Origin of the sequence: Microcystis wesenbergii FACHB-1317, from assembly GCF_014696875.1 — a bacterium.
Lineage (GTDB): Bacteria > Cyanobacteriota > Cyanobacteriia > Cyanobacteriales > Microcystaceae > Microcystis > Microcystis wesenbergii_A.
In genome coordinates this window covers 1-57,671 of record NZ_JACJQV010000125.1, presented here as the reverse complement: position 1 = coordinate 57,671, position 57,671 = coordinate 1, and the positions used below count along the sequence as shown (strand labels likewise).

Below are 57,671 nucleotides of genomic sequence, written 5' to 3'. Positions count from 1 at the left end.
TCCTAACAACCGAAGCCCTCGTGGTCGAAAAACCCGTTAAAGAAGCCGCAGCCCCCGATATGGGTGGCATGGGCGGCATGGGCGGCATGGGTGGCATGGGCGGCATGGGTGGCATGGGTATGATGTAATTCCTGATGCCGTCTGGCCCTTGAAAATAATCTCATGCAATTGAGCCAATCTGTCCCTTTTCTGGTTAACATCGGCATTAGGGGCAGGTTTTTTTTTCCTCACTTTGTATCGAAAAATCTAGGATAATGATCCTTGAATATAAGTATTGCTTCTTTCTTTTTTAAATCTTTTGAATCTCTCTGCAGCTATCTCGCAATAGTCTTGTCGAATTTCAAAACCCACAAAAATTCTTCCTAATCCCAAGGCTGCTATTCCCGTGGAACAAGAACCAGCAAAGGGATCAAGAATTATTTCTACGGGATTAGATGAAGCTTGTATAATTCTCTCGACAATTGCTAAAGGAAATTGTGCAGGATGTCCGGTTCTTTCCTTAGAACTGCGCTTTTCTCCTGTAGTGACTTTAGGAACTTCCCACACATCAGAAGGATTTTTACCGAGGGGATTACAACGATATTTACCATTTTTCTTTTGATTGGGATACTTAACGTTAGGGTCACGAATATTATCTAAGTTAAAAGTATATTCTTGGCAATTTTTTAGATAAAAAAGCCATTTTTCATTGCGAGGACTAAGACGATTTTTTGTAGAAACACCTGCCCCATATTTCCAGACAATTTCTTGTAAAAGATAAAAGGGAGACTTATCCCAAAGAAGATAGGGAATCGGAACACATAATCCCTTTTCTGGTACTTCTAAATAACCAACATTTAGCCACAAAGCACCGTTATCTTGAGTAATCTGATAAATTTGCCGCAGCCAATTAGCACACCAATCAACATAGTCATTGATTGAAAGAACTCGTTCATATTCTTTGCCAATATTATAAGGTGGTGATGTAACAGTGAGGTCAATTTTTATGTCACTATGAGATAGTTTAGACAAAAAGTCTGTGGCATCTCCTTGATAAAGAATAAAGCCGTTGTCTGAGTAAAAAGGTTGACCAAGATGACTAATCAGAATTTCTTTAAGAAAATTAAATTTGTTGGCTCTATCTTTTTCTAACTCTGGAGAAAATGGCTGTAGTAAGGAGGAAGGGGCAATCTGAGTTGATTGATGATCAACAATTCCCTCTGCTAGATAAGAGTTTTGTTCCTTATTGGCAATTGGACGAGACTCATCTTCCGATAGTTTTTTTTGTTTTCGCTGGGACTCTACAACCATAATCTCAAAGGACAGGTAAGTGTTTTGATAGTTTCAATTATGTCCTTATTTTACCAAAATATCACTGGAGTTGCGCTTAATTTAATAACTTTTGTAATCATTCTCCTTCCCTTACCCTGGATGGGGGAGGTAGAACCCCACCAAGAGTTAAAGATTGACTGATAAAGCAGCGAGTTTTCCTTAAAAAATCTCAACTGAGTAGATTAATAATTATGAGATGCACCCGAAAATTATCCCTAAAATGGTGGTAAATAACCCATGGCATTTTTGACTCGATCGAGAGTTTGATTCGCTACCGCTTCTGCTTTGAGACGACCTTGCCGCAAAACTGTGGCTAAATAATCTTTATCCTCTCTAATTTGGGCGTATTTTTCCTGAATAGGTTGCAGAGATTCTATGGTGACTTCTGTTAACATCGGTTTAAATTGTCCCCAACCTAAATCGGCACATTCTCCCGCGACCACCTCTTGACTTTTTCCCGATAAAATGCTATAGAGAGTTAATAAATTATGGCATTCAGGACGTTCTGGATCATCGAAAGTTAAACCCTTAACTAGATCGGTTTTACAGCGTTTAATTTTCTTGGCAATGACATCGGGACTATCGAGAATATTAATCCGACTCATCTCGGAAGGATCGGATTTAGACATTTTATTCCGGCCATCGGTTAAACTCATCACCCGCGCTCCTTCCTTGCGGATCATCGGATCGGGAAGTTTTAAAATTGGTTGTTTCGGTTGCCCAAAAAGATGATTAATTCTAACAGCTATATCGCGGGTTAATTCTAAATGTTGTTTTTGATCTTCTCCCACGGGTACTTTATCGGCATCGTAGAGTAGGATATCAGCAGCCATCAGTACGGGATAATCGAGTAAACCTGTGCCAACATTTTCCCCCTGTTTAATCGCTTTTTCTTTAAATTGAATCATATCAGTTAACCAATTTAAAGGGGTGATACAATTCAATAACCAAGTTAATTCTGTATGAGCTTTAACGTGGGATTGGACAAAGATCGTCGCATATTCTAAATCAATTCCGCAGGCTAAATATAGAGCGGCAATTGCTAAAGTATCCTCCGCAAGAGTGGCGGGATTATGGGGAACGGTGATCGCGTGTAAATCGACCACACAAAAGAAATTATCGTAGTCTTTTTGTCCCTCCACCCAATTGCGGATCGCACCGAGATAATTGCCTAAATGTAAATTGCCGGTTGGTTGCACACCAGATAAGATTCTTTGTTTACCCATAACTCCTGCGATCGCTTTTTATCATGATTTCATTGTATCAGTTTTTGGTGCTAATTTCATCCTAAATCCAATTGGGAAAAATCATTCTTAGATAATAATCCCGCACTGACAGGGGAATGCCTAAATATATTGGTAGCCAATGGATAAAAGCAAAAATTATCAAAATTATCAGCGAGCGCGAGCCATTTTTATAAATAGGACTGGAACTTTTTAAACCATCGGCTAAGAGCCAAGCTAGAGCAATCCAAGTGAAGCTATAGGCAGCCATATAATGATAGAGAAAGGTACAGCGACTAATTTTTAACCAGGGCAGCAGATTAGCAATATAGTTACAGATAAGATAGGCAGAAATTACTCGCTCTTTTCGGTTAAATAATCGACTAAAAACCACTAAAATTGCTATCGTAGAAAACCACCACAAAAACGGATTTCCCATCGCGTGAACATCATAAATTTTATCACCTACTCTCTTAAAATAATAAGCCACAGGTCGCCCCATTACTAACCAACTATACCAGGGAGAACAATAGGGATGGACATCAGCTTGATTACCCTTGATTCTCTGATGAAATGACCAAATTTCTTGATGTACTTGCCAAAAATTATATTGATGGTTGACGAGAAGATGCGGTATCCACAGCAGACTATAGGTAATTAGGGGAAAGACAATTAATGCGATAAAAATCTCCTCTAATCTCAGGTTAGTTACCTTTGTCCAAAGATGATCTTTTGACTGCTCTTGATTAAATAATTTTATTAACCAAGCAACACCGATAAAAATAAATATTCCCAGTAAAAATCCTAAGCCATTCCATTTAATATTTGCCGCTAAACCGAAAGAAACTCCCGATAATAATAGCCAATTGAGTTGGTAATTTTTCTGGAGTGCTAATAAAAAAAATAATTGTCCAGACAAACCGAATAAAATTAAGTAAATATTATTGAGAGCATAACGGGATTCCACCAGAAATAATCCGTCTAAACTAGCGAGGAAAGTTGTGATTAAAAATACAGTTTTTCTCTGGGTTAATTGATAAGCAATTCCCCCAATAATTAGGGGAATAAAAGAACCAGTGAAAGCATTTAACCAGCGATAACTAAAAGTTGAGCGCAGGGAACCCGTTAAATTATTAATGGTTTCAGCAGCGGCAGGAAAATGGGAACCAATCCAGATACTAATAGCAATTAAATATTGACTTAACGGTGGGTGAGACTGGAAAAATTCTTTACCGATTAGATATTCATTGCCGTATTTAGCATAGTAAACTTCATCGAAAACAAGAGTATTAAACTGACTGAGATTCCAGAATCTTATTCCTAGGGAAAATACAAATATCCCTAGGATAGATAGGTTAAATTTTACTTGAGAACTCATGGAAAGATAATAGTTATGATAACTGGGAATTTTCTGTTAAACGCAAGCGAAATTCTTTGACAGCAAGACGGGGATTAGGATGGTTGACGTATTCGGCTAATAATTCTAAATTTAAATCCGGTAATAAAGCACTTTTAGGGATTAAAATATATTCGCCATTCTCTTGCAAAGAATAAATTTTTAACTGATTATCTTGCCAAAACCAAACCTCTTGAGTTCCCAATCTTTGATAAACTTCTAAAACTTTCAGGCTGCCACTGGTTAAGATTATTTCGATCGCCAAATCAGGAAACTCTTTTTCTGTAAATAAACAAAAACATTCATCTGGTTCTTTTCCCGCTTCCTTTTCCTGTTTTCGCAACGTGGTGGAACCTAATCCCCAGAAATCAATTTCAGCATATTCTAAATAAACTTCTACCAATCTACCGATGTTTTTTTTGCTAACTTCGTGACGACGACTAGGAGCCATAATTTCTACCATTCCATCTAGGTAAGTAATGCGATAACTGGAACTATCTTCTAAATGTTTTAAGAGGGTTTCATACTGTTGCCAATTAACCCCAGAAATTAACATTCTTTGTTCGGGATCACTAGCTTTTAACTCGAAACCTTCTAATCCTTGTAACCGAATCGTAGTCATCATAAAACTAATTACCTCATCTATCTTACTTAATTACTCAGGAAGACTTATTTTGATTTCTTCTGGCGTTAATTTTAGCGCGTAAAACCCTAACTTTATAGGGATCGGCATCTTTTCGCCACAGAATCTGATAGCCTTTGATTGTAGCACAATGCTCCTCTAAACATTTTTGCCAACCCTGTAAACGTTCGATCGCTTTTCGATCTTCTAACAATCCCCAATCCTTTTCTAATTGAGTTAAGCGAAGCAATTTATCATAGTTGGGATAATCCGCCGTTACTAAAAGCTCTTTTTCGTGTAGAATTGGCGGATTAGGACTATCCCGATAATCGCGAAAACTAAAATCAGCCGAACCTAAATATACATCCATGCTAGTAGCTAAAATCGGATGAAGTTCTGTATCAAAATTGGGGTAATAGAGATAGGAAATTTTGGGTTGACGAAAGGATAAACGAATAACATTAGCATTTTCTAACCGTCCGATAGTTTGACTAGCACAACCTTCATATAAGCGTAATAACATCGGTAATTTTTCCAGAATGCTAATATGAATAGTTAGGGAATAACGGGAAAGTTTGCCTAAAGAACTATTTTCACAAGTACAAGCGATCGCTGCTAAATTTCCCGCACTTATTAACACTTCTTCTGCTAAAGCGCAAGCATTGCGATAACTGCCAAATAAACCTTTAAAATCGGCACGGGTAGCGGGGGATAATTCCCGTACTTTCGGACAGTGGCTAAATTGACTTAAAGCTAAATAAAGTAAAAGATCGGCGCGTCTTTTATCGGCAATTATCTCCCATTCTTCCCCTTCTGTTACTTGTAGAATCACTTGAAAAGCGCGTCTAAAAGTGCCAAATTCTGCCTTAATTTCTTCCTCTTGTAATAATTCTCCCGCAACGGGTAAACGTCCCTGCTGGGTATAAAATTCCATCAGGGGAGTTAATAAATCTTCGTAATCTTCAAAGCGTTTGAGATGGGTTTTAATTTTAGGAGTGGTAGTGCGGGAACGACATCTGGATAAACGAAAAGTTTCGGCTTTTTCTTCCTCTCGAAAAACTAGATAAATTCCCAAAGTTATTGGAATAGAATCAACCCCTAAACTGCTATCAATATACTGTTTTAGTTCTTCCTGTTGATAGTATTTTTGAAAAGTATTACGACGGGTTATAATTCCATCTTCATAAGCCATTAAACCCCGTTCGCTATCATCAATTAGAATCTGGGCCGAAACAATTAAAACTTGACGGGTTAATTGCCAAGCTTTTAATAAAGCTTCCTGCCGTTCTTCGGCGGATTCAATAACATTAATTACATAGCCCAAATTAACAATATCAGATTCAATTAAAGGACTATCGGGACGATAATAAGGATCCCAACCTTCACTTTGATAACCCTGTTCAGCTATGCGTTCTATATCACCTCCATAACCACAACCGTAATCAAAAAAAGTGGTTTCAGGAAGAAATAATCCCGCCGCTAATGCTAATCTTGCCGGACGAGAAAGGGTTTTGCGAACAAGAGCGGCTTTATGGCGATCAATTATTATCGATTTTTCCCTTTGTCCCTCTAGATTACAAACTAAATAATCTCCTGCAAAATCAAGGTGATGCTTTCTTAAAAGCCGTTGCCATTCCTGTTTAGTACCGATGGGATAAGAACTATTTAAAAGTCCTAAAGCACTCTCGATTTTTGTGAGATGCTCGAATTCTTCATAAAGAGGATAGTCCCTAGTAACAAAAGTTTCTTTTCGGTGTAAAATAGGGGGATTATCAGCATTTTGATAATTCCATTCACTTAAGATTAATGTCCCCATATCTACCACTAAACTTTTAGTTAAAACTGGGTGAGGTTCTCGATCAAAATCGGGATAAAAAAGATAGGATATTTTCTGTTTATCGGTGCTAAATTTAATTATTGTTGCCTCAGATAAATGCTGATTAATTCTTGCTTGTTGTTCGTAATTCTGGAGGATAGGATCCAGTTGCTGTAATGCTTCTCGATGAACATAGAGCGCCCCCGGTAATAGTTTACCGATGGGACTAACTTGACACAGTTGCACGATTACGGCGAAATTCTCAGCCATGGCAATCAATCTGTCCAATAACAAATTATAGACACAGAAAAAAACTAAATAAATCTAGTTAAATGAACACGATAGCGCTCTTTTTTGGTCACAGTAACCTCACCCACTTCTAGACGACCTTTTCCCCGAAAAGAAATCAAATCACCGGTCTTAACATTATAACTAGATTGGCTGATATCTTTCCAGTTAACTCGCACATCCCCGGCGCTAATTGCTTCGGCCATTTTACTGCGAGAAATGCCAAAACCCGCCGATGCGATCGCATCTAAACGTAAGGAAGCTTCCACCGTATTAATTTCTTTTTTTTGCGGTGGTCTAACTTTTAATTCCGTCAAAGGAATCAGGCTAGTTTTCACGGGAACCGAACGCACTTGTCGCAAATTAGCAGATAAAAAATCTGCCAATTCAGGCACTACAATCGCCTGCGCTCCTCGCTCACCTAAAACGATTATATCGCCGACTTTTTCCCGGACGATCCCCGTCCCCAACATCGCCCCTAAAAAATCCCGGTGGTTAGCGGTATCAAAAAGAAAATTACCGGCAATATCAAGGGCAGATAGGGGAATATCTGTTACTGTCAAAGGTAGATCAACTCTAGCAATACCGAGGCGCTGTCTTTCTGCTTGGGGATAACCGCCCCATTTTTGCATTGACACATCAGTTAAACGCTGAAAAACTCGTTCTACTTCCGCCAAAACTGCGGGAGAAAGAAAGTCTGTCACCGTCACTTCCCAAGTCTTAATCGCTTGTTCGGCTTTATCAATAACTTTCGCTATCTCCTCGCGGTTCTCGACACCCTTTAGTAATTCTTCTCTTGGTAACATTGTTTTGTGGTAATTAATCAAAAATTCTTAGGAAAAAATCAGATGAATGATAACTTATTCCTAATAACCGTTCACTGTTCTAGGGCGTATCCTTGCAGATTTTCGGGGTTAAATTGACGCAGGATAAGAGTCGCTCGATTTTTCAGGTTTTCAGAACCCTGCACGACAATAATATATTTTCCCGCACCGAGACGATTACGATAGGGAAGTGCATCACCACTGCCAGAGGATAAACCCACGCCACCACCGACGAAAATACTGCCCATCGCCCCCCCAATCGCCCCAGCAATGCCGCCCACGATATGATTGCCCGGTTCTCCCGCCCAATCAAAGGTATGCAATCCCGTAATCAGGTTAAAAAGGTAGCCCCCGGCAAAACCGAAGGGAATTAGCCAAAAAGCCATGAGAGTAGCCCGTTTTTTGGCTTGTTGGAAGGGATCGATCAAACCGAACTCATCGGCACTTTTATAGCCGCGACCGAGAATAGTCACTTGAGATTGGGGAATTCCCGCTTTTTCGAGGGCAACGGCAGCTTCTTCTGCTTGAATGCGATCAGCTAACACGGCAATGAGATAATTCATATTCTCCAACTTTTCAGGCTATCTTCATCTCCTATTGTAAGGATTTTGGGGACTGAAAAGCCGATCGATCAAGAAAATATTCAAGGGGAGGCGTTAGTCAATGGTTAATTCAGTTTTAGCTGTTGCTGAATCGAGGGATAAATGCCAACTGTTCCTCCTATCCAAAAGTTAGTTTTGGTCTAGGTTTTAAAAACTCCGAAAAAGGTTTCTATGATTGCTTTTGACTGATTGCCGTCCCGGTTAATAACATTGATGCTTGGTTTTCACTCCAGTGAATCATCCAACTCGGTTGTAATCCCAAAACAATAATAAATAAAGCCAAAGCAATTTCGGGAAATCTTTCGGGCCAAGTACTGCGAGGAATGCGCGATAATTCGGGGGTTAAACGACCAAAGAAAACCCGATTAATCATCAGGAGAAAATATACTGCGGTTAAACCACTAGCGACCAAACAGAGGAGCGTTTGTATCGGGAAAATCGGGAAACTGCCACGAAAAACTAAAAACTCGGCGATAAATCCCACCATTCCGGGGATGCCGGCGCTGGCCATAGCCGCTAAAATCATTAACATTCCCGTGATTGGTAAACCTCTTTCGGGATTTAATAAACCGCGTAGATAATCCACATCCCGGCTGCCGGTTTTTTTATACACTACTCCCACCAACAAAAATAACAAAGCGGAAATTAAACCGTGACTAATCATCTGCAAAATCGCCGCGGTGATGCTTAATCTGGTGGTGGCCGCCGCCGCTAGTAAAATATAGGCCATGTGGGAAATGGAAGAATAGGCGACTACTTTTTTCATATCCTTTTGGGCAATAGCGCAACTGGCCCCGTAGAGGGCGCTGATAGCTGCTATTGTTGCTAACCAAGGGGCGATAGTCACCCAAGCATCGAGAAATAAACCGACTCCAAAGCGCAGCAGTCCATAGGTTCCTAATTTGAGTAATATTCCCGCTAAAAGCACAGAAACGGGGGTAGATGCTTCCACGTGGGCATCCGGTAGCCAAGTATGAAAGGGAAAAATCGGGATTTTGATGGCTAATCCAATCAGAAGGGGAATAAGGAGCAGTAATTGAGTTTTAACGTCTAAATTATTCGATAAAAGGGGGTTATAGGCGAAATTATTAGCACCGGTTAGCCAAACTAAGCCAAGGAAAGAGATTAGCACTAAAAAGCCAGAAATTGCCGTGTATAATAAAAATTTCATGCCCGCGTAACCGCGTCTTTGCCCCCCCCAAATGGCAATGAGAAAGTAAAGCGGGACGATTTCTAATTCGTAAAATAGGAAAAATAGCAGTAAATCCTGCGCTAGAAAGGCCCCCGCTACTCCGGCATTGAGTAACAAGAGCAGAGAATAGTAAAATCTCGGCCGGTTAACCTCTGTGCCACTAGCATAAAGAGCAATTATTGTCAAGAGGCTGTTAAGAAAAAGTAATGAGAATGACAATCCATCGACACCGAGGGCATAGTTGAAACCGAGGAAATTAATCCAAGGCAGGTTAACCGTGAACTGCATTTGCGGGTTACTAGGGTCAAATTGCCAGCCAAGGAGAATATTAAGCAGTAAGAGAACGACAGCAAGAGTTAGAGCTAATCCTCGCACTTTTTTCGCCTCTAGAGGCGTGTAGGCAATCAGTATCGCCCCTATAATCGGTAGCCAAATAAAAGCGTTGAGCATTCTTTAATGGGCATGATAAACCTTCCCATTATTGCCTGAGCGGTCAATCTTTAGCAAGATAGCTATCAACTTTTACCATTCATTTTTGAAATAACTATCTCTGGTTTTTCCCGTTTCTGTGTCGAGGGGAGAAGAATAGGGATAATTTTCCAGAAATATAGTCTTCAAAACCTTGCCTAGCAAGACTCCTACGAATGATAAGCACTGATTATCACACAAATTCGAGAAAAGCCAAAGTTCTAATCATTAGGTGTGTTATTAATATTTATTAAGTTTTAGATAATTATATTAAGTTTTAGTTAATTATATTAAGTTTCAGTTAATTATATTACGTTTCAGTTAATGCCGAGAAAATATGCTAAATTGATGGTCAAGGTTAAAGAGGGGTGCAAAGCCAATCGCCTCTTACCCTTCTCAGAAACAGAAAAACTAGGCAACTGATACTAATTTTTAACAGTCGCGACTAACATCTGAAAATTCCGCTCTCAGAAAGAGATTGCGCTTTGGAATAATCAACTAGGTTGTCATTACTTTACCTTTGAAAAATGATCTGAGGCTAACTCAGCCCAATAACGTGGTTGAAGCCCCCATTTTTCCGTTGCCTCCTCGCTTACATTAATAACCTATCAACATACCATACCTTGACTTACCATGCTAAGAACAAGCAGTTACACGATCTATGTTGACTTACCTAGCAGTACCGACGAAATGCTGCTAGTCCATGGTTACACGGGAGCTTATAACAAAGTTTCTCGACGGGTTGCCACCTATTTGCGTTCCCTGGAAGTGAAAGCACCACCTAAACCTCTATACGGAGATTGGACTCCTGAACCGGCTATTAATGGGGAAATCACACCCCCCGCTGAAGCAACAATTGAGTTGCTGAAAAAGCGGGGATACTTGACGAAAATGACACCAGAGGAAGAGGAGGCATTCTTCGTGAAGTTAGCAACCAAGCTGCATCATTTCCAGAAGCGTTTGATGCCGACTTATGTTTTCATGCCTACCTATAGTTGTAATCTGCGCTGTCCTTATTGTTTTCAAGATCACATGAGGACAGATCCAGCCTACAAGCATTTATTAACAAGAATGTCCCCAGAGGTAGTGGATAGGATTTTTGCCGCTATGCCTGCCATTGAAGCGGCTCACGGCGTAGCAGAAGATGCTGACTTACCTCGTGATATTACTCTTTATGGTGGCGAGCCTTTATTGGCAGAAAACCGCTCAACGATTGAATATATCCTTGAGCGCGCCTTCGCTTCAGGCAAGGCAAATTTCTCGGCGATTACCAATGGAACAGAGTTAGAAGCTTATCAAGATTTACTGGCTCCAGACAAAATTTCTTGGCTACAAATCACTTTAGATGGTATTCCCCAAGAACATGATAAGCGGCGAATTTATGCCGACGGTAAAGGTTCTTACGAGAAAATTGCCCAGAATATTACCCGGGCATTAGATTTGGGAGTCCGGGTGGCGGTGCGAATGAATATTGACAGGAACAATGTTAATAAACTGCCCGATTTGGCTGATGAAATTGTTGCTAGAGGCTGGAATAAATACAAAGGATTTCAGGCTTATACTGCCGTAGTTACTGCGTCTAATAGCAAAACTGAGGTCAAAACTACATTAAATTCTTGGGAATTAGATTTGCAACTAAACTCCCTGCGCCAAGAACATCCCAATATGCGGGTAATTGAGCGACCAGATGATGGATTGATGGCGAGGGTCAGAGAGATTTTTGCAGAGAATAGAGAGCCGATAAATTCCTTCAAAGCCAGTTTCTGTGGTGCCCATAACAAAATGTACGTTTTCGATCCTTTTGGCGATATTTATGCTTGTTGGGACAAAACGGGAGATCCGAAAATTCGCATTGGTCACATAACAGAAGACAGTCAAGTTATCTTAAATGAAGAATTAAATCAAACCTGGCGAAATCGCACGGTTGTTTCTAACCCAGTTTGTCGCAAGTGTCGCTATTCTTTTTCTTGCGGAGGTGGGTGTGCTGCTGTCGCCATGAGTAATAAGGGCAAATTCTATACCAATTATTGTGATGGTTTTGCCCATCGCTTTCGAGCCAGTGTAGCTGAAGCATATTTAAATCATGTGGCTGGTACGGAAGTAGAAGAAAGACAGGAGCTTTTGTGTCCTGTATAAACGGTCTTTATCTGTCAAGCTGTGCCTGGGGAGAGTTATCTTTCTCAACCCAATTGTTCAAGTCAACTTAATCCAACTAAAAGGAGAATACCATCATGGATGACAAAACCAAAAATATTCAACCTGAAATCGAGAACTTGAATCTTGATGAAATTGATGTTGAAGAACTGGAAAAACGTCTTGAGTTAGCGGCGGCAGTTGCTGGTATTTGTATCGTGCGATGTTTTATTCGCATCCGTGGTTAAAAGCTGATTTTTGAAGAATAGCTTGTTAAGTCAGCTTTGAAAAGCACAAAAAAGGCACTTATTACAGATAAAGTCATTGCGCTTAATAGGCTATTCTTTCTGGCTCTCCTAGACTGGTTATAGCAAATTAGTAGTTTAAATGAGCCTAACCCCTTAAATAGCCTGGAATCCAACAAAGCAAAAAGCTTTTTTTATTAAAATTGCTTTTTTGAATTCTGGTTAGCCTTTTGGCAAGGCTTGCGTGGATTATTTTCTCCTAAAATATCATAACTACTCTAGAAGAGCCTTCTTTCTTTATTGCTGTAGCTCGAATACATCGAGATTACAGCCAGGAACAATTAGAAGAATTACGAAAAAAATTAAATCATAAAATTTATTATAAAGGACACGCTAATTATGTTTGAGAACTTGCCTGAAAATATCTAGATAAAGCCAGTGATTCTCTTAGTACAGCCCTATCTCTGTTAGGATTGGTGGCTGTCGCCAAGCTGGAGGGAGGTGAGGAGAATAACAATTTAGCTACCCCAGCTTTGTCATTTCTGCAAAGTTGTCAGCAACCAGATAAAGCTTGGGAAAATTGTCAATTTATTCGCATGGAATTGGGGCGTGCTTCCGGTCAAGTTTATCAAATTCTTTCCTATGGTAGCCGCACCATAACTAGCACCTTCGTGATGAAAGCCGCTAATGCTTGGCATCAACTGAGCAGAGAGACTATTTTATCGGAAAATCAGAGAAAAATTGCACCAACTATGGACAAATTGCCAGACATCCAGGGAATTCAAGAACGACTGATAGTTGATACATCTGAAGGTCGTCCAGTTTATCTATTAGCAGTGGGAACAAATCCCACCTATATTAGACTGTCATCTACTTCCTATTACTTGTTAGAACAGCGCAGCTTAGGGGTTTCCTTCGAGTCAGTGGCTGAAGATCTGAATAAAAAAGGACAGCAGGTATCACCGGCTCAAGTTGAAGCGGCTTATCATAAAGTATTAGGAAAAATTAATGAAATTGAGCGCAATCCTAAGTCAAAGCAGTCAGAATTTTTCTTCCAGTTTCCCCTGCTGCCGAAAAGTTGGGTTCGTCCCATTGCAGCTTCTCTTTCTTTTGCCTTTTCTAAAATTATTGTCTATTTTTTGCTAGGTTTCATGGCACTGGCCGTTGCTATTGCTCCCCATAATGATTTTAATCTAGAAGTTACACCAGATGGCTTGTTCTGGGGCTATTTACTATTTCTATTTTCCTTGATAATTCATGAATTAGGTCATGCGAGTGCCTGTAGCCGTTATGGTAGTGAACCCAGTGATATTGGGTTTACTTTCTATCTGATTTGGCCAGCTTTTTATAGTGATGTTAGTTCCGCTTGGCGACTCAAGCGTTGGCAAAGGGTAATTGTCGATATTGGCGGCGTATTTTTCCAGTTGGTAGTTGCTGCTGTTTATGTTATAATCTATAAATTTACTGATTTGCTCGCCTTCAAACTCGCTCTCTTGATGATTGTGGGCAGTTGTCTATTTACCCTCAATCCAGTCTTTAAGTTTGATGGCTATTGGTTCCTTGCTGATGCTTTGGGGGTGACAAATTTAGCGGCGCAACCTTTACGCATTTCTCATTATTTCTTGAATAAATTCAGGAAACGTCCAGTAAAACCTTTACCTTGGCCTCCCACAATTTTGATAATTTTAACCTTATATACTTTCCTGAGTTTTGCTATTTGGGGATATTTTCTTTGGTTCATTTTTCCTCTCTTCTGGCAAGAATCAGTCAAGTATCCCCAAGCAGTAGTTTCAATTGCTTCTAAGCTTTGGCATTGGCCTCCTATTTTGGGTTTAGAAGAATTAAAAGCTTTTGCTACTTCAACTTTTCTGCTTGCTATTTTTGGCTTGATGGTATGGCGTTTAATTCAAGCCCTAATTAATCTAAAATTCCGCCGTCAAACTCAATCAGGAGGGAACCAATGAAAATTTTTGATTATTGGCAAATTGCCAGTCAAAATCTCCTCAAAAATAAACTGCGTAGTAGCCTGACTATGCTAGGGATTATTGTGGGCAATGCTTCCGTCATCACCTTATTCGGAATTGGTCAGGGAACACAAAATTTAGTGACCCAGCAGTTTCAATCCTTGGGAACTAATGTTTTATTTGTCGTCCCTGATGTCAGCGATGGTTGGGGGACTACTTATCAAAAACCGAGAAGTTTAGTATTAGAAGACGCTAGAGCGATTGCCACTCAAGTGCCGGCCGTGTCGGGAGTTGCTCCTGAAATTCAATCGACCGAAGTTGCAAATTACGGCAGTAAAACCTTTGAGACTACTGCTATTGGCACCACACCGGAATATCTCTCGGTGCGAAATTTTGATGTAGCTAAGGGGCGATTTTTGAATGAATCAGATATTGAAAGCAATAATTTAGTCGTGACTTTAGGACCAGAATTGGCAACAAAATTATTTAACCAAGAAAATCCTCTAAATCAATACGTGCGGATTAGAAATATTGATTTTCGGGTTATTGGAGTGATGAAACCGAAAGGTTCAGTATTAGGAACCAATTTGGATGATGTTGCCATGATACCAGTTACCACAATGGCCAATCGCCTGACTGGAACAACCTCTTCTGCTGGTATAGAACTATCCTTTATTTCCTTTTCAGCACGAGATAAAACCAGAGTAGAAGCCGCCCTATTTCAAGTAAGAAATCTACTGCGACAGCGCCATCAGGCTTATGACTTTAGCATACAAACTCAAAAAGATTTGTCAGCAACTGCCGACCGGATTGCCAGCGCCCTGACTTTATTCTTAGTAGCGATCGCCAGTATCTCTCTTTTCGTCGGCGGCATTGGTATCATGAATATTATGCTGATTTCTGTAAGTGAGCGCACTTCAGAAATTGGACTACGAAAAGCAGTAGGAGCATCTGGCCGCCAGATTCTCATGCAGTTTCTTATTGAAGCAGTTATCCTTTCGGTACTTGGGGGGTCAATCGGGGCTTTTGTGGGAGTCGGCGGCAATATCCTCGTTGCTAGTTTTACTCCCCTCAAAGCCAGCATTTCTCCTCTAGTGATTGCTTTAACTTTAGGTGTGTCGGGAAGCATCGGACTATTTTTCGGAGTCGCTCCTGCCCGACAGGCAGCCCGACTAGACCCAATTGTCGCCTTGCGGAGTATATAAAACCTAACTATGCAAGTTCCAGTGATCCCCAAAATTACCCTCAAGCTCCCCCGCACCTGGACGATGGGAATCCTCACCGTCGGCATCATCGGCAGCACTGCTACAGTTTACCTAACATCGCGCCGTCCCGCTGCTCCCACAGACATCAATCACCTCACGGTTGCCGTCAAACAAGAGAACCTTACCTTAGAAATTCAAGCCAGCGGCACAGTTAGACCGATTGAAAGCGTCAATATCAGTCCCAAAACTTCCGGGCGTTTGACAGAACTTCTCGTGGAAAAAGGAGATCGGGTCAAGGAAGGGCAAGTTATCGCCCGCATGGAAGATACAGAAATTCGCACCCAACTAATAGAAGCGCAGGCTAATCTCAGTCGCCAAGAAGCCCGTCTCGCTGAATTGCTGGCGGGGAGCCGCCCTGAGGACATCGCCCAGGGTCTTGCCCGTTTGAGCCAAACCGAAGCCCGTCTCGCTCAATTACTGGCGGGCAGTCGCCTTGAAGACATTGCCCAAGCTCAAGCTCAACTAGAAGCAGTCCAAGCCAAAGAAAGACTCGCCGTCGCTAGACTGGAGAGGAACCGACAGCTTTTAGCCGATGGAGCGATCGCGCAAGATCAACTAGATGAAGCCACTGCCGATGCTGAGAGTGCTGCCGCTAACAGCCAAGAAGCGATCAACCAATTAGCTAAACTGAAAAATGGCAGCCGCCCCCAAGAAATTGCCCAGGCGCGTGCCGAAGTTGCTGAAGCTAAATCCGCACTAACAGAATTGGAAAATGGCAGCCGCCCCCAAGAAATTGCCCAAGCAAGGGCAGAAGTCGCCGTAGCCAAAGCTCAAGTTTTGCGGGTTCAATCCCAAATGCAAGATAGCGTGGTTGTGGCTCCCTTTTCCGGCTTGATTACTCAACGCTATGCCAGCATCGGTGCTTTTGTCACCCCAACTACTTCCGCTTCTAGTAGTGCTTCTGCTACTTCTACTTCAATTGTTGCTTTAGCCACGGGATTGGAGATTCTCGCCGAACTTTCAGAAGTAGATATTAGTAAAATAAAAGTCGGACAAATGGTGCAAATTCGTACTGATGCCTATCCGCAAAAAGTCTTTCAAGGGAGAGTCCGCTTGATTGCCCCAGAAGCAGTCAGGACTAACAATGTCACCTCTTTTCAGGTACAGATAGCAATTGAAACGGGACAGGAAAAACTCCTGTCGGGAATGAATGTGAGACTGACTCTTTTAGGGTCCTCAATTCCTCAGGCTTTAGTCGTACCAAATGTCGCTGTTTTAACTCAAAATGGCAAGACTGGGGTATTAGTTCCTAACCAGGAGAATAAACCTAAATTCCGTCCGGTGACTCTTGGCCCAGTCATCGGCGATAAAACTCAGGTTCTTAATGGGGTTAAGGTTGGAGAGCGGGTATTTATCGACTATCCTGAAGATTCTCCTTAGAGTATCTGTTTAGATCAGCTATAATTATCGTCTGGGGTTTGACTCGGTGTCAAAAAAGTTTCAGCTAATTTAATTAAATTGGTTCGATTAATCTTCCCCTGGGGACTTTTTGGTATCTCTGGTAATTTTATCCAATGTTTCGGCAGTTTATAATTGACTAATTTATCTTTAATCTGGGATTGAATAATTGTCTGGCATATCTGAGAATTAACGGGTACATAAAAAGCGACAATTACCTGTCCCCATCGAGAATCTGGCAACCCTAAAACCACCACATCTTTAACTAAATTAGTTTGTCTAATGGCAGTTTCTACCTCAAGAGGATAAACATTTTCTCCTCCAGTAATTATTTTTTGACTATCGCGACCAATGATATATAAATAACCACTTTTATCCAAATAACCTAAGTCATCGGTCTCGAAGTAGCTTGCTTGATTAAGATGGGGATAATAACCTAAAAATAAAGATTTAGCTTCAATAATAATTTTCTGGTTATCGGGATTAATTTTTATCTGAGCATGGGGTAATAGCTGTCCACTACTATTATTTCCTCGTCGAAAATCTTCTGGTTTAAGAGTGACAATTTGTGAGGCAGTTTCCGTCATTCCATAGGTGGGAGATAGGCAAATATTATATTCTCTAGCTTTTTCTAGTAAAGATGGCCATGCAGGGGAACCTCCTAGTAAAACTGTTTTAAAATTGGCTAACCATCGAGGATCATTTTCTAGAAAGAATTGTAATTGAGTGGGTACTAAAGAGATAAAATAATCTTGAAGATTGAGATTATTTATGCGCTTTTGTTTGATTTTATGGTAAGGAATAACAGCAAAATCTCCCCCCGTTAAAAAACTTCTCAGAAACTGCATTAAACCACTAACATGATATAAAGGCAGTAGGCAAAAAGAGTTAACCTGCTCGACTTGAAAATATTCAGAAAAACCTTTGACAGAAGCAGTTAAAGTTAACCAGTTATGGATAGCAAAGCGAATTTTTCCCGAGGTTCCCCCCGTGGGTATCATCAGAGAATTAGTCAAAGGATTGACAGGAGGAGAATTATAGTTAAAAACCTTGATATTTTCGCCAAAAATATCATCGGGTTGCACCAGAGAGAAAACCTGTTGCCATTCGTTAGTTTTCCAGTCGGGATTAGCTAAAAATAGGCAACTTTTTGACCTGACGGCAGCCAAGAATATCGCTAAGAATTTAAGGGGATTGCCTTCAGCAAGCAGTATAGTTAATCGAGGATTATCTGCGGCAATAAATTGCCGAGCATAGGACTGATATAATTGATAAAATTTCTGGCTATTGTATCCATATAACCAATCTTTTTGACTGAGATATGCTAATTGTTTGCTGATGTCGTCCACAGTTTTTTTAACCAATCGGGGTCACTATTATTAAACCATTGTTGCACACCAAAACCTAAAGCTCGCTCCTTTTTGGGGTATTCTTGTGCTAGACGTAAAGCGGATTTTCTGCCGATATTAGTTTCTAAAACCGAGGAAAATACTAAATCTAAGGGATATTTTTCCCTTAGATTTCTTAACCCTTGTATTGAACCAGTAATAGCAGGTTTAATCACAAAAATTCCTCGCCATCCCCGTTGATAACATTCCTCTATTTGTCGAAGATTGGCTACGGATTCATCTAAGGCAATTCCTGTGGTAAAATCTTGACTTAATTGCAACATTTCTAACCATTGAGACGGGGGTAAAGGTTGTTCGATAAATTCAATTATTTGACATTCATCGGCAATTTTTAACCAGATTTTACTCTCAGCAATACTTAATCCTCCATTGGCATCTAAACGCAATTTAATTTTCCTGGGTAATCGGTCAATTAATTTTTCAAATAAGGTTAACTCTTGCTTGAGAGAATTGACCGCAATTTTCCATTTATAAGTATTAGTTTGATTAGCGGCTAAAATATCATCCAGACAGGGAAATACTGCCGCACCAGTGGGTAATAAATAACTATAATTTTTCGGTTCTAATTCTCTTGATTGATTCTCTATACTTAAATCTTCTAAAGCTGATTCAAAGGCAAATTGACAAGCGGGAAATTGTTCAGGAATAGAAAAAATTGAATTTATTGATAGGGGATTTTCGAGACTTTGACAAAATGATATTGCTGCCGATAATGTTTCCGAACCAAATTCAGGTAAAGGAGCAATTTCTCCCCATCCAATACGTCCATCTTCCGCTTCTAAGCGAATAATAATTCCTTCCCTAATTTTCCATAGTCCGTGATGGTTTTGTAGGGGATGCAGCAAAGGACGCTGATAAACACGAAATTGCCAGAAATACATGATTAACTATAAGTAGTCGTGAAAAGCTTAACATGAGCAGGCGTTGGGTTTCATGCTTCAAACCAACCTACGTTCATCTTATATTTAATTCTACCCACTTAGATAGTGGGACAGGCTTCTGATTCTTTGTATTTTATCTTTAATTGTAACCAGCTACTTAGTTGATAATAGGTAGTGCGTTACTTCAATCATAGTCCATCACACAATCACAGTCGATGATAGGTAGTGCGTTACTTCAATCATAGTCCATCACACAATCACAGTCGATGATAGGTGGTGCGTTACGACGGATTGTCACCTTCCAGTCAAAGCAGCAATTTTGGCCGCCTAACGCACCCTACAAGCTGTATTTAGATTAAACTAATACAACTATATCAGAGGCGGAAATACTGGGTTTAGAACTAAGAGTTGCAATTTGAATAGCTGCTATTGTACCTGTCCCGTCCCCATCAAAGAATAATCCTCCAGTGATTGTATTATAAATAAAGCGATTGCTGGCATTTAATGCAGTTGTTCCTAACACGAATTGAGCGGCTGTAATCGCCACTCCTGCGGCTAAACCACCGCCAAAACCCGCAGCAGAGACAGTAATTTTATCCCCCTGACTGGAGAGGAAATCGGTAATTGTGTCAAGACCTTCATTGCGGTTGTTGAAGGTGAATTTATCGCCACCCGCACCCCCTGTTATGGTATCATTACCTAAGCCACCAACTAGAATATCATTGTCCAGAGTACCAGTGAGAATATCATCGTTTGATGACCCGATAATAGGTAAGGGATTACCAATCAGATTATCCCCGTTAAAGTCTTGTTGGAAGTTGGTTTCTTGAGTAAAAGCTTCCGATGAGTTTAATCCCCACCATCCGCTTGAAGATTGCCAATTCCAGTTATTATCTAAACTCCACAAGTGGAGATAATTACCATCGTTATATTTCCATAAAACTTGATTGACTCCGTTGACGGTTTCTGCTGCTAGAGTTTGCCAACCTGGATAGATATCGGTGGTAATCTGAGTGGCCCCAATTTTGATGGCGATGGGGTTATTATTGCCAATTTGAGCGTAGAGTTTATTAGTCGCATCTTTGACTAATTTGGTGTTACCGAAGGCTTCGATTGTGGTGAGTTGACCGATGATTCCATCACCGTTAAAGTCTTGTTGGAAGTTGGTTTCTTGAGTAAAAGCTTCCGATGAGTTTAATCCCCACCATCCGCTTGAAGATTGCCAATTCCAGTTATTATCTAAACTCCACAAGTGGAGATAATTACCATCGTTATATTTCCATAAAACTTGATTGGCTCCGTTGACGGTTTCTGCTGCTAGAGTTTGCCAACCAGGGTAGATATTTGTGGTAATCTGAGTGGCCCCAATTTTGATGGCGATGGGGTTATTATTGCCAATTTGAGCGTAGAGTTTATTAGTCGCATCTTTGACTAATTTGGTGTTACCGAAGGCTTCGATTGGGGTGTAGGGTGAACCGATGATTCCATCACTATTAAAGTCTTGTTGGAAGTTGGTTTCTTGAGTAAAAGCTTCCGGGGAATTTAATCCCCACCATCCGCTTGAAGATTGCCAATTCCAGTTATTATCTAAACTCCACAAGTGGAGATAATTACCATCGTTATATTTCCATAAAACTTGATTGACACCGTTGACGGTTTCTGCTGCTAGAGTTTGCCAACCATGGTAGATATTTGTGGTAATCTGAGTGGCACCAATTTTAATAGCAGTGGGGTTATTATTGCCAATTTGGGTGTAAAGTTTATTAGTTGTGTCTTGGACTAATTTGGTGTTACCAAAAGCTTCGATTGGGGTGACACTGATATTATCACCATCATCATTAGTAATTGTTCCTAATCCTTGATTATCTGTAATCAGCGCATTGCTAGGATTAGCAAGGTTAATCAAGAAAGTCTCATCCGGTTCAATTGCAGTATCACCATTGACTGAAATAATAATATCTTGGCTGGTTTGTCCGGGGGTAAAGGTGAGAGTCCCTGTTGTGGCTGTATAGTCGCTTCCTGCTGTTGCTGTGTCATCAGCAGTGGCATAATTTACGGTAATTGTTTGGGTACTTGTGGTTGACAATGTAACTTTAAATATCAGGTTATTTGTTCCTGAATTGTTTTCTACAATTGTCGGATTTGAGATAGTAAAGAATGGTTTATCCCAATCGGCTGCTGTCCAGGTAGTTGTTGCTTGCCAAGTTTGGGGTGTCCATTCATCAATACTGTTCCAAGCATCTCCTGACCATTTAGTTGTAGCTTGCCAAGCGTTATCTCCCCAATCAGGTATGGCATCCCAAAAGTTATCAATTGTCTGTGATGCTGTAGCTGTTGTTGCTATTTCATAGCTATTTGTGTCCAGAAAAGATGATGCAAGCGTTTGCGTTGAATTGCTTTGATTTGCAGTTGATGGAGATAAACCAAGTTTCTTGTCAGACTGTCCAATAATCGCATTCCACGCATCTGAAGTCCAAGATTTAGCTGCGTTGTAAGCGGATGTTACTGCATCGGATATATTTCCAAGACCATCAATGGCACTTCCAATTGCTTTTCGATTCAGTTCAACGGTTCCACGATAAGTTAAAGCTGCACCCAGAATTGGACTTATTAGAGTAACGGCTGCTTGAAGAGCAAAATAATCAGCATCAGGCAAATATGTAAACCAGTAACTACTTAAATCATTAGTATTTCCGTTGGCAACTTTCCGAGTTAAATCTGTCGGCTTTGACAAATTAGTTCTTGTAATAGTTTGATTTAAGACGGGAACTGAATGTTTTTCAAAAGTAATTGCAGATGTTAGTTTTGAATATTTTTCTAAGTTCCAGACTCCACTCAGATATTTTGAACCTGCAATGCTAACCACATCGGCCGAAGTTATGTAATGGGTTACACCTAAGTTATTAGTAGCGTTGAAATTAATGCCGGGTTGTTGAGAAATACCCGGACTATTGAAAGTAACAATCTTTCCGAGTTGTCCTGTATAACTACCCCCTACCCACTGACTTAATGCACCGCCTAAACTATGACCTGTAATATTAGGTTTTAGAGTCAATCCGCTTACGGGATTAGTTACTTCTGAAAGCCATTGATTGACTGCGGCTTTATTGTTAGTAAATTGATTATAGCCAACTCCTTCGGTTTCAGTATCACTTAATAAATCTTTACCAGATGAAAATACAGTACCCCGAATGGCTAAAACAGGAGGTTTAGCAAGGTCATAAATTGTGCCATCAGTGAAGGTATAGGATTGATTGGCGCTGGTGAGTTGGTTGATTAGATTCTGTCCAGCAGTATAGGCGGCGGTATTGTTACCGCCTGAAGTATTGGCAATATCTTGCAGTAAGTTATTGCTATTGGATGTAAATTCATTGGCATTAAGGGGATTGGCTAAAACCAGAAAGAATTTTTCATCAGAAGTTAAACCAAAAGCATCAAATCCTGTAGTAGAATCTTTGAAGACTTTATTGATACGATAGCCTTCGTAACCCAGGTCACTATAGTCATAGATCTTATCTACTTCTTTGCCTTTGTCCGTATCTGTCCAATTACGATAAGCGGTGTCTCTAGCCAAAATCTCAAAGGTTTGGTCGGTAGGAGGCGCACTTCCTAAAACGGTAATTTCTATTTGTTTGCTGGTTTGTCCTGGGAAAAAGGAGAGGGTTTGTTTGACAACATTGTTAAAATCTTTTAATTGGTTAGGGTCTATTGAATTGGCACTTCCATCAAGGGTATAGTAATCAACGGTTATGGGTTTATCATAGGTTGAGGATAGTTTAACCTCGAAAATAACCTTCCCTGCGGGAGCATCAAACCACGCATTACTGACTGATATCGTTGGTTTAGGTGGAGAATCAGGTGTGGGTGGGAGTGCTGTGTAAGTGGCATCATCATATATATTTGGATATTTTGGATCTATTGGATTTGCTATCCATTGACCATTAATCCAGCTGGATTCAGATGTAGTTGAATCTCCATCTGAATCTATATACCAAACTCGGTTCGCAGTATGTCCACTAATAATACTATTTGAACTCCATGTACCCCTATTGTAAATACCACCACCTAAGTTGGCATTATTGTTAGTAAGAATGTTATTCGTTAATGTTAATGTTCCAAAATGGCTGTTGTAAATTCCCCCTCCGTCATAAGCAGCCGTATTACCTGTTATTGTACTGTTGGTTAATGTTAATGTTCCCCAGTTGTCAATTCCCCCTCCCGCCCAACCAGCCGTATTACCTGTTATTGTACTGTCGGTTATTGTTAATGTTCCCCAATAGTTTTCAATTCCCCCTCCGTCATAAGCAGCCGTATTACCTGTTATTGTACTGTCGGTTATTGTTAATGTTCCCCAAGAGTTTTCAATTCCCCCTCCGTCATAAGCAGCCGTATTACCTGTTATTGTACTGTCGGTTATTGTTAATGTGCCAAAATGGTTTTCAATTCCCCCTCCCGAACCAGTAGCCGTATTACCAGATATTGTACTGTTGGTTATTGTTAATGTTCCCCAATAGTTTTCAATTCCCCCTGCCCAACGAGCCGTATTACCAGATATTGTACTATCGGTTATTGTTAATGTTCCCCAATAGTTTTCAATTCCCCCTCCCGAACCAGTAGCCGTATTACCAGATATTGTACTGTTGGTTATTGTTAATGTTCCCGAGTTTTCAATTCCCCCTGCCCAACGAGCCGTATTACCAGATATTGTACTATCGGTTATTGTTAATGTGCCAAAATGGTTTTCAATTCCCCCTCCCGAACCAGTAGCCGTATTACCAGATATTGTACTGTTGGTTATTGTTAATGTTCCCGAGTTTTCAATTCCCCCTCCGTCATCAGCCGTATTACCAGATATTGTACTGTTGGTTAATGTTAATGTTCCCCAGTTGTCAATTCCCCCTCCGTCATCAGCCGTATTACCAGATATTGTACTGTTGGTTATTGTTAATGTTCCCCCGTAGTCGTTGTAAATTCCCCCTCCTGCTTTGTTGCTGATATAGAGATTATTTAATGTAACTCCAAGTTTACTAGAGTTGTATATAATAGAATTATTATCATTTTGTCCAGAGATAGGACTAGCATTATTAACAATAGAAGCTAGTGCTGTTCCATCAGTTTCAATGGTAATCGTACCATTCGTCCTCAAACTGCGATCGCCTGTTGTCGTATCATTAACATAAGTCAATTCATAAGTCGTTCCTGATTTCAGCTTAATAATATAGGGAGTATTAGGACTTGTGTTAGCAATTGTAACAGCATCCCGCAAAGATAAACCACTCCCAATAGTGGCACTACCATCATTCTCATCTATAGTAGTATTGACAATTAAAGTAATTGGTGCTGTTTGTTCAACCCCTATAAATTGTCCCCCTAAATTAATAACAGAACGATCATCTTCTGCTTGAATATAAGTTAACTCAGCCTCAGTTAAATTAACCCCTCTCACCAGATGAGAAAATAATTCTCCCTCATCCCCCACCGTATCCACCGTATTAACTTGAGCATCCACAAAATGCCCAATTTCTTCTAAAATCACCGTAACCAAAGCATCTAAACTAGCAGAAGCAAAAAAGCTTTCAGATAGATATATCTTATTGGTGCTAATCCCATAAGCGCCATTTGCACTACCTAAAACACTGCTGTTGACAACCTCAATCTCAGGAAGTTGACTAAAATTTCGACTTTGCCACTGCTGTCGTAATTCCGTCGCTTTAACCACATCATAACTTGTGCCAAAAGCGATGACCAAATTTGCCCAAAAGCCATCAGATTGAGCGAAATTGAACAAAATATCGTCAACAGCAGGAAGAATCGGCAACAGGGTAGAAGTCATGACATTAACAGCAAAGGTTTATTGCTAACAGTTTTAGCCCAACAATCGCCAATTTTTCAATACCCCTGTAACAGAAATTAACATTTATTACTAGAAAACGGGTTTCTCAACGGACAAGAAAACGGGTTTCTCAAAGAAAACGGGTTTTCTAAATAGTTTCTCGAAGAAACCCGTTTTCTCATTTGTTGCAAAGATGTGATCGCTAACGTCAAAGCTAGGCAGTTAAAGTATTTAACCAATTGATTAAATCTTCAACTGTAGAGAAATCGAATAAAGCTTCTGCTAATGCTTCGACATCATCAATACTTAACTCCATAATTTTAGTTTCCAATGAAGGATTAATCTCCCCTAACTTGCGTTTAAGTTGACGAAGAACCAGTGTCTTTTCGCGTTCGATACCTTGTTCGATACCTTGTTCGATACCGCGTTCAATACCTTGTTCAATACCCCGTTCAATACCTTGTTCGATACCTTGTTCAATACCTTGACGCATCCAACTGGTGGTAATTTGCATAACTCCCTCCTGTACGGGTTGACTAAATGTGCTAATCTCTTCTTGAAATTGTCTCTCTTCCACTGGATTTAGATTGAGATAAGTATCAATAAATCCAGAAATTAATTGCATTTTCGCTGGATTTAACCTTAAAGTAATTAACAAGCGCAGACATTCCGCCTTAACCTTGGCTCGCTCTTTCTCGGCAATGTTCATCTTCGCCATCAAAGCTGAAGCAACTGGATTCGGTTGATTAAGAAAATCTCGCCAATTTAATCGATTTAACTGCACTACTTGATAGTTAAATTCTAAGACCTTAAAATCGGGAAAATCGACTACATATTGACTAATTGCTTCTCTTTTTGGCTTTGAATAAGAAAAAATTACAATCGGATAAATCGGTAAGACAAATTTCTCATGAAAGCGAGCAAAATAAGTAAACATTCGCCGGTTAAACCACTTTCGGGAACTTTCCTGCGCCTCTACATGAATCAGAAAAAAAGATTCTTTTCCTCGAAACTTAACCTGTGCGACTAAATCACTTTCATACCTTTCTCCTTCCGTGACATCGGTAAATACTTCTTTGTCTAAAAAAGTAATCGAGTCCCTATCTAAATAATCTATCAATTGAGGGAAAAACAACTCGATAAATTCGACAAAAAAGGTGGAGATTAACTCCTTAAATAAGCGATCATGGTCAATATTATTAGTCATGTAATGTCATCTTAACTAATCTGAGCGATGAATGACTACTCTTCTCTATTATAGGGTTTGCTGAAAAAGTTTCTCGTGGGGGCAGGGTGTGGGGTGTAGGGTGTAGGGTTTTACCCATTTTCAGGTGGTCAATTACCTAATTTTCAGGGAAAAAGTACCTGAATTTTACCCCCGATCACTCCGATAGCCAGTACTTTTTGATTTCCCAAAAGTCTAAAAGTCTTACCCAACAAGGTTTTTAGATTTATTCAGCAAGCTCTATTATATTCTGAGAAGTCGGTTTTGGCAACGGATTGTTATGATCTTACCCCCTTAACCTACGAGGAGAGGGGGATGCTTTACGCAAAAAACCCCACAGAAAACGGGTTTCTTGAAGAAACCCGTTTTCTCGAGAAAAAAAACTGGAGCGAGCGCTTTTCGCCACCCCAGTGCTGTCACGGAATTCAATTCTGTATCTAAATTAACACATTATTGGTAGCAAGCATGATTAAGGAAATTGGAAATTTTTCCCAAAGGGGTTTCCAAAGGCTGTAACCTTCACTGACAGGGGATTTCGAGCCTGATAAGGCCAAAGTTTTTGGAGTCTATCCTCGAAAATTAAACCTCGGCGCTGAGATGTTCACCCAGATGAACGGTTTTCACCCATTTTAAACGTTTAGGACGCAAAGCCATCCGCAGGCTGACACTGGGAATAATAATAAACCAGTGCATCATATAAATCATGCCGCGAATAGTTTGAGCAAGGATGTCCAAACCAAGAGCAAAAGTCAATTTTTTACCCGTATTAACTCGGATTAATCCTGTCACCATACCCCAGAGAGAAAGGGAAAGAGCCAAACCAGTTAAAGGCGTTAAAATCGGAGCTTGATGCTGGGTAATAGTGATTAAAAGATCGGGAATAGCGGCCGCAGGTAAGATATATTGAACGAGCAAAAAAGCAATTAAATCAAACTTTTTCGGCCAAGGCATGGGAGACTTTAAAATCGCTTTCCAATAGTCGAGATAACGCTGAAAACCACCTTCGGCCCAGCGATTGCGCTGATGCCATAAAGCGATCGCAGTTGTCACACCTTCTTCTGCTACTGCGGGAAAATTTAAGATATTAATTTTCCAATTATCGATATGGAGACGAATAGTTAAATCGAGATCGTCGGTGATCGTTTGTTCATTCCAACCCCCGCAACGATTTAAGGCACTACGACGGACAAATTGACCATTTCCGCGCAATTCTCCGATTCCTCCCACCGCGATCCGTTGCTGTTGGAAACAACTATCAAAGATCATTTCTACCGCTTGTCCTTTTGTCCAGAAGTTTTCGGCGGCATTGGCGATCGCTTTTCGCACCTGTACCGCACCCACTTCTCGATCGTCGAACATCGGGACGACATGACGCAGTAAATCGGAGGATAATCCCGCATCCGCATCGAATACGCCGATAATTTCCCCGTTAGTTAGGGATAAAACCTGATTCAAGGCGCCGGATTTGCCACCTCCGGCATTAGCAGGACGATGGAGAATTTGTAATTGGGGATATTCTAAAGCCAGGCGATCGAGAATTGCACCGGTGTTATCGGTGCTATAGTCATCGACGATCCAAACTTCTAACTTATCTTGGGGATAGTCTAGATGACAGAGATAATTAACCAGTTTCGTGATTACGGTTTCTTCATTTTTGGCCGCTACTAAGAGGGACACCCTAGGTACAGAGGCTAAATCCTTATCCAGTAAAGGAATTGGCGGCGTTTCCGGTTTCGTGAACAGCAGCCGCAAAGCTTGTCCCGATAGTACCATAGTTAAGGCGATAATTGCCCAATAACCCCAACTAAGCCAATGAAGTCCGATAATTATTGTCCAGATCGCCATGAGGCTAAAAGCCGCTTTCTGTCTGCGTCCCGATCGGCCTTGAAAAATTTCGCTCCTAAATTCGTCCTCCTCATCTTCGGGATCGGACCAGTCAGATAGGAGGGAACCAATCGGGTCTAATTCTTCGTTATCATCCTCTCGCGACCAATAATTTTCTGCCATAATCGACTCAGGTTAAGTAACTGTTCAAATAGAAGCTTATTTCTTGCTTTATCTTACCGAAAATTGTTAAAATTTTTAACAGAATCTTAAGTTTTTTCGGGAAAGAAACCCCAGTTTTTCAGGCTATTGGTTCTTTTAACCCGATAAATGCGCTTTTTTGCCTAAGATTGCTTTGTTTACATTCGTTGAGAAAATTTAACATTTATCCCCTATGTCAAACCTGCTCCTCTGTGTCGGACTGATTTGTGGCTCAATTATTTGGGTGGAGATCGTGCGTGATAGCTATCATGCCCTAGCTCACCATTGGCAGCCCCTTTATCGTCTGCACGTCTGGCATCATCGGGTTTTTCGTCCCGATCTGTCGGTAATGAGCGAGGAAATTTATCGTCGGGCGCACTGGTACAATGATGTACCGGAGGCCTTGGTCATGTTGGCTGCCAGTGTTTTACCTGTACTATTGGCCTACTCTTGGGGGTTCGATCGCCCTTGGTTGGGTTGGTTAGGTTCCCTTTATACTTTGGCTTTTCTCAGTACGGCGATCGGTCGAGGTTTAGGTATCGCTAATCTGGAGGAATTAACCGATTTAACCCATCGTCCGGGGCAATTTGAGAGTTTACCCGCTCAATGGCGCGTTAATCGTACCTACCACTGGCGACACCATTTTGATAACCAAAAGGCTTATTATTGTGGAACTTTCACCTTTATGGATAAATTGATGGGGACGGCACTTTCTCTCAAGGGTAAAACGATCGCCATTACCGGAGCGAATGGAACTTTAGGGCGATCGCTGTTAAAGTACCTACAACTGAAGGGAGCCAAGGTGATTGCGCTCACTTCTGGGGAAAATGCGATCGCTATTGAAATTAACGGCGAATCAGTACCCGTAAAAACCGTGAAATGGCAAATCGGCGAAGAAACGCAACTTGAGAACCTATTTAAGTCTGTAGATATACTGATTTTAAATCATGGCGTTAATGTCCACGGCCAAAGAACCCCAGAAGCGATCGAATTAGCCTACCAAGTGAATACTTTTTCCGTCTGGCGTTTAATGGAATTATTCTTCAAAACTGTCCGCACTAACGAGCAAATTGCCCGCAAGGAAGTCTGGGTGAATACCTCGGAAGCGGAGGTTAATCCTGCCTTTAGTCCCCTCTATGAACTCAGTAAACGGGCGATCGGTGATATGATTACCCTGCGTCGTTTAGATGCCCCCTGTGTGGTAAGAAAGCTAATTCTTGGCCCTTTTAAGAGTAATTTAAATCCTGTGGGTATTATGTCCGCCGATTGGGTGGCTAAACAGATTATCAAGGCGGTACAGAGGGATAGCCGCAATATTATTATTACTATTAATCCCTTGACTTTTATCACCTTCCCAATTAAGGAATTCTCTGTTTCTACCTACTTAAAACTATTTACTCGCTCCCCAAAAAATAGGGAAAATCCTTAAATTATCTTGATAAGCCGTTCGTAATTTAAATTGCTTGTTGAGACGAGGCAACAGGCAACCCCACCCTTGCCCCCCGCCCCCCCGATGTCGGGGGGGTTGGGGTAGGGCTGATTCATTCTCTAGTTTGATTCCTTGTTTGTCTGTCTTCAATCGCTTACGGGGCAAGCAAAGCAAGGCATTTTAAAAATTTTTCAGATATTTGTTCTGAGAAATTGACTGAAAACCTTGCCAGATAAGGATTTGATTGAATGACATTTGCGAGAATGAAACGACCCTAGGGGTTGGGGGGGTTGGGCAGATTCTGCTAATCTAATAATAAGCGGTTTAAATGCGTCTTAGCTTATCAGCTTAATTTATCCTTAATCGGGGATCAAGACTATTTTTCCTCGCACCCTTTCCGATTCACTATAATTATGAGCTGCTGCCACCTGGGAAAAAGTATAGGTGCGATCGATTCTAACAGTTAATTTACCCGATTCGATCGCTTCTTTGAGAAATTGCCAGTCAGACGCTTGTGCTTGAGCAAAAAATATCACTTTCCCTTTTTGGGGCAACCAAGCAGTGAGATAATTTAAGAGGATAATTCCGGGATTTGGTAGGGTGGTTATATAAGTGCCTTGGGGTTTTAAAAGCTGACGACAGTGCCAAAAAGAAGACTTAGCCACAGCATCGAAGATTATATCATATTTCTGCTCAGTTTCTCTCCAATCTTCTTGGGTATAATCTATAACTTTGTCTGCTCCTAAAGAGGTGACATAATCGATATTTTTACTACTACAGACTCCATCTACTTCTGCGGAGAAAATTTTCCCTATCTGCACAGCAAAGCTACCCACTCCTCCCGATGCACCATTAACTAAAATCCGATTTCCTGCTTGAATACCGCCAAAATCTCGCAACACTTGCAAAGCGGTAGAAGCAGCCAAAGGAGTGGCAGCAGCTTCAATAAAACTCTGATTATGGGGTTTTTTAACTAATAGGGAAGCGGGAATGATTGCATATTCAGCATAGGTTTTACCCGGTAATTGATTGAGAAAACCAAAAACCTCATCTCCGATCTGAAATTGTTCCACCTGACTGCCTTTTTCAACGATAATTCCCCCATAATCAAAACCTAATTGCAGGGGAAATTTATTACCTGTGGCTATTTTGAGCATTCCCCGACGAATCTTCCAATCAATCGGATTAATTCCCGCTGCCATAATCTTAATTAAGACTTCTTTTCCTTGGGGAATTGGCTTTTCTATGTCTGTGTATTGGAGAACATTACTATCGCCATAGCGATTAATGATAATAGCTTTCATAATTAAGAAAAAAGTTGATAAAATAGTAAGGGAGCAAAAGTAATGACCAAGAGAACAAAAATCCAAACTCGTCCCGCTAAAAGATTATAATCTTGTCCTAATCTTGACCAAGAGTGACCGGCGATAAAATGACCGAACAGAAACTCAAAACCCACTGTTAATACTAACCAAATTAAACCGATAGTAATTGCTTGACTGGACGATTCTAGACCCCAAAAATAGACAAGAGTGCCAATATAAAGACTAAAAAAGAGGATTCCGGTCAGGGTAGAAATTTGATGAGCGCGCAGTTCATCGAGATATTTTCCGTAGGTGCTTTCCCTGAGAATACCGTTACTAATTCCTATTAAGACCATCGGGAGCCATAGGACAATGTAGCGACTAATCATAAGTTGTTGGTTTAGAACTCGCTCTAATTGGATTATAGCTATATTTGGCTGATAACTTGAGATATTTTGATAAAAATTAATATTGTTACTTGCCTAAATTTTCAGCAAGATAATCAACTAGCTTTTTCACTGTTGTAAATTCTTGGCATTTTTCGTCTGAAAGTTCTAGATCAAATTCTTCTTCTAAAGTCATGATTAATTCAAGTGTATCAAGTTCATCTCCTCCCCAATTTGATAATAAGTCAGACCAACTATTCCGGACAAAAGAACTACAAGAACTATAAGAACGATAAGAACTATAAGAACTATAACTACCGACGTTTTCCTTAGATTGTAAATAAAATAGTTCATCATCAATATGTATCTCAGACTTTTCCACCTCTAATTGATCACTAATTATCTCTTGAACTTTGATGAAAATTGCCAGTTTTCGTTCATTGTCTTGTGACGTTATTTTCTCGGTATCATCATTTTTTTCGTTAATAACAGCATTAGCTTTTTGTTCTGCTATTTTAATAGCTTTCTCTTCATTGATTCTCCTTGATTCCAATAGACTGGATTGACTGAAAAATAACTGATATCTCATAACTTCAATTCTAGAATTAATTAAGTTTCGTATTATATGAAATTCTACTTTATGACCACTTTCCTTGTAAATTCTTGTGGCTAAATCCCAAACAATCTGATCGCGGTTTGCTTCTAGCTGATTTAATTTTTCTTCACTCAGAGATACCATATCATCCAAATACTGATTGATCATCATTGCCAGAATTTGCATCTCATAATTTTTGCTATCTTCATTCATTTGATTAGATCCTCTGCTGCAAAAAATCTCAACCGTATTATATCTCAAGATAAATACTTTTCTAAAAAATCTAGGGGTGCATCTCACATTTGCAGAAATACCGACAATCAGCAATTATCAGTGACTCTTAGATGATTACATACATATCAGCAGCTGGCTGTAAGCATCCCACCGAAAAACTAATGCGCTCCGGGGTTTGGGTAGGGTTGATTCATGAATCAACCCTACCTTGAATCAACCCTACCTTGAATCAACCCTACCTTGAATCAACCCTACTTTGAATCAACCCTAGGGTATCGTCTCGGAGTCTCCCCAAATTGTTAATTTTTTTGGGGATTTAGCTACATCATCCGAAAAATGTCACACTAGAGGTAGGGGATCATCAGCGATCCAGGGTATTGCTGGCAGCCGGTGGGAAAAAAGATTAACTTCAACCCTGACGTTATCTGCTATCGAGGAGGCTAATTCTATGGATAATACGGAAACAATCTCAGTCGATCGAGATACCAACAAACTCTATAATAAAATTCTCGTGGCTGTGGATTATCAAGATCCCACTCCAGAGGTGTTGAATACGGCTATTCTCTTAGCGAAAACCTACGCTAGTGAGTTGCGGATTATTTATAGTCTGTCTCAACCTTTGACTCCCTACACGGAAACTTTTATTTATGGTAATCTGATCGGTTATGGTGGCGGTTATCCCCCCGATATGATCGCCTTGGAACAACAAATCACTGAAGAAATGCAAGCGGAATTACAAGCTTGGTTAAACGGTTTAGTTGATCGAGCTAAGGAAGATAATATCACGGCCAAGGCTGATTATTATATCGGTGATCCGGGGCAGAAAATTTGTCAAGTTGCTCAGCAAGAGGGGATAGATTTAATTATTGTTGGTCGTCACGGTCGATCGGGTTTATCTGAGTTAATCTTAGGTAGTGTCAGTAATTATGTGGTACATCATGCTCCCTGTTCAGTTTTGGTGGTACACATCACTCATTAATTAGAAAGGGTTGAAATCCATTTTTTGCTGTCCATTGAATTGCACCATCTCTCCCGGTCCAGTAAGTCTTAATCCTGGCCTTTCTCAGTTGATTTCTGGCATTACGGGAGAGATTGGTAGTGACAGCGATCGCTGTTTGCGGTCGAATGGACTCTAACCATTGTTTATCTAGATTGCTTCCCTGCCATAATAACACTAGCGGGCTGAATTTTTGGGATAAATTAACGGGAATTTTCGGGTTGATAATCCATAGCCAAGATTGATTTTTTACCTGAAATTTAAATAAATTTTTCTCGATCAATTGTCCAGTAATTTCGCCGAGATTAAATTTTTCTAACTGGGATAAAGTAATAGTTTTTTGAATCGGTATGTCCTCACTGATAGTTGAGAATTGTGCCGAATTATTGACGGTTATTGCTCCTTGTATTTGATTAATTCCCTCCTGTCGCAAAAAAGGCAAAACTGTATAACGTGCTGTTGCGGGTTCCTCCCCATTAATTAAGAGAGTATTTCCTCGATTTTGAATAATTATTACCGGTTGCGATTTGGTGGCTAAAACTGTCACCTGAGTTAAAGTTAAATGTTGATAAATAATCGGTATTAAAATTAAAGTGAGGATAAATAAACCGACTAAATGCCACCGTTGACGAAACCAGAGATTGCAGCAGATTAAGGTAAGGCAAATATAAATAATTAACATCACTCCTAAGGATAATTTACCTGTGGAGTAGGTACTAAAAGGAAGCAGACTAAAAAAGTTGGTAATTTGCAGTAATAACTTGAGAGGGTAATAGAGAATACTAGCACCGATACTGCCCAAAGGGGGATAAATTAAGCCTAAAAAAGCAGTAAAAACTCCTCCTAAACTAATTAGGGTAATTAGGGGAGTTGTGATAATATTAATGGGGATATTATAAAGAGCGATCGAGTTAAATGTAAACATCAATAAAGGCATAGTCCAGAGAGTGGCAGCTAGACTAATAGCTATAGGTTCAGCGATTAAATTAGGGAAATAGTCAATTTTATTTTTCAGTAAAGGAACGGTAATAATTAATCCCAAAGTCGCTAAAAAACTTAACTGAAATCCTAAATCCCAAATCCAGAGAGGTTGCCATAATAATAGAATTGTAGCCGCTAGTAACAGGGAACCTAAACTATTAACTTGTCGATTATAAAGCAGACCGATTAATGCCCCAATTCCCATCAAAATCGCCCGCATAACTGAAGGTTGTAACCCTGTTAAGGTGCCGTAAATTATTAAGATAGTAAGGGCAATAATAAACTGTTTTTTAGGGGATAAATTGCGAGTAATAGTTAAAACAAATCCCAACAAAATAGACACATGAAAGCCAGAAGCTGCTAAAATGTGAGCCAATCCAGTTTTAATAAATAAATCGGTGATTTTTGCTGGCAAATTAACCGCTTGTCGTCCGAGGGTAATCGAACTTAATAAAGTCCCTTTTTCTTGGCCTAGTCCTTGAATTTGTGCCTCAACAATGCGCTGACGAATCTGCCAAACTCCCCAAGTCGGTGACTTTTTATTGATAATTATTTCCCCTTTTAAACCAGCAAAAGCACCCTGACGCGCTAGATAATTAGCAAAGTCAAAAGCACTGGGATTATTGGCACGACGGGGACGATAAAGTAATCCTTTAACTGTTATTTCTTGTCCGGGATAAACCTGATTTTCTGCTAGATTTGGTAGAGTAACGTAGAGTTTACCTGTGGATTTTTCTGTCGGTAAATTCTTGAGGCTAAATTCTTTTACTTCTAACCAAAATTGTAAATTTTCTCGGCGATTGAGACGGATTTCTGATATAATACTGCCCGTGATTTTAATAGAGTTAACTACATTATTTTTTAAAAGATGACTGATATCGTTTGCGCTGGGGTAAGGAGTGCGAATTTCTAGATAAACAACGGCAAAGATAGCTATTAATCCCGCTATCAGCCAAATTTTTTTCGGGGGACTTTGCCACCAAAAACGACGGATAAAAGTTGTGGTTAACAGGGTAATTAGACTGATAATAACAATTCTAATTACCACTTCTTGCCATCGGTTTAACTGGGGACTAAAATCTAGCAGACCTGTAGATAATAATCCCAAAATATAGGCTAAACTAAGAATAACGCTATTAGGGCGATTCATAGAAATTTTTGTTAAAGAATTTCAGAATTAGAAAGCATTATTTTTATCTAAGTATCAGCGAAAATCGAGATTAAAAAGTAACTTAGCATAAACACTATGGGGATCGTTAAATGTAGGTAACTTCAATAATTCCTGCTGAAAATTTTGCCATTCCTGCGTCAAAGGGTGATTATTTTTAGTGAGAGGAGGAAGAGAGGTTTGCAAGAAATTAGAGAGGAGTTCTTCTTGCCAACTTTGCGATCGAGGATATTCTTTCAGACTCCAATCATCCCCTAATTTAGCTGTTTTGGCTGCGTATTGTACTGCCACTTCTAGACCACCAATTTGATCAACTAAACCAATTTTCACCGCATCTTTTCCCGTCCAGACACGACCTTGGGCCACAGTTCTAACCTTGTCTGGGGATAATTTTCGCCCCCTGGCCACCGTCTCGATAAATAAATCATAGAACCGATTAACTGCCGCTTGATAAATTTCTAATTCTTGGGGATTTTTCGGTCTGGTAATAGTAGATATATCGGCCAATTTTCCAGTTTTCACCGTGTCCCAATCGATGCCATTATTATTAGCAATCTTCTGGATATTTAACAATAATCCAAACACACCGATCGAACCAGTGATTGTATCATTATCAGCAAAAATTCTTTGACCCCCCATGGCGATCCAATAACCCCCAGAAGCTGCCACATCACCCATAGAAATAATTACCGGTTTTTTCGCATCTAAACGCTTAATTTCCCGCAGAATCACCTCGGAAGCGGTGGCACTTCCCCCCGGACTATTAATCCGCAAAACTACCGCTTTTACCTCCTCCTTCTCTTGTAATTTTCGTAGTTCTTTCGCCAATTTATCCCCACCGATTTCACCTCTATCTCCCTGACCTTCTACGATTGTCCCTTCTGCATAAACTATCGCTATTTGATTGCTACTATCTCCCCCCTCATCATCGAGAGAACTGGCATAATTAGCTAAAGAAATCTGCGAAAAAGAGCTAGAATCTTCCTCTTGAGTAGTTTTATTTTTTGCTTCTCCTGTCAACTCCTTTGCTAAAACAATTACTCGATCTAAATAGGCCACTTCATCGACAAAACCCGCCTTTTTCGCTGTGGTTGCTTCCAGAATACCTTGAGTATCAGAAATAGTTTGCACTTGTTGGGGGGTTAAATTGCGACTTTTGGCCACTGTGGCACTATAATTAGACCAAATTGTATCGAGTAGGGTTTGCAGCTGCTGACGATTCTGGACACTTAAATCCTGACGCGTATAGGGTTCCACTGCACCCTTAAAAGAACCCACTTTTACCACTTGTACCCCCACACCATACTTTTCTAGTGCATCGGCAAAAAAGGTTTGCTGACTACTTAAACCATTAATTTCCATTCTCCCCACGGGATTAATAATCACCTTTTCAGCAACGGAAGCGAGATAATATTCCTTTTCCGTCCATTCCACATCGTAGGCGATAATTTTTTTACCCGATTGGCGAAATTTTGCCAAAGCTTGCCGCACTTCCGTCAGGGTAGCATAGCCATATTCACCGACATTGTTGCGACCATAGAGTAACAGACCGACAATATTATCATCAAGGGCGGCTTTTTCGATCGCCGCTATCACCTGTCGCAAATTTAAAGTGGTCGTACTCTCACCGGTCAAACTATCAGCTAAACTGGAACTAGGGGGAGCATCGCTGATATTGGTGGCCAAGTTAAAGACTAAGACCGATTTTTCCTTAACTGAGGAGCTATCGCTAGAATTAAGGAGAGAAAGCAGTAAAAATGCTAATCCCCCTACACCTAAAGACGAAAACACCAATAATCCCAATAAAGTTCCCAAGCAACTAGCGAAGGTTTGTTTAAAAAACTGTCCCATCGGTTTTCATCTGCTACTAATTATCCTGTTTCCTATTGTAGGGATTCCCCGCCCAGAAACAAGTTTTTTATTTCCGAACGAATGTACTAAAAACCTTGGGGATAGTGATTGGAGTTGTTAGGTGTCATTTCAGTTATCAGTTACCAGTTATCAGTTATCAGTGACTATCACTGGTCGTCGGTAGCTTGAAATCAGCAAGATTTGAATTTTCATCCCCTTGAAAGGGGAGGCTTGTTACCTCTTGTTCTTAGTCAAGGGATCGGCTAAGATTGTGATAGACAATTTCCAGTCAAAGAGATGAATCAATTAAATTGAAGATAGATTCTGTCTTTGATCCCCCCTTCCCCCCTTGATAAGGGGGATGTCTGGCAATTTTTAACACCTACCTACTTAAAAGAGATGAATCAATTAAAACCCAAACTCGTCAATTATCCGGATTGGGATCGAAAAGAACAAATTAAACGAAATCGTTCGGCCTTGGCTATCTTAGAACAAAGACGACAAAAACGGTCACAAATAACCGATGAGCAAGACCAAGAAATTTCCCAGTGTTTGCTCAATTTTCAGACTGCGATTGATAATGCTCGTCCTTTGGGTTCAAAGCTTTATAGCCAAGGATGATTGTCTTTATCGATTCGGGGGTTTTGGGTTTACTAACTCATCCTAAAAAAGCGGGTAAACCAGCTGACTGCGAAGACTGGCTTTATTCACTTTTTTCTAAAGGCGTTTATGTAGTTAGTTCCGATATCTGTGATTATGAAGTCAGAAGAAGCCTATTATTAGAATCGGTCAAAAAAAATTCCTTTAATAGCCTAGATAATCTTAATGAATTACGCAATGTCATTGATTTTTTAAATTTAGATACCGATGTGATGTTAGCAGCGTCACAAATTTGGGTAGAAACTCGAAAGATTGGCAAACAAACGGCTGATAATTACAATATTGACGTAGATATTATTATTCTTGCTCATTGGCAGTTATTAAAAAAACAATATCCGAGTCGTTATCTAGTCATCGCTACCACTAATGTCAAACATTTTCAGGGATTCGCAGAAGCTTTAAATTGGCAGGATATTAACCTATAACAGCTTTGATCTCGATCATTTTTTCACTTTAACTACTTAATCTTATGCAGTTTATTGATCGCGCCGAAATAGAAGTAGAAGGGGGTAAGGGAGGTGATGGAATTGTCGCTTTCCGTCGGGAAAAATACGTCCCCGCTGGCGGTCCGGCCGGAGGTAATGGGGGAAAAGGTGGTTCGGTGATTTTTGTGGCGACTCAGAACCTGCAAACCCTGCTAGATTTCCAGTATAGTCGCTATTTTAAGGCCGATGACGGTAAACGGGGCGGTCCGAACAACTGCACCGGAGCCAACGGTAGCGATCGCATTATTAAAGTTCCCTGTGGTACAGTGGTTTACGATCTCGATAGCGAGGAAATTATCGGCGATTTGGTCACTCCCGAACAGACTTTAATCGTGGCTGCCGGGGGAAAAGGGGGATTAGGCAACCGGCACTTTTTAAGTAATAATAATCGCGCACCCGAATACGCTTTACCCGGTTTAGACGGGGAAAAACGCCATTTACGCCTAGAATTGAAGTTATTAGCGGAAGTGGGCATTATCGGGCTGCCCAATGCGGGAAAATCCACCCTAATCTCGGCCGTTTCCTCTGCTCGTCCCAAAATCGCCGATTATCCCTTTACGACTCTCATTCCTAACTTGGGAGTGGTACGCAAACCCACGGGAGATGGGACGGTATTCGCCGATATTCCTGGATTAATCGAGGGAGCGCACCTAGGAATCGGCTTAGGACACGAATTTTTGCGCCATATCGAACGCACACGCCTGTTAATTCATCTTGTCTCCTTGACAGCAGAAGACCCGATCGCCGATTATCAAATTATTCAAGGGGAATTAGCCGCCTATGGTCGAGGATTAGAAAAGCGATCGCAAATACTGGTTTTCAACAAAATTGATGCTGTGGACGAGGAAACGATAGATAACTATCAAAAGCAGTTTGCTAAAATAACCAATGCCGAGATTTTGACTATTTCCGCCGTGACGGGAGCCGGATTAACCACTCTACTCGCCAAAGTTTGGCAGCAATTAGAGCAACTGGAGAGGGTCGAGGTTGAAACCCCTTCCCTGTTTTCCTAAAATTGCTCGTTAGTTGCTGGGTTGCCGGGGTGCGGGTGGTCGGCGATTGCTCGGTCTTCTTTCCGTACCTTCAAAGTTACCGTTAGAACGACGGGTGCGGCGCTGTTCGCCTTCATTTTCGGCCGCATAGACTTCTAGATAAAGAGAGCGACCTGCACTCGCGGCCGCCATTTCTAGGGTAGTTCTAATCGCCTGTAAATTGCGCCCTCCCCGGCCGTAAACTTTGCCTTTATCGGCATCATCGAAGGCTACACGCACCCAAAGACGTTCATTTTCCTTACAGCGCTCGATATCCAATCTCAGACTGGCCGGATCTTCCAAAAACGGCTCGATAATAAATTTCACCAGTTCGAGATAATTGGGGGTACTAGGCATTGATTTTCTCGAAAATTTTCTGTTTGGTGAGAATGCTGCGTACGGTGTCCGTCGGTTGCGCTCCTTGTTGTAAGCGTCGGATAATCCCTTCTTCATCCAGACGCACTTCATCGGTGCGGGGATTGTAAAATCCTAATTCCTCTAGGGGACGACCATCGCGACGACTGGTGCTAACGGCCGCAACGATACGATAACTGGCTTCGCGTTTTTTACCAAAGCGTTTTAGACGTAATTTGATCATGGTTACTCAAAAATTCTTCTTTCCGATTCTAACTCATCCCGACGGTATTTCCACAAGTGGCGATCGAGGGAACGGTCGGCAGCCATTCGATATTATTGAAAATAACGCCGATATCTTAATGGTGAGGTACAAAGTTGAAGTGTGTTAGTTTTGGCTAACACACCCGAAATTAAGATTAAATTAAACCTCTTGCATAATTAATTTTTGAGGGTTCAAAAACGTCAAAAATAAGGATTAAATCGCATAAAATCTGTAAATAGATCATTTAACTGATTAATGCTCATTCTTAATTCTCCTGACTACTGACTACTGGCTACTGACTCCTAACCCTAACAACAATTTGTGATTTTTACAAGAGGTCTAGTTTTTACCCCTCTCTAACCGTAAACTTTCCCATAATACTCTTGATATTCTTTGGATAACAAAGGTTGCCACCAATCTCGATGATCGAGATACCATTGAATGGTTTTTCTTAATCCCCCCTCTACCGTTTCTTGAGGTTGCCAACCTAATTCAGTGCGAATTTTACTGGCATCAATAGCATACCGGCGATCATGTCCGGGGCGATCCTTGACAAAAGTAATTAAATTCTGAGCAGGTTTCACGGGTAAATCGGGAGCTAATTCATCCATTAAATCACATAACATCCTGACTAAATCGATATTTTTTACCTCATTATTTCCGCCAATATTATAGGTTTCTCCCGCTTTGCCTTTGTGAATAACTGTATCTAAAGCTTGACAATGATCCCGCACATATAACCAATCTCGAACATTTTGACCATCACCATAAACAGGTAAAGGTTTACCCAAAAGAATATTAATACACATCAAAGGAATTAACTTTTCTGGGAAATGGTAGGAACCATAATTATTAGAGCAATTAGTAATAATTGTCGGCATTCCGTAGGTATGAAAATAAGCTCTCGCTAGATGATCACTCCCCGCTTTTGAGGCAGAATAGGGACTATTAGGAGCATAGGGAGTAGTTTCGGTAAAAGCCGGATCATCTACTCCTAAACTGCCATAAACCTCATCGGTGGAAACGTGCAGAAAACGATAGTTATCGGGTTGATGATTACTTAACCAATGTTGCCGAAAACTTTCTAATAGAGTAAAAGTTCCCACCACATTAGTTTGCACAAAAGCCCCAGGGCCAAGAATCGATCGATCCACATGGGATTCGGCTGCAAAATGGGCAACTGTATCGATATTTTCACTGGCAAATAATTCATCAACTAAAGCTCGATCGCAGATATCCCCTTGCAGAAAACGGAAATTCTTTCTATCTTTCAGTGTCGCTAAATTATTCAAATTGCCCGCGTAGGTAAGAGCATCAAGAACAATGACACGATCCTCAGGATAATTCTCGCACCAATGATGAGCAAAATTCGAGCCGATAAATCCTGCTCCACCAGTAATTACTATGTTTCTAGCTTGATTTTCCGTCGCCATGGCCACCTCTAGCAAAAGTTCGCTACTTATTTTAGGCTTTTTTGCTTCACACTTCTTCATCAAAAGTGATCTGATCGGAGCGATAATCCGGCGGTTCAACGTGAATTAAAATTCTCACAGGGCTAAATTGTTGAGTTAATCTTGCTTCTACCGCTTCCGTGATTGCGTGAGCAGTTTCTACATCTTGAGCGGAGACAATTAGGTGCATTTCTATAAATACCTGTCTTCCCACCACTCCCCGAGATGCGATCGCATGACAATTAAGCACCCCCGGCACCTCCATCACAATTTGATGAATCACTTCAGGAGCGATCGCCATTTCATCCACTAACAAAGGTAAATTCTCCATCAGGACTTTCCAACCACTGCTAAACACCAAAAAAGCGACGGGAAAAGACAAAATCACATCTAACCATTGTAATTGGGGAATATTAGCCGTATTGCCCACCCAAACCCCGACTAAACCCAATAAAACCGTAATTGTCACCCACACATCACTCATGGTATGACGAGCATCGGCAATCAAAATCGGACTACCGACACGCTGCCCCACCGATCTTTCATAATAGGTGACAAAAATATTCACCCCTAAAACGATAATTAATAGCCATAATTCAGGACCTGCAATCTCGACGGGTTTTCCTCCTTTGATAATACGCATGATCCCCCCTTGCAAGATTTCAAAACAGGCAATCCCCAAAAATGCGGCGATCGCTAAAGCTCCGATCGCTTCGTATTTCAGATGTCCGTAGGGATGATCTCGATCAGGATAGGGAGAGGAAAACCGCATCGCTACTAATCCCAAGACATTATTGGCACTATCGGTGACACTATGGAGAGCATCCGCTTGCAGACTTAAAGCACCAATTCTCAAACCCACCCCCGCTTTGATCGCCATAACCAAAATGTTTAGCAGTAGGGTGATCCAGAGAACTTTTTGGACAGTAGCCCGATTATCTTTTAAAACAGCCACAGGATTATCAGTTATCAGTTATCAGTCATCAGTCATCAGTCATCAGTTATTTCCTATCTCGGAGTCTCGGAGTCTCCTATCTCCTAATATTTCAGTCATCAACAATTGATCAACTCCTGAAATAACAGACTACCATCGGTCAAATTGAGCAGCGGATCGGCGGCGCGTTCGGGATGAGGCATCATTCCTAGCACATTTCCTGCTTTATTGGTAATTCCTGCAATATTATTTAACGAACCGTTGGGATTCCCTGACTCATTTGCCTCTCCTGTGGGAGTACAGTAACGAAAGAGAATTTGTCCGTTATCCTCCAGAGATTTTAACGTATCTTCTGCGGCATAATAACGCCCTTCTCCGTGAGCAATCGGCAAATTAAGCACCTGTTGCGGTTGATAGCCTCGCGTCCAGACAGATTGATTATTTTCCACTTTTACCGGCACTCGATCGCAGATAAAATGTAAGTCGCGATTGCGAATTAACGCACCGGGTAGCAGTCCGATTTCCGTTAATACCTGAAAACCGTTACAGATGCCTAAAACTAATTTACCTTTTTCGGCTTCTTCTCGGACAGTTTTCATCGCTGGCGAAAATCTAGCGATCGCACCACAGCGCAAATAATCGCCGTAACTAAATCCCCCCGGCACCACAATCACATCCACATCCCCTAAATCCGTCTCTTGATGCCAAATATAGCGGGTAGGTTGCTGAAAAATCCCCTCCGTCACCGTTGCCACATCTCGATCGCAATTCGATCCGGGGAAAACAATAATCCCAAACTTCATAATTTTTAACTTGGTTAAGTTTTTTAGCAGAAGGTGACAGGTAAATTTCACTTATTTGCTCTACCTCCTGTCTCCCGTCTCCTGACTCCTGACTTCTGTTTCCTGACAATGCAAATCAAAGCGATAATTTTCAATTACAGGATTAGCCAATAGTTGATCGCACATTTGATCCAATTGAGCGCGGGCGCTGGTTTCGTCCGCTGCTGTCACAGTAAGCTCAATATACTTACCAATTCGCACCCCGGCCACAGTATCATAACCTAATTGTTTTAATCCCGATTCTACCGCCGTACCCGCCGGATCGAGAACCGAGGGGCGCAGGGTAACATATATACAGCACTGATAATTTTTTGGCATAGAATTAATTTTGATCGCTGACCTTTTTGATATGAAACCCCAACGCACCCGATCGCAAGAGCGCATTATCCACTTACTCAAAACCTTAAATCGGGCAGTATCCGCTCAGGAATTGTTTGTGGAACTCCGTCAGCGTGACCAAAACATGGGGTTAGCCACTGTTTACCGCGCCCTAGAATCCCTAAAATTACAGGGTGCAGTGCAGGTGAGAACCCTAGCCACAGGAGAATCCCTCTACAGTTCCGTTCAGCAGGATCAACACCATCTTACCTGTATTCATTGCGGTCGGTCTATCGTCTTTAATGAGTGTCCCGTTCATGAATTGGAAGAAAAACTCGAAAAATCCCACCAATTCAAGGTTTATTACCATACTCTCGAATTTTTTGGACTTTGCGATCGCTGTCAACCCGGTTAAGCAGGGTTTGCGGCATTTAAACTGCCTATCGGGTAAATTTAGTACAAATGCTCAGACTTTCAACTCCAGCGCCGTCCTACAGGGATTAAACTGTTGTTTGGCCCTGGACTGTTTTCAGGGGGATTAACTCCGGTTGACTGTAGTGATGATGGCTGTTGAGGGGGGATAACAAGGGGAAAAAGGGCTGATGTAAACTAATTAATTGGGCCAGGGTTTTCTTGAGATGGGTACGGGGAACGATCGCATCGACAAACCCGTGTTTTAACAAGTATTCCGATGTTTGGAAACCTTCTGGCAATTTCTCGCGCAAAGTCTGTTCAATTACCCGTTTACCAGCAAAACCGATAGTAGCCTTTGGTTCAGCAATAATAATATCTCCCAACATGGCAAAACTGGCCGTGACTCCTCCCGTGGTGGGATTAGTCAGGACAGGAATATAGAGTAATTTTGCCTCCCGATGCCGGTTAAGAGCGCCAGAAATCTTGGCCATCTGCATTAAACTTAACATTCCTTCCTGCATTCTCGCCCCGCCAGAAGCGCAGATAATCACCAGGGGTAAACTTTCATCGGTAGCTTGTTCCGTCAAACGACAGAGTTTTTCTCCCACCACCGATCCCATGCTACCCCCCATAAAACGGAAGTCCATCACCCCTAAAGCTAAGGGTAAACCATCGATCGTCCCCGTTCCCGTCCGGACAGCATCCGTCAGACCAGTTTTTTCTTGGGTTTCTCGGATGCGATCGCTATAACTTTTCCGATCGCAAAATTTGAGGGGATCCGTCGGTCGAATCTGTTCATCGAGGCAATTCCAAGTATTAGCATCGACTAACTGGCGAATTCTTTCGTCACTTTCCACCCGATTATGATGACCGCAATCGACACACACCAGTTGATTAGCTAATAAATCCTTCGTATAGGCCAAAACGCCGCAATTTGGGCATTTTGTCCACAAACCATCGGCTATTTCTCGTTCCTGTTGTTGTTGAACCTTGGGTTCTGTTTTTTGGCGATTTGCAAACCAATCAAATAGAGACATAGTTTAAAATAAAGACAATTTATCGACTTTCTTCTAGAGGACTTAATAACAAAAGTGCTGTCCAGCGATCTTGGGGACGCACTTGTAGGGCGGCCTGATGCCCCTGGCCGCAATAAATACCAGGGCCAATAGCGATAACGCGACTGGGGATGTCGTGAGCTTTGAGCATTTCCTGTAGCCAATCGGCTTCCCAACTACTGGGGGTTGTTCTAATGGTGATCCAAGACACGAAAGACTATTGTATCAAGATTTAATTACAAGATAACTTTTTTACAAGAAAGGGAAAAAAATCGTTTGATAGGCTGAGATGATCTTATCACTCCAAAAGACACTCATCAGAGCGCCGAGGGCAAGAAATGGCCCGAAGGGTATAGCTTGTTTTTTCCCCATTTTACCGAGAAAAATGCCCGTCATACCGATCACCGCCCCGATAGCGCAGGCCAAAAAAGCGGTGACTAATAATGCTTGCCATCCTAACCAAGCACCGATCATGGCCGCTAATTTCGCATCTCCTCCCCCCATGGCCTGTTGTCCGAGGGCAAAACTCCCCCCCCACCGGATCAGATCAAATAACCAGACTCCTAAAACCGCACTAGCGATCGCTGAAAAGAGATAGATAACAGTTTGATTATTTTGCCAACCTAAAAGAGTCTGAAAAACTATCCCTAAAACTAATCCCGATTGGGTGAGGGAGTTAGGAAGCGTCATCGTGTCAAAATCGATCAAAGCTAAAGCTAATAACCAACTGAGGAGAATCCAATAGCCGAGGGTCTGCCAAGAAAAGCTAAAATCTCCTAAAACCAGACAAAATAATAAACCGGTAAAAGTTTCGATCGCTGGATAACGGACAGAAATCGGGGTTTTACACCAGCGACAGCGACCCCCTAGCCATAACCAGCCGAAAACGGGTATATTCTCGCTTTTACCCAACCTATGGTGACATTTCGGACAGTGGGAAGGGGGATAAACTAGAGATATCCCCTGGGGTAATCTATAGATGACCACGTTTAAAAAACTGCCCACCGAGGCACCAAAAGCGAAGACAAAGGCAAAAGTAACTAGATGAAAGAGGGTTTCCATAGACTCAAGGCTGAAATCCGATCACTTTCCTAGAATACTCGGTTATAGCAGTTATCTTAATAGCGAGATCGGAAGTTTTCCTTTTGGGGAGTCAGTCCTCGATACCAAATTAAGTTATACTTCATCTATTACGGGTCGAAAAGGTCGTCGCCGACCTCCCCTCCCATTCAGAACCGTACATGAGACTTTCACCTTATATGGCTCCTACCTAGTTTAACTGTTCTATTGTTTACAGCTTATCTTAGCCACTCACTATATCTTCTTGTGGAGCTTAAAAACCTATCGTTGGACTTTCGCCCAATTGATACGTTTCCATACATTCGTGGTTTTAGTAAGTACCAGTTTCCCGCATCCTTTAGTTTATAAACATGAAGACCGCCATAATCGGCATTCATCTCTATTTGATGGTTTGTCAGTTCAATCAAAGTGCTTATCATGGGAAGTCTATTCAATTTTTACTTGCCTTATAAAGACGAAAGCGGAAACAATCTTTCCGCATTTGATCAGGCTCTCGCTATTATTGCTGAAGCACAAAAGCTGATCAGTATAGGGTCATCTGGTGTTGCTATCACCTACTCGGCTAACTATGCTCAAACTATAACAATTCACAAGACCTATGAATCCGGTCATTGGAATACTAATACATCAGGAGCCAATCAAGCAGCGGTCATGGAAGCGATGGAGTCTCTGATGGGAGGTAAATACTCCACATTACAAAGGCGTTTGCAAATTGCTCCCATTACTACGATGACTTACAGCGATTATGGCGGACGTACTCACCAACAAGTTGTTGAATCTGACTTGGAATACATCAAGTTTCTACTTGATCAGGGATGGGATGTTTTGGCATGGCAAAATCAAAGCTCAATCCCAGGTTATGCAATTGGCGGAGGTATTGCAACACTTCCTCGGGAAATTAATACACTTATCCAAACGACTCTAGGGAAGTATGCTATTGACTATGCAAGCGAGGCTATGAGTGAGTCTATTAAGTTTTACCATTTAAATAAGCCTTACGGGTTTTTCTCGAATTTCGCACCATACCCAATCCATCTAAAAGATAGAATATGGCCTACCTCAGAACATTACTTTCAGGCTCAGAAGTTTGTTAATACTCCTCATGAAGAAGAAATTCGACAAGCCAAAACAGCACGAGAGGCGGCCGAGATGGGACGGGATCGTCGCAGACCACTGCGACGAGATTGGGAAATCATCAAAGATGATGTCATGCGAGAGGCTCTATATGCCAAATTTACACAACATCCTGACTTAACTGAAAAGATACTTTCAACAGGTGATCTAAAGCTGATTGAGCATACAAACAATGATAGATACTGGGGTGATGGTGGAGATGGAACTGGATTGAATATGCTGGGTCAGCTATTGATGGAAACCCGTGAACGAATACGTTACGATTTTTCCAGCGGCCAGTAGATGGTTGACTGGCGAGCTAACCAACGCCTGCACGGGATAAAGATGCCACTATCTCCCCTCTTAAGCATCCAGTAATAATACTTCAGGCTCATCCCTAAAGGTGAATTTTCTTCGGGGCATTTTTTTTGATTAATTAGCGGGGATAACCCTACATAATGGGGGGTAAAACCCCACTATCAGCCCCAAGGGGAACCTGACAAAATTAAATTATCGCCGTCAACGAGGAAAAATTAATGAAACCGATTGTTGAATCTTTTTACAACTGGTACAGCAGCAAAATCACTCACCCTAAATATCGTTGGATTATCATTCTGGGAACTATGGTTTATCTTTTTAGTCCCCTCGATATTTCTCCTGACGTTTTCCCGATTATTGGTTGGATCGATGATGGGATTGTCCTCACCCTTTTAACCACGGAATTATCGCGATTAGTTCTTGATTATCGCACTCGCCGTCCGGGAGTAGTGAAGAATCAAACCGAAGTTTCTTCCACAACCAATGCCGTTGATACTGACGCGGTAGAAGTCCCCCTTCAATAGTCTTTTCTTCTCACTCCTACTTCCTTTTTTTCCTTAACTTCCCACCAGCAATTAATCATGATTACCTTTACCGAAATAACATGGGAGCATGAAAGCCATTGTCTTTTTAAGCAATGGATGAAATGCGACTCGACGGGTTAAAACCCGTCCTATCCTTTTCCTCTAATTTTAGACTATCAATCCAGTTTTCGATGAGTGCTGTTATGGTTTTGTCTTTCTGGGCAGCATATAATACTAAATCCGTTGAGTATAGGCTACATATCAGGACAGGCACTCAGGCAACAGGTGGTTAGATATGTGTAATTAATTAAACCTCTTGCATAATTAATTTTTGAGGGTTTAAAAACGACAAGAATAAGGATTAAATGGCATAAAATCTCTCAATAGACTATTTAATTAAATTATTATTCATTCTTAATTCTCCTGACTACTGACTACTGGCTACTGACTCCTAACCCTAACAACAATTTTTGATTTTTACAAGAGGTCTATTATGTCTAGCTACTTATTCAGGTCATTTCCTGAAATGCGTTGGACAAAAATTGACCAGACTTGGCGATCGATGTTTCCCTTCTAACCATTAAGAGTGTCGAAATAATAGTTAAATTTTGTGACAAAGTGCGGCCAGATATAAGAATCTTTGCTAGACTCCCAGAAGGTTTCTGTGATAAGTCTCCTTAAAGGAGGTTGTTTGCAGTAAGCTAATCTGGCCAATACGCTTTTGGGCGTGATATACGGAAAAGTTCTGGAGATTGCGCCTAAATGGGTTAATATGCCGAAAGTTTCCACCTATCGTTACTCTGAAGATTGTTATGCAGAAAGTTGACCTATAATATCTAGTTAGACCGATTGATTGTCTTAAGTATCTAAGCACAATTAATTACACATCTAAGCCACTACTCCGTCAGACTTCTGCTGTGATCAGTAAACAGTGAACTGAAAACTCAAATCCGATCCCTAATAGCTGTATCCCGTCTCGGAGTCTCGGAGTCTCGGAGTCTCGGAGTCTCGACTAGGAAATTAATTTTGCACGACTACTTAATATGATGACAGTTCTAGTTTCTTTTAGATAACCCAAAGTCCACTTTATGAAAGGCGATCATTTTATTCAAGACTTTGTTGAACGTAGCCAAGATCGTTTAGGAGCAATTGAGATAGACTTACTAAATCTAGAAGTTGATCCATCAGTAGTCATTCATCAACTGTTGCGAAATATAGTTTCTATTCGTACAGAAGCTGGGATGATTGGGGCGAAATACATTGAGGACATTACAGGGTACTTAGAGAAATACTTGAAGGTGATCCGTGATCATCCTCTTCAACCAGATACTGAATTGGTTACCCTTCTACTCAAATTATTTGACAGTTTGGAGTATTCCCTGAAAGAAATAGTCTATTCTTGGGATTTTAGAGAGCTCGAGAATCAGATGACGGTTCAGGTGAGACCAACTGTACAAACCCTGGAAGCGCATATTGCTATTCTAACTAATCCCACTGAATTATTCTCAGAAATTGAGCAAAGATTTCCTCTACAAAATGCAGCTTATACAGCAGCAGCAGATTATGGAAAACAAGTAGAAGTAGAAATTTTAGATGGACAAGTCCGAATCCCTCGATTCCTTCTAGAACGACTTCCTCGACTATTGCCACATCTTCTTAATAATGCGATTACTCATGGTATTGAGATGCCAGAAGTACGGCAATCACTGGGTAAGTCAATTGCTGGAAAAATTACTTTAACTGCCAGCCATGAAGAGAAGCAAGTTGTCATCTCTTTCTCAGATGATGGTGCTGGGATTGATGTGGAATGCGTTAAGTCTAAAGCGATTGCGAAAAAACTTATTACTGCTGCTTCTGCCGTCCATTTGTCTGATTTAGAAATCTATGAATTTCTGTTTCATCCTGATTTCAGCACTAAAGATATTCGGGATATGAGAGTTGGAACAGGTTATGGCTTAGATATTGTCCGATCTGAATTGAAGAAAATTGGAGGCAGTATTAGTGTTCGTTCAACTCCTGGAAAAGGAACAACATTTACAATCACTTGCCTTTCCCACAAAAGACACAGATAATTTCCTCTGTATTTTGATCAGCTACTAATTGGGATTTTCAAGTCTGATAACCTCTTTTACCTGAAGTGAATGTGGGCAGACAGTTAAGTGTTTTACTTAAAGATGATTATGATCGCTTGCGTTATATTCTCAGTCAAATTCATATTAGTCCTTAGATGATACGGCTCTCTTGGCGCTCTTAGAGTAGTGGAAATCCCTTACTCCCTCTCTTTGTGTCCTTTCTGTCTTTGTGGTTAAGAAAAAAATCAGCAACCCTTGGCCATTCACGGAAATGTAGGGAATGTTTCTAGATAACATTCTCTACCCGGTGAATATAGGTCAAGTTTCTGTTTTTTGTCCTCTGGGTTGACTAGACAAAAAATATCGATATAATGAATGTTTATGCGGTAACTCTCGCTGAATAAGGATAATGAGTATCAAGTTAAATATCGGGATATTATTTTTTTGGGTTTTCTTGTGGGGAGAGGCGGTTAAGGCACAGCTAGTTCCCACTAAGGGTTTATCTCCCTATGGTGAATATCGTCAAGAAATCCTTAATTTAGGTTGGAAGCCAAAACCAAGTGTTGTTCCAGATTATGTACCAGGTTGGCCTGAAATTATTTGTGGAAACAGATTATGTAGTGCTACCTTTATTTCTCCCAATGGGAAACAAATTTTAACTTTATCTGTTTGGTTTGATGTTAAGCCTGGACACATAGATTATTATGTGGCTCCAGCTTTTGATATTGTTGAAGTTGAGCAAACAATTCAATAGACCTCAACCTAATTTAACTTAGTGCGATCACCAATCTCCCGGGTTGGGTACTCGCAACGAAACCCAACATCATTTTTAGCCTTGATTGTAAATTCTAGATAGTTTAAGCGATCGCCCCTTAAGAAAATGGCAATACAAACAACCTTTGCAGAGATTCTAGAAGCAGCCGAGCAACTTTCCCTTGAAGATCAAGAAAATCTCATTCATATTTTACAGAATCGTCTTCGAGATCAAAAAAGAACAGAGTTGTTTAGAGATGTTCAAGAAGCTCAACAGGAATTTGCACAAGGTCAATGTCAACCCATGACACCTGAACAAATCATGGAGGAAATCCTTTCGTGAATTTTGTTTTATTACGCTCGAATATATTTATTAGAAATGCTCGAAAAATTGTGAAAAAACAGGCTTTTTTAGTTCAAAATATCCAAGAAACTTTAGCTTTATTATCCGTAGATCCATTTCAACCTCGATTAAGAACACACAAATTAAAAGGGGAGCTTAAAGACTCTTATGCTTGTAGTGTGGGCTATGATTTAAGAATTGTCTTTAAATTCGTTGAATATGAGCAGAAACAGGCAATTCTTCTAGAGTCAATTGGGACTCACGATGAAGTTTATTAGTGCGGATGATTATTGCGCTCAGTTTGCAGAAACCGAACCAGAATCAAGATAAAAAACCCTAAGATGCCTCATTAACAGATATTTCAGCTTTTTTGAGGGCAATTTGCCATTCTAAGTCGGCTATTTCTCGATCGAGTTCGGCAATTTCACTATTAACTTGCTTTAAATCGGCGATAATTTCTTGTTTACTGCGTTTTCTACCGTAGATAGCCAGTTCATCCTCTTGTAATTTCTCAAGGATAGAGTCTAGGGAAGCGGTTAAATCGGCCGAGGGACTATCCATAATACCTAGACGCATCAATACCTGTACCGCTTTGACAACGTCTTGCTGATAAGCTTCTCTAGAAGGGTAATCTTGGGGGTTTTTGAGATTTAAAGCGTCAATGATATTCATATTCCATCTTATGAAGGTTAAATGCGAAACTGTGATTATGTCACATTTACATACCTCAAGTTTCTAATAAATTCCCTAACAGGGATTGCAATATCTTTTATTCTAGAGTAGAAATGCTCGACCGAGAAAATATTGATAGAGTATTGATAGGAGACTGGGAAAAATTCAACTTTAAGAGGATTGTCACTGATGACAGCAGTTACCGAGAATGATCTGAAAAGGTTAGAAGATTTAATCGTTGGTGGACAGAAAGCGATCGAGTCCCGACTGACAGCGATCGAGTCCCGACTGACAAACCTAGAAAATGGACAGAAGGCGATCGAGAACAGTTTAGGAGAAATTAAAGGGGATATTAAGGCCTTAGATGCCAAAGTTACGGGACTAGAAAAGCGGGTTGACGATCTCAACGCACAAGTCAACATTACCACCATTGGATTCCTTAGCATTGTCGGCATTTTGGTGACAGGAATGCTGACTATTGCCAGCAAAACAGTCTTTTTCCCCTAGTCCCTAGAATAACTTATTCGATCTGCGCCACCCTGTCTAAGGGAGCATCGAGACTGGTAAGACGGCCTAAATAGGGTCTGCTGAAAAAGTTTTTCGGTGGGGGCAGGGTGTGGGGTTTTACCGGTTTTGAGGTGGCCAATTACCTAATTTTTAGGGAAAAAGTCCAGGGATTTTCCCCCTGATCACTCCCATACCTGGTACTTTTTGATTGACAAAAAGTCTAAAAGTCTTACCCAACAAGGTTTTTAGATTTATTCAGCAAGGCCTAAATAAGTCGATATATGGTTCTGCTCGCTGTCTATCCCGGGGAGAAATCCCTGTGGCGTTTCTCCAGTGCGAAATCTGGGCTAAAAATTGGCCCGGTCAGGAAATCTTGATTTTAAATTGCCCAAAAATTGCGCTAGGATCGGCTCAATAGCACAGGAAAGGCGATCGAGTGGGATAACCGATCCTGTGGCTTGAGAAGGTGACTGTATAATTGTTAGAGTGTCAATAGATCAATTCCAGAGGAATCATGAGCAATATCCAAGATAAAATTCAAGAAGAGCTAGAAAACGCCAGAACCGTCTGTAGTACGGAAGGTGCCACCTCTGGCGAATGCGCCGCCGCTTGGGATGCGGTGGAAGAATTACAAGCAGAAGCAGCTCACCAACGTCAAGACCACCCCCAAAAAACCTACTTCGAAAAGTATTGTGATGATAATCCCGATGCCGCCGAGTGTCGCGTTTATGACGATTAATGGAGTCGGGCAGCGGTTTTTTCTCTCCTCACAGTAGAATCCTAGCTTTAGGGCGATCTCTTTATAGCTGAGATCGCCCCTCGTTTTTTTGTTTGTTGGTCAAGCTGTGGCCGATTTTGGCTCCTGCGTCCGAAGACAGTAAAATGGTGACAGTGTAATTATGTCTGAATAGTTTATGAATCAACTTTGGTTTCGTCCTCTCGTTTGGATAGATTATCGTTTAGCCGTCCTATTTACGGTAATTATTCCGGCAATTTTGTTGATTTGGTCTTTATTTGCAAAAATCGAATCATTGCAGAAATTGTTGATTATCTATTGGCGAGTGGCTAGTCTTTTGTTAATTACCGTATATTTAATGATTGCTTCCTGGCCGATTGGTTTTGTCACCAGTTTTTTAGCTAAGATTTTAATCCCGATTTCCCTCTGGTTTTGGGTGGATATTAACGATGAAATTAAAGATTTACCTGCTAGTCCGATTAAATTTGTCACCACTGCTTGGCGTTGGGCAGTAACTATCTATTCTCCTCTGGGCGCAATTTCTACCTTACCTTTTCTCTCCTGTGCTATGTCAGGGGAATTACTAAATTCTCCCTATTGTCAGGTTTGGCAGGAAGCACCCTGGCAGTTTCGCGAGATTTTTCATTCAGAAGCTACCGCTAATGTTTTAGGCTTTTTTGGTTTGGTTGGTCTCTCTTTTTATACTCTCTATTTTGCCCATTTTCTTCTTATTCGCCTTGGCAAACAGGGACGTTCAGCTTTACAACAGTAAGTCTTTAGCTATCGATAATTAGCCATTTTTCTATGAATATTGGTAAACAACTCGAACAATACACCCTCAAAAATACCCAAGAGGTTTTATTAGTGACTATTGCTGTGGATGGGGAGGAGGAAGAAATCTCTATTTTCAAGGGTTTTTCTAGTTCCCTTACCCGCAGCACCCCCTACGATCCCGATATTCCGCTCATTCCTGAAATGGCGACAATTATTAGGATAGCTCGTCTTGCTAGTCCCTATCATCCCCTTAATCCTCGCTATATCCAAGAAAATCTTAGCTTAGAGGAAATGCAATTTTTACTGATTAATTGAACGGGTAATTTTGCTTGGATAATATCAGCACCCATCTCGATGGATTTAACAGCTTTTATTTACCTTCCACAAACCTTGTCTAGATAGACAAGAGGTAAATTTTGCGGCGTTTTATGGTAAGATTACCAGGGAATGATAATCTCTGCCAGTATTCAAGCTGTCAAAGTGGATTTCATCCTCGGTATCGATCGAGAACAATCAAAAAACTGGAGAATAATCTGGAGAATCTATGCAACTTAAACAATCTAACCAAAAACTGTTACAAATTGAGTATTTAGCCACCGCTGCTACGGGACAAAATATAGTTAGAGATGATGGCAAAGATGTGATTGAAGGATTAACTAAAACCCCCAAAAGTTTACCATCTAAATATTTTTATGATCAGCAAGGTTCCCAACTTTTTGAAGAAATCTGTCAATTGCCAGAATACTATCCCACTAGGACAGAAGCGGCTATTCTTCAAGAATATGCCCCAGAAATTGTCGCCTATACAGGAGCCTGCGAATTGATCGAATTAGGTAGTGGTAGTTCCACTAAAACTCGTCTGTTATTGGACGCTTATTATCAACAGCAAAAATCCTCTAAATATGTACCTATCGATGTTAGTGAAACTATTCTCCAAGCTAGTGCCATAGAATTACAAAAAGAATATCCTAATTTACCCATTAAGGGGTTAATTGGAACCTATGAACAGGCCTTAGCCTATTGTCAAAACCCTTCCTATAATACCAGAATGATTTTTTTCTTGGGAAGTTCGATCGGTAATTTTTCTGCGACTGAATGTGATAAATTTTTAGAAAAAATTGCTACTGTCCTAAAACCTGGAGATTATTTTTTATTAGGGATTGATCTACAAAAACCGTCGGCAATTTTAGAAGCAGCTTATAATGATGCTCAAGGGGTAACAGCCGCTTTTAATTTAAATATGCTTTCCCATTTAAATTGGCGTTTTCAAGCTGATTTTAACCTTGATTTATTTAGTCATCAAGCTATCTATAATCAAGATAAATCTCAAATTGAAATGTATTTAATTTGCCAAAAAACTCACCCTGTGCATCTTAAAAAACTCGATTTAACAGTTAATTTTCAAGCATCGGAAAGTATTTTAACAGAAATCTCCCGTAAATTCAACCTAGAAACTATGCAAAAAGACCTAGAATCAAAGGGATTAAAACCGCTTAAGGTTTTCACCGATCCTGAAAATTTATTCGGTTTAATTCTCTGTCAATTATCACCGTAAATAATGAGAAAATTATTAGCAGTAATAGAGGCATAAAAACATGGAAAAGATTCAAGCACAGGCTCCTATCTCTCTAAATAACTGTAGTCGAGAAAATATACTAGACTATTTTGAAAATGCCTGGCAATTAGAAGATATGCTGTTAAAAAGCATCATCAAAGAAGAAACTTTTTATTGTAACCCTGACGATTTAAGAAATCCCCTCATTTTTTATTTAGGTCATGCTGCCGCTTTTTATCTGAATAAATTGCAGCTGGTTAACCTATTAAAAAAAAGCCCTAATCCTGACTATGAATTATTGTTTGGAGTGGGAGTAGATCCAGCAACTCCTGAAGAATTAAACTCTGCTATCGCCCAGATTCAGTGGCCTGGGGTGGCTAAAGTTTGGGAATATCGACAACAAGTCTCTGAAATTGTGGTCGAAATCATTAAAAATATCCCCCTTAATCTTCCTATTCATCCTCAGCATTCTCTCTGGTCATTAATGATGGGAATTGAGCATCAACGTATTCACTTTGAAACATCTTCAATGTTACTCAGACAACTGCCCTTAGATTGTCTGCAACGTCCTCCAGGTTGGCATTATGCCCCTGCTTTTTGTCAAGCTTATCCTAATCAAATGGTGGAGGTTTCTGGGGGAATAGTAGAAATTGGTAAACCCCAAGATTCTCCTATTTATGGTTGGGATAATGAGTATGGTTATCGTCAAGTTAAAGTTAAAAATTTTCTGGTGAGTAAATATATGATTACCAACGGAGAATTTAAAGAATTTGTCCATAATGGTGGTTACGAAAATCCCAGTTATTGGGATGAAGAAGCTTGGCAATGGAAAAATCATTATCGAGTCAAATATCCTAAATTTTGGCTGGTAGATGAGCGCGGAAATTATCAATATCGAGCCATGTTTGATGTTTTCGATTTACCTCTTGATTGGCCGGTAGAAGTGAACTATTATGAAGCGATCGCTTACTGTCGTTTTCAAGGTCAAGGAATACGTTTAATGACGGAAGCTGAGTGGAATTTAGCCACCTATGGCAGTCAAAAAAATCGATGTTATACCCTAGAAAACGATAACTTTGATGACTATAACCTCAATTTAAAATTCTGTTCTCCCACTCCCGTAGGAATGTTAAAAAATGCGGGCAATAACTCAGGAATTTATGATTTACGCGGTAACGTCTGGGAATGGCTAGAAGATGATTTTAATCCCTTAACTGACTTTCAACCCCATTACCTCTATGCTGACAATTCCACTCCTTTCTTTAATAGTCAACATAAAATGATGTTAGGAGGAGCTTGGGTGACTAACGGCACAGAAATCCTACCCTACTATCGCAATTGGTTTCGCCGGAATTTTTATCAACACGCTGGTTTTAGAATCGCGCAAAGTCTTTAGGTGGGGTTTGCTGAAAAAGTTTGTTGGTGGGGTGTGGGCTTCGACGGTGAGATCAGCGTTCGACAAAAGCTCACGCCGAGGTCCGAACGGGTGTGGGTTGTGGGGGGAGCATCTCACCTTTGCCTTAAGCATTTATACTTAGGGTCTGCTGAAAAAGTTTGTTGGTGGGGGCAGGGTGTGGGGTGTGGGGTGTGGGGTGTAGGGTTTTACCGATTTTGAGGTAGTCAGTTACCTAATTTTCAGGGAAAAAGTACCTGAATTTTACCCCCGATCCCTCCAAAGGTCGGCACTTTTTGAGGAAAAAAAAGTCTAAAAGCCTTATCCAACAAGGTTTTTAGATTTATTCAGCCAGCCCTACTTAATGAGGTAAATAAAAAAGTTAAAAAAGGCAACCATTTAGATAGGCACAGCGATGACAAAGGACTTGCGGTACATTACCAGATTCCCAACTTGCACCAGTAATTTTAAGACGATGAGCAATTTGTTTAATTTTTGATTCAAGGTCGCCAGAGCCAATGGAAATGCCCGCTGCCTGCAAATAATCATAATTGACAATTCGATGTTTATGCTTGTTTAAATAAATAATAAAATTCTCAGCTTGCGGCTCTGACCATCCCTCAAAACAGGAGATAGCAGCATCCACCTTACCCATCCAAAGAAAAGACTTGACCTCCTCAATTCGCTGGAATGACTCCCCAACTTTATAGAGGTTTTCGATTAAATGATACCAAGACAAAATTTCAATTCTTTCCTGTTTCTCTCCTATCTGACTAAATAGATTCCAGATACCATCATGTCCATCTCCTCAACAAATTCAAGGTTTAGCCAGAACTTGAGCATCAACCAAATCTAATCAAGCTGAGTTATCTTGAAAAAAAGCCGCTACCCCCAGTTGATGAAAACTCACTGCTTTATAATCACGCCAAATTAAGGCTTTTCCCTTGGCAGTTCTTA

The 57,671-nt window shown here is 40.7% G+C and carries 52 protein-coding genes and 3 pseudogenes (1 of these 55 running past the window's edge); 25 read left to right on the top strand and 30 right to left on the bottom strand.

Features of this window, described 5'->3' with window-relative positions; translation table 11 throughout:
* Window positions 1-128, top strand: the 3' portion of a protein-coding gene (groL, locus tag H6F92_RS10160; protein WP_002759846.1) for a chaperonin GroEL. The gene continues 1,546 nt to the left of window position 1, outside the view; 128 of the gene's 1,674 nt are visible here — the last part of the coding sequence; its start codon lies beyond the left edge, outside the window; its stop codon occupies window positions 126-128.
* Window positions 129-246: 118 nt separating this feature from the next.
* Here the strand turns inward: groL and H6F92_RS10155 are convergent, their stop codons facing one another.
* From H6F92_RS10155 to H6F92_RS10120, 8 genes are all read right to left on the bottom strand, one after another.
* Complete coding sequence (locus tag H6F92_RS10155; RefSeq protein WP_190357738.1) at window positions 247-1,290, bottom strand: DNA-methyltransferase; 1,044 nt, start codon at window positions 1,288-1,290, stop codon at window positions 247-249.
* A 236-nt stretch (window positions 1,291-1,526) separates the two neighbouring features.
* Window positions 1,527-2,537, bottom strand: a complete 1,011-nt coding sequence (gene trpS / locus H6F92_RS10150) for a tryptophan--tRNA ligase (protein ID WP_190357737.1) — start codon at window positions 2,535-2,537, stop codon at window positions 1,527-1,529.
* A gap of 61 nt (window positions 2,538-2,598) precedes the next feature.
* Window positions 2,599-3,912 (bottom strand): dolichyl-phosphate-mannose--protein mannosyltransferase, encoded by a 1,314-nt coding sequence (locus H6F92_RS10145; protein ID WP_190357736.1) that lies wholly within the window; start codon window positions 3,910-3,912, stop codon window positions 2,599-2,601.
* 13 nt (window positions 3,913-3,925) lie between these two features.
* Window positions 3,926-4,555, bottom strand: coding sequence for a Uma2 family endonuclease (locus H6F92_RS10140; protein WP_190357735.1), 630 nt, complete (start codon window positions 4,553-4,555; stop codon window positions 3,926-3,928).
* 34 nt (window positions 4,556-4,589) lie between these two features.
* Entirely contained in the window at window positions 4,590-6,638 is a 2,049-nt protein-coding gene (locus H6F92_RS10135) for a DNA phosphorothioation-associated putative methyltransferase (protein ID WP_190357734.1), read from the bottom strand.
* A 44-nt stretch (window positions 6,639-6,682) separates the two neighbouring features.
* On the bottom strand, window positions 6,683-7,462 hold the full coding sequence (locus H6F92_RS10130; protein WP_190357733.1) for a photosystem II electron transport protein, Sll1252 family: 780 nt from the start codon (window positions 7,460-7,462) through the stop codon (window positions 6,683-6,685).
* A gap of 71 nt (window positions 7,463-7,533) precedes the next feature.
* The gene (locus H6F92_RS10125; RefSeq protein ID WP_190357732.1) at window positions 7,534-8,043 is read right to left on the bottom strand and encodes a hypothetical protein; all 510 of its coding nucleotides are present in this window, start codon (window positions 8,041-8,043) and stop codon (window positions 7,534-7,536) included.
* 208 nt (window positions 8,044-8,251) lie between these two features.
* Window positions 8,252-9,724 carry an NADH-quinone oxidoreductase subunit M gene (locus H6F92_RS10120; RefSeq protein ID WP_079206433.1) on the bottom strand — a complete coding sequence of 491 codons (1,473 nt, stop codon included), beginning with the start codon at window positions 9,722-9,724 and terminating at the stop codon, window positions 8,252-8,254.
* Window positions 9,725-10,375: 651 nt separating this feature from the next.
* On the opposite strand from H6F92_RS10120, the gene H6F92_RS10115 reads away from it, so the two are divergent.
* From H6F92_RS10115 to H6F92_RS10095, 5 genes are all read left to right on the top strand, one after another.
* Complete coding sequence (locus H6F92_RS10115) at window positions 10,376-11,878, top strand: radical SAM/SPASM domain-containing protein (RefSeq protein WP_190357731.1); 1,503 nt, start codon at window positions 10,376-10,378, stop codon at window positions 11,876-11,878.
* Between the two features lie 95 nt (window positions 11,879-11,973).
* A complete protein-coding gene (locus H6F92_RS10110; RefSeq protein WP_190357730.1) occupies window positions 11,974-12,123 on the top strand; it encodes a hypothetical protein in 150 nt (49 codons plus the stop codon).
* A gap of 473 nt (window positions 12,124-12,596) precedes the next feature.
* Window positions 12,597-14,084, top strand: coding sequence for a M50 family metallopeptidase (locus H6F92_RS10105; protein ID WP_190357729.1), 1,488 nt, complete (start codon window positions 12,597-12,599; stop codon window positions 14,082-14,084).
* A complete protein-coding gene (locus H6F92_RS10100; RefSeq protein WP_190357728.1) occupies window positions 14,081-15,289 on the top strand; it encodes an ABC transporter permease in 1,209 nt (402 codons plus the stop codon). The genes H6F92_RS10105 and H6F92_RS10100 overlap by 4 nt, the downstream gene beginning before the upstream one ends.
* Before the next feature lie 9 nt (window positions 15,290-15,298).
* On the top strand, window positions 15,299-16,729 hold the full coding sequence (locus tag H6F92_RS10095; protein ID WP_190357727.1) for an efflux RND transporter periplasmic adaptor subunit: 1,431 nt from the start codon (window positions 15,299-15,301) through the stop codon (window positions 16,727-16,729).
* A gap of 24 nt (window positions 16,730-16,753) precedes the next feature.
* Here the strand turns inward: H6F92_RS10095 and H6F92_RS10090 are convergent.
* From H6F92_RS10090 to H6F92_RS10055, 5 genes and pseudogenes are all read right to left on the bottom strand, one after another.
* A pseudogene (locus H6F92_RS10090) lies at window positions 16,754-18,096 on the bottom strand (2-succinylbenzoate--CoA ligase).
* A complete protein-coding gene (locus H6F92_RS10085; RefSeq protein ID WP_190357726.1) occupies window positions 18,072-19,037 on the bottom strand; it encodes an o-succinylbenzoate synthase in 966 nt (321 codons plus the stop codon). Before H6F92_RS10085 ends, H6F92_RS10090 begins: the two are co-directional and overlap by 25 nt.
* 355 nt (window positions 19,038-19,392) lie before the next feature.
* Complete coding sequence (locus tag H6F92_RS10065) at window positions 19,393-24,870, bottom strand: Calx-beta domain-containing protein (protein WP_242030082.1); 5,478 nt, start codon at window positions 24,868-24,870, stop codon at window positions 19,393-19,395.
* Between the two features lie 214 nt (window positions 24,871-25,084).
* Entirely contained in the window at window positions 25,085-26,077 is a 993-nt protein-coding gene (locus H6F92_RS10060) for a DUF4351 domain-containing protein (RefSeq protein WP_190357725.1), read from the bottom strand.
* Between the two features lie 597 nt (window positions 26,078-26,674).
* Entirely contained in the window at window positions 26,675-28,102 is a 1,428-nt protein-coding gene (locus H6F92_RS10055) for a glycosyltransferase family 2 protein (RefSeq protein ID WP_190357724.1), read from the bottom strand.
* Between the two features lie 211 nt (window positions 28,103-28,313).
* Between H6F92_RS10055 and H6F92_RS10050 the strand changes: the two genes are divergently transcribed.
* Window positions 28,314-29,549, top strand: coding sequence for a bifunctional sterol desaturase/short chain dehydrogenase (locus tag H6F92_RS10050; protein WP_190357723.1), 1,236 nt, complete (start codon window positions 28,314-28,316; stop codon window positions 29,547-29,549).
* A 359-nt stretch (window positions 29,550-29,908) separates the two neighbouring features.
* Here H6F92_RS10050 and H6F92_RS10045 read toward each other — a convergent pair whose 3' ends face one another.
* The 3 genes from H6F92_RS10045 to H6F92_RS10035 all read right to left on the bottom strand — a co-directional run bounded on the left by H6F92_RS10045 (window position 29,909) and on the right by H6F92_RS10035 (window position 32,047).
* On the bottom strand, window positions 29,909-30,853 hold the full coding sequence (locus H6F92_RS10045) for an NAD(P)-dependent alcohol dehydrogenase (RefSeq protein ID WP_190357722.1): 945 nt from the start codon (window positions 30,851-30,853) through the stop codon (window positions 29,909-29,911).
* Between the two features lie 2 nt (window positions 30,854-30,855).
* On the bottom strand, window positions 30,856-31,242 hold the full coding sequence (locus H6F92_RS10040; RefSeq protein ID WP_190357721.1) for a hypothetical protein: 387 nt from the start codon (window positions 31,240-31,242) through the stop codon (window positions 30,856-30,858).
* A gap of 85 nt (window positions 31,243-31,327) precedes the next feature.
* On the bottom strand, window positions 31,328-32,047 hold the full coding sequence (locus H6F92_RS10035; RefSeq protein ID WP_190357720.1) for an acyl carrier protein: 720 nt from the start codon (window positions 32,045-32,047) through the stop codon (window positions 31,328-31,330).
* Between the two features lie 469 nt (window positions 32,048-32,516).
* Here H6F92_RS10035 and H6F92_RS10030 point away from each other — a divergent pair, with 469 nt between their 5' ends.
* Entirely contained in the window at window positions 32,517-33,047 is a 531-nt protein-coding gene (locus tag H6F92_RS10030; protein ID WP_190357719.1) for a universal stress protein, read from the top strand.
* Here H6F92_RS10030 and H6F92_RS10025 read toward each other — a convergent pair.
* A complete protein-coding gene (locus H6F92_RS10025) occupies window positions 33,037-35,196 on the bottom strand; it encodes a ComEC/Rec2 family competence protein (RefSeq protein ID WP_190357718.1) in 2,160 nt (719 codons plus the stop codon). The genes H6F92_RS10030 and H6F92_RS10025 overlap by 11 nt on opposite strands.
* Before the next feature lie 54 nt (window positions 35,197-35,250).
* The gene (sppA, locus tag H6F92_RS10020) at window positions 35,251-37,065 is read right to left on the bottom strand and encodes a signal peptide peptidase SppA (RefSeq protein WP_190357717.1); all 1,815 of its coding nucleotides are present in this window, start codon (window positions 37,063-37,065) and stop codon (window positions 35,251-35,253) included.
* Window positions 37,066-37,464: 399 nt separating this feature from the next.
* On the opposite strand from sppA, the gene H6F92_RS10015 reads away from it, so the two are divergent.
* Genes H6F92_RS10015 through obgE form a run of 3 tightly spaced genes read left to right on the top strand, consistent with a single transcriptional unit; the run spans window position 37,465 to window position 39,223 of the window.
* A complete protein-coding gene (locus H6F92_RS10015; protein ID WP_150978015.1) occupies window positions 37,465-37,686 on the top strand; it encodes a hypothetical protein in 222 nt (73 codons plus the stop codon).
* Complete coding sequence (locus H6F92_RS10010) at window positions 37,683-38,150, top strand: type II toxin-antitoxin system VapC family toxin (RefSeq protein WP_190357715.1); 468 nt, start codon at window positions 37,683-37,685, stop codon at window positions 38,148-38,150. The genes H6F92_RS10015 and H6F92_RS10010 overlap by 4 nt, the downstream gene beginning before the upstream one ends.
* Before the next feature lie 44 nt (window positions 38,151-38,194).
* Window positions 38,195-39,223 (top strand): GTPase ObgE, encoded by a 1,029-nt coding sequence (obgE, locus tag H6F92_RS10005; RefSeq protein ID WP_190357714.1) that lies wholly within the window; start codon window positions 38,195-38,197, stop codon window positions 39,221-39,223.
* Between the two features lie 9 nt (window positions 39,224-39,232).
* On the opposite strand, the gene H6F92_RS10000 is transcribed toward obgE, so the two are convergent.
* The gene (locus H6F92_RS10000; protein ID WP_190357713.1) at window positions 39,233-39,598 is read right to left on the bottom strand and encodes a KH domain-containing protein; all 366 of its coding nucleotides are present in this window, start codon (window positions 39,596-39,598) and stop codon (window positions 39,233-39,235) included.
* Window positions 39,591-39,839 carry a 30S ribosomal protein S16 gene (gene rpsP / locus H6F92_RS09995; RefSeq protein WP_002736858.1) on the bottom strand — a complete coding sequence of 83 codons (249 nt, stop codon included), beginning with the start codon at window positions 39,837-39,839 and terminating at the stop codon, window positions 39,591-39,593. Before rpsP ends, H6F92_RS10000 begins: the two co-directional genes overlap by 8 nt.
* Here rpsP and H6F92_RS09990 point away from each other — a divergent pair.
* Entirely contained in the window at window positions 39,838-39,987 is a 150-nt protein-coding gene (locus H6F92_RS09990) for a hypothetical protein (RefSeq protein ID WP_190357712.1), read from the top strand. The two genes, rpsP and H6F92_RS09990, sit on opposite strands and share 2 nt — an antisense overlap.
* Window positions 39,988-40,216: 229 nt before the next feature.
* Here the strand turns inward: H6F92_RS09990 and rfbB are convergent, their stop codons facing one another.
* From rfbB to purS, 4 genes are all read right to left on the bottom strand, one after another.
* The gene (rfbB, locus tag H6F92_RS09985) at window positions 40,217-41,293 is read right to left on the bottom strand and encodes a dTDP-glucose 4,6-dehydratase (protein WP_190357791.1); all 1,077 of its coding nucleotides are present in this window, start codon (window positions 41,291-41,293) and stop codon (window positions 40,217-40,219) included.
* Window positions 41,294-41,339: 46 nt separating this feature from the next.
* A complete protein-coding gene (gene cdf31 / locus H6F92_RS09980) occupies window positions 41,340-42,266 on the bottom strand; it encodes a CDF family zinc efflux transporter Cdf31 (RefSeq protein WP_190357711.1) in 927 nt (308 codons plus the stop codon).
* 98 nt (window positions 42,267-42,364) lie between these two features.
* Entirely contained in the window at window positions 42,365-43,048 is a 684-nt protein-coding gene (purQ, locus tag H6F92_RS09975) for a phosphoribosylformylglycinamidine synthase subunit PurQ (RefSeq protein WP_190357710.1), read from the bottom strand.
* A gap of 60 nt (window positions 43,049-43,108) precedes the next feature.
* Entirely contained in the window at window positions 43,109-43,405 is a 297-nt protein-coding gene (gene purS / locus H6F92_RS09970) for a phosphoribosylformylglycinamidine synthase subunit PurS (protein ID WP_190357709.1), read from the bottom strand.
* A gap of 31 nt (window positions 43,406-43,436) precedes the next feature.
* Here purS and H6F92_RS09965 point away from each other — a divergent pair, with 31 nt between their 5' ends.
* Complete coding sequence (locus tag H6F92_RS09965; protein WP_190357708.1) at window positions 43,437-43,820, top strand: Fur family transcriptional regulator; 384 nt, start codon at window positions 43,437-43,439, stop codon at window positions 43,818-43,820.
* 85 nt (window positions 43,821-43,905) lie between these two features.
* Here H6F92_RS09965 and accD read toward each other — a convergent pair whose 3' ends face one another.
* The 3 genes from accD to H6F92_RS09950 are packed head-to-tail and all read right to left on the bottom strand — an operon-like array spanning window position 43,906 to window position 45,936.
* Window positions 43,906-44,856, bottom strand: a complete 951-nt coding sequence (gene accD, locus H6F92_RS09960; RefSeq protein WP_190357707.1) for an acetyl-CoA carboxylase, carboxyltransferase subunit beta — start codon at window positions 44,854-44,856, stop codon at window positions 43,906-43,908.
* Between the two features lie 19 nt (window positions 44,857-44,875).
* Window positions 44,876-45,085, bottom strand: a complete 210-nt coding sequence (locus H6F92_RS09955) for a hypothetical protein (protein ID WP_002746583.1) — start codon at window positions 45,083-45,085, stop codon at window positions 44,876-44,878.
* A gap of 41 nt (window positions 45,086-45,126) precedes the next feature.
* On the bottom strand, window positions 45,127-45,936 hold the full coding sequence (locus tag H6F92_RS09950; RefSeq protein ID WP_190357706.1) for a prepilin peptidase: 810 nt from the start codon (window positions 45,934-45,936) through the stop codon (window positions 45,127-45,129).
* A 435-nt stretch (window positions 45,937-46,371) separates the two neighbouring features.
* Here H6F92_RS09950 and H6F92_RS25905 point away from each other — a divergent pair, with 435 nt between their 5' ends.
* The 3 genes from H6F92_RS25905 (at window position 46,372) to H6F92_RS09935 (ending at window position 49,981) form a co-directional block, all read left to right on the top strand.
* Window positions 46,372-47,370 carry an NADAR family protein gene (locus tag H6F92_RS25905; RefSeq protein WP_242030081.1) on the top strand — a complete coding sequence of 333 codons (999 nt, stop codon included), beginning with the start codon at window positions 46,372-46,374 and terminating at the stop codon, window positions 47,368-47,370.
* Window positions 47,371-47,603: 233 nt separating this feature from the next.
* Window positions 47,604-47,909, top strand: a complete 306-nt coding sequence (locus H6F92_RS09940; RefSeq protein ID WP_190357705.1) for a YkvA family protein — start codon at window positions 47,604-47,606, stop codon at window positions 47,907-47,909.
* A 1,088-nt stretch (window positions 47,910-48,997) separates the two neighbouring features.
* Complete coding sequence (locus H6F92_RS09935) at window positions 48,998-49,981, top strand: ATP-binding protein (RefSeq protein WP_190357704.1); 984 nt, start codon at window positions 48,998-49,000, stop codon at window positions 49,979-49,981.
* Here H6F92_RS09935 and H6F92_RS09930 read toward each other — a convergent pair.
* A pseudogene (locus H6F92_RS09930) lies at window positions 49,953-50,051 on the bottom strand (IS5/IS1182 family transposase); the annotation flags it as partial. The gene H6F92_RS09935 and the pseudogene H6F92_RS09930 sit on opposite strands and share 29 nt — an antisense overlap.
* A 339-nt stretch (window positions 50,052-50,390) precedes the next feature.
* Between H6F92_RS09930 and H6F92_RS09925 the strand changes: the two are divergent.
* The 3 genes from H6F92_RS09925 (at window position 50,391) to H6F92_RS09915 (ending at window position 51,355) form a co-directional block, all read left to right on the top strand.
* Window positions 50,391-50,735, top strand: coding sequence for a hypothetical protein (locus tag H6F92_RS09925; RefSeq protein ID WP_002743929.1), 345 nt, complete (start codon window positions 50,391-50,393; stop codon window positions 50,733-50,735).
* A gap of 126 nt (window positions 50,736-50,861) precedes the next feature.
* A complete protein-coding gene (locus tag H6F92_RS09920; protein ID WP_002766962.1) occupies window positions 50,862-51,077 on the top strand; it encodes a hypothetical protein in 216 nt (71 codons plus the stop codon).
* A complete protein-coding gene (locus tag H6F92_RS09915; RefSeq protein WP_002782273.1) occupies window positions 51,074-51,355 on the top strand; it encodes a type II toxin-antitoxin system RelE/ParE family toxin in 282 nt (93 codons plus the stop codon). Before H6F92_RS09920 ends, H6F92_RS09915 begins: the two co-directional genes overlap by 4 nt.
* 58 nt (window positions 51,356-51,413) lie before the next feature.
* Here the strand turns inward: H6F92_RS09915 and H6F92_RS09910 are convergent, their stop codons facing one another.
* Window positions 51,414-51,749 carry a hypothetical protein gene (locus H6F92_RS09910; RefSeq protein WP_052276313.1) on the bottom strand — a complete coding sequence of 112 codons (336 nt, stop codon included), beginning with the start codon at window positions 51,747-51,749 and terminating at the stop codon, window positions 51,414-51,416.
* Window positions 51,750-51,938: 189 nt separating this feature from the next.
* Between H6F92_RS09910 and H6F92_RS09905 the strand changes: the two genes are divergently transcribed.
* From H6F92_RS09905 to ovoA, 6 genes are all read left to right on the top strand, one after another.
* Window positions 51,939-52,256 carry a DUF4164 domain-containing protein gene (locus H6F92_RS09905; RefSeq protein ID WP_190357703.1) on the top strand — a complete coding sequence of 106 codons (318 nt, stop codon included), beginning with the start codon at window positions 51,939-51,941 and terminating at the stop codon, window positions 52,254-52,256.
* A gap of 514 nt (window positions 52,257-52,770) precedes the next feature.
* A complete protein-coding gene (locus H6F92_RS09900; RefSeq protein ID WP_002792997.1) occupies window positions 52,771-52,995 on the top strand; it encodes a Calvin cycle protein CP12 in 225 nt (74 codons plus the stop codon).
* A 175-nt stretch (window positions 52,996-53,170) separates the two neighbouring features.
* The gene (locus tag H6F92_RS09895; RefSeq protein WP_002740183.1) at window positions 53,171-53,764 is read left to right on the top strand and encodes a DUF3177 family protein; all 594 of its coding nucleotides are present in this window, start codon (window positions 53,171-53,173) and stop codon (window positions 53,762-53,764) included.
* A gap of 32 nt (window positions 53,765-53,796) precedes the next feature.
* Complete coding sequence (locus H6F92_RS09890) at window positions 53,797-54,081, top strand: DUF7734 family protein (RefSeq protein ID WP_190357702.1); 285 nt, start codon at window positions 53,797-53,799, stop codon at window positions 54,079-54,081.
* 229 nt (window positions 54,082-54,310) lie between these two features.
* The gene (gene egtD, locus H6F92_RS09885; protein ID WP_190357701.1) at window positions 54,311-55,321 is read left to right on the top strand and encodes an L-histidine N(alpha)-methyltransferase; all 1,011 of its coding nucleotides are present in this window, start codon (window positions 54,311-54,313) and stop codon (window positions 55,319-55,321) included.
* Between the two features lie 40 nt (window positions 55,322-55,361).
* On the top strand, window positions 55,362-56,717 hold the full coding sequence (gene ovoA, locus H6F92_RS09880; RefSeq protein ID WP_190357700.1) for a 5-histidylcysteine sulfoxide synthase: 1,356 nt from the start codon (window positions 55,362-55,364) through the stop codon (window positions 56,715-56,717).
* 379 nt (window positions 56,718-57,096) lie between these two features.
* Here the strand turns inward: ovoA and H6F92_RS09875 are convergent.
* Window positions 57,097-57,671 (bottom strand): annotated as a pseudogene (locus tag H6F92_RS09875) (ISKra4 family transposase); the annotation flags it as partial.

Coding starts and splice junctions, on each gene's coding strand:
- H6F92_RS10155 (WP_190357738.1), bottom strand. CDS start 1,290: ATGGTTGTAGAGTCCCAGCGAAAACAAAAAAAACTATCGGAAGATGAG.
- trpS (WP_190357737.1), bottom strand. CDS start 2,537: ATGGGTAAACAAAGAATCTTATCTGGTGTGCAACCAACCGGCAATTTA.
- H6F92_RS10145 (WP_190357736.1), bottom strand. CDS start 3,912: ATGAGTTCTCAAGTAAAATTTAACCTATCTATCCTAGGGATATTTGTA.
- H6F92_RS10140 (WP_190357735.1), bottom strand. CDS start 4,555: ATGATGACTACGATTCGGTTACAAGGATTAGAAGGTTTCGAGTTAAAA.
- H6F92_RS10135 (WP_190357734.1), bottom strand. CDS start 6,638: ATGGCTGAGAATTTCGCCGTAATCGTGCAACTGTGTCAAGTTAGTCCC.
- H6F92_RS10130 (WP_190357733.1), bottom strand. CDS start 7,462: ATGTTACCAAGAGAAGAATTACTAAAGGGTGTCGAGAACCGCGAGGAG.
- H6F92_RS10125 (WP_190357732.1), bottom strand. CDS start 8,043: ATGAATTATCTCATTGCCGTGTTAGCTGATCGCATTCAAGCAGAAGAA.
- H6F92_RS10120 (WP_079206433.1), bottom strand. CDS start 9,724: ATGCTCAACGCTTTTATTTGGCTACCGATTATAGGGGCGATACTGATT.
- H6F92_RS10115 (WP_190357731.1), top strand. CDS start 10,376: ATGCTAAGAACAAGCAGTTACACGATCTATGTTGACTTACCTAGCAGT.
- H6F92_RS10110 (WP_190357730.1), top strand. CDS start 11,974: ATGGATGACAAAACCAAAAATATTCAACCTGAAATCGAGAACTTGAAT.
- H6F92_RS10100 (WP_190357728.1), top strand. CDS start 14,081: ATGAAAATTTTTGATTATTGGCAAATTGCCAGTCAAAATCTCCTCAAA.
- H6F92_RS10095 (WP_190357727.1), top strand. CDS start 15,299: ATGCAAGTTCCAGTGATCCCCAAAATTACCCTCAAGCTCCCCCGCACC.
- H6F92_RS10085 (WP_190357726.1), bottom strand. CDS start 19,037: ATGTATTTCTGGCAATTTCGTGTTTATCAGCGTCCTTTGCTGCATCCC.
- H6F92_RS10065 (WP_242030082.1), bottom strand. CDS start 24,870: ATGACTTCTACCCTGTTGCCGATTCTTCCTGCTGTTGACGATATTTTG.
- H6F92_RS10060 (WP_190357725.1), bottom strand. CDS start 26,077: ATGACTAATAATATTGACCATGATCGCTTATTTAAGGAGTTAATCTCC.
- H6F92_RS10055 (WP_190357724.1), bottom strand. CDS start 28,102: ATGGCAGAAAATTATTGGTCGCGAGAGGATGATAACGAAGAATTAGAC.
- H6F92_RS10050 (WP_190357723.1), top strand. CDS start 28,314: ATGTCAAACCTGCTCCTCTGTGTCGGACTGATTTGTGGCTCAATTATT.
- H6F92_RS10045 (WP_190357722.1), bottom strand. CDS start 30,853: ATGAAAGCTATTATCATTAATCGCTATGGCGATAGTAATGTTCTCCAA.
- H6F92_RS10040 (WP_190357721.1), bottom strand. CDS start 31,242: ATGATTAGTCGCTACATTGTCCTATGGCTCCCGATGGTCTTAATAGGA.
- H6F92_RS10035 (WP_190357720.1), bottom strand. CDS start 32,047: ATGAATGAAGATAGCAAAAATTATGAGATGCAAATTCTGGCAATGATG.
- H6F92_RS10030 (WP_190357719.1), top strand. CDS start 32,517: ATGGATAATACGGAAACAATCTCAGTCGATCGAGATACCAACAAACTC.
- H6F92_RS10025 (WP_190357718.1), bottom strand. CDS start 35,196: ATGAATCGCCCTAATAGCGTTATTCTTAGTTTAGCCTATATTTTGGGA.
- sppA (WP_190357717.1), bottom strand. CDS start 37,065: ATGGGACAGTTTTTTAAACAAACCTTCGCTAGTTGCTTGGGAACTTTA.
- H6F92_RS10015 (WP_150978015.1), top strand. CDS start 37,465: ATGAATCAATTAAAACCCAAACTCGTCAATTATCCGGATTGGGATCGA.
- H6F92_RS10010 (WP_190357715.1), top strand. CDS start 37,683: ATGATTGTCTTTATCGATTCGGGGGTTTTGGGTTTACTAACTCATCCT.
- obgE (WP_190357714.1), top strand. CDS start 38,195: ATGCAGTTTATTGATCGCGCCGAAATAGAAGTAGAAGGGGGTAAGGGA.
- H6F92_RS10000 (WP_190357713.1), bottom strand. CDS start 39,598: ATGCCTAGTACCCCCAATTATCTCGAACTGGTGAAATTTATTATCGAG.
- H6F92_RS09990 (WP_190357712.1), top strand. CDS start 39,838: ATGGTTACTCAAAAATTCTTCTTTCCGATTCTAACTCATCCCGACGGT.
- rpsP (WP_002736858.1), bottom strand. CDS start 39,839: ATGATCAAATTACGTCTAAAACGCTTTGGTAAAAAACGCGAAGCCAGT.
- rfbB (WP_190357791.1), bottom strand. CDS start 41,293: ATGGCGACGGAAAATCAAGCTAGAAACATAGTAATTACTGGTGGAGCA.
- purQ (WP_190357710.1), bottom strand. CDS start 43,048: ATGAAGTTTGGGATTATTGTTTTCCCCGGATCGAATTGCGATCGAGAT.
- purS (WP_190357709.1), bottom strand. CDS start 43,405: ATGCCAAAAAATTATCAGTGCTGTATATATGTTACCCTGCGCCCCTCG.
- H6F92_RS09965 (WP_190357708.1), top strand. CDS start 43,437: ATGAAACCCCAACGCACCCGATCGCAAGAGCGCATTATCCACTTACTC.
- accD (WP_190357707.1), bottom strand. CDS start 44,856: ATGTCTCTATTTGATTGGTTTGCAAATCGCCAAAAAACAGAACCCAAG.
- H6F92_RS09950 (WP_190357706.1), bottom strand. CDS start 45,936: ATGGAAACCCTCTTTCATCTAGTTACTTTTGCCTTTGTCTTCGCTTTT.
- H6F92_RS25905 (WP_242030081.1), top strand. CDS start 46,372: ATGGGAAGTCTATTCAATTTTTACTTGCCTTATAAAGACGAAAGCGGA.
- H6F92_RS09940 (WP_190357705.1), top strand. CDS start 47,604: ATGAAACCGATTGTTGAATCTTTTTACAACTGGTACAGCAGCAAAATC.
- H6F92_RS09935 (WP_190357704.1), top strand. CDS start 48,998: ATGAAAGGCGATCATTTTATTCAAGACTTTGTTGAACGTAGCCAAGAT.
- H6F92_RS09925 (WP_002743929.1), top strand. CDS start 50,391: ATGAGTATCAAGTTAAATATCGGGATATTATTTTTTTGGGTTTTCTTG.
- H6F92_RS09920 (WP_002766962.1), top strand. CDS start 50,862: ATGGCAATACAAACAACCTTTGCAGAGATTCTAGAAGCAGCCGAGCAA.
- H6F92_RS09910 (WP_052276313.1), bottom strand. CDS start 51,749: ATGAATATCATTGACGCTTTAAATCTCAAAAACCCCCAAGATTACCCT.
- H6F92_RS09905 (WP_190357703.1), top strand. CDS start 51,939: ATGACAGCAGTTACCGAGAATGATCTGAAAAGGTTAGAAGATTTAATC.
- H6F92_RS09900 (WP_002792997.1), top strand. CDS start 52,771: ATGAGCAATATCCAAGATAAAATTCAAGAAGAGCTAGAAAACGCCAGA.
- H6F92_RS09895 (WP_002740183.1), top strand. CDS start 53,171: ATGAATCAACTTTGGTTTCGTCCTCTCGTTTGGATAGATTATCGTTTA.
- H6F92_RS09890 (WP_190357702.1), top strand. CDS start 53,797: ATGAATATTGGTAAACAACTCGAACAATACACCCTCAAAAATACCCAA.
- egtD (WP_190357701.1), top strand. CDS start 54,311: ATGCAACTTAAACAATCTAACCAAAAACTGTTACAAATTGAGTATTTA.
- ovoA (WP_190357700.1), top strand. CDS start 55,362: ATGGAAAAGATTCAAGCACAGGCTCCTATCTCTCTAAATAACTGTAGT.